This is a genomic window from Salinicoccus carnicancri Crm (genome assembly GCF_000330705.1).
GTDB classification, from domain to species: domain Bacteria; phylum Bacillota; class Bacilli; order Staphylococcales; family Salinicoccaceae; genus Salinicoccus; species Salinicoccus carnicancri.
Genome location: NZ_ANAM01000004.1, coordinates 1 through 44,095, shown reverse-complemented (window position 1 = coordinate 44,095; position 44,095 = coordinate 1). Strand labels below are relative to the sequence as shown.

The following is a 44,095-nucleotide window of genomic DNA, read 5'->3' as shown; positions in this document are numbered from 1 at the left end:
ATACAGGGCATCGCCCAAGTTTTCGGCACTTCCCAAAACCGACTTAATACAGGGGGGTATCCCGAGTTTCCGGTACTCATCAAAACCGATCTAATCCGAACCACGTTAATATCGTGGTTTTTTTTATTGGTCATTGAATTTAAACCATTTACCATTGTCAAAATGGGGTTGATGTACAGGTATTACATTTAAGAGAGAATTTTTCTAAAACTTTCTGCATCGGTATAGGCATAAATATCATCATAGAACTCTGCATTAAAACCGATATGGAGCAGTGTACGATTCAAGTAAGCATAGATATTATATACCGGTTCCCCTGCGTTTCTGTGGTATCGTTTCAATGCTTTTACGAGCGATTCCATGCCATATACGATTGCATCCATTTGGTATTCTGCATCCAGGTCAAACGTTTTCAGGCTATTGAGTACGGTTTTATAAAGTGTCGTGAGTTGGGCATCACTGAAGAAGGGTTTAAATTGTTTATACACCCGATCTGGCACACTATGATTATCAAATGTCGCTGCTTTAATGTTTTCAATGCGTTCTAAGCGTAATTTATTCCGCATGCGCTTATATTTACGGGTAGTACTACTAAACAGAGTAGTTAATAGTTTTAAAGAATACATAGTTTGTTTTTTAACCTTGATGTACTCAAAGGCTTGGGCCTGCTGGGTTTTGATGGTGTGTTTTACCTGTTCACGATATGACACTTTCTTTTTTTGCAGGGCTTTTTGTTGTTCCACGGTATTGATGATGTAGATATTTGCGCCTTTCCCCCCGGATTTTTTCAGGGCTTAGTATGTCATCTATTTATCTATTATGCCCAATTTTCGAAAAGTATATAAGTTTTAAGGGAATGTATCGTTTCAAGAAGAATTTTCTGTTTGATAGTTGGTCATCTGAAGTCAAGAATGTCATAAATGTAAATACCGATATGAACATACAAAAGAACTTCAGCTCTTGTAATATTTCCATCTTTTCAGACCCACAATAAAAAAGTAAACTAAACTTTACATTTACGGATTAATGATGTATTTTGAAATTACATGAGGTGAGTAGATGATAAGCAATTGTGTAAAAGAATATCGAAAAAAAAACAACTATTCACAAGAATACTTAGCTTCTCTTCTTAGTGTATCTAGGCAAACGGTTATCTCTATAGAAAAAGGGAAATTCTATCCATCTCTAGAATTGAGTTTTAAGTTAGCAAGATTATTCGAAGTCAGCATTGAAGATCTATTTAAGTACGAGGAGGAATAAAAATGAGTCTATACGAAAAAAAAGAATACCCTAATCATTCAAATGCTATAAATTACATCGTTTATATCATATTAGTGATAGTTGGTATTGGGAGTATACTTTTGAATCACACAAACTTACTTTTGTTTAATATAGTTGTGATTACCATAGGGTTAACAGGAATCATTGAAGAATATTTTTTTAAATCCAGCGAACCTCGTGATGAGAGAACGAAATTGATTAGTTATAAAAGTGGATTCTTTTCTCATCATATAACTAATTTAAGCATCATTATATTTTCTTTTTTAGTCGCTGTTAATTATGTAAATAATGTTACTGTAGTTCTTCTATCACTCTTATTAATCAATACTTTATCTTTCATAATCTCATTAACTGTTAATAGTCTAAAAAATTAGATTTATTAAGAGGCATAATGTCCTTTTTAATTCATTAAAAAGGACATTATCACTTTATTGAGATAATGTCCTCTATATTAAATAATAATCTACTTTTGATGGCATTGTTGAGTACGATGAAATATCTGTTCACAAAATAGTATCACTTAATTTATCCGATATACTATTGAGGACCTATACCTGTATATACAGCATAACCAGTTACACGAATCCATATACCATTGCCATTATTATTACTTTCAATAAGAGCAACCAATCCTGAGCCCCCTGCTACTAGTGCTCCAGATATAGCTTTTACTGCGACTTGGGGAACAGAAAACATTGGTGCGAGTCTGTTGGCCATGCCAGAAGCCGTCACTCCTGCTCCTAAAGCATTTCTTATTTGTATAGCTTGATTATTGTCAAAAAACACTTTATAACCCCACCAGTGGTATTCAACGCCACTTTTACCATTGCTAGCTGCAGTCACAGCAAAAGTTGTAACCTGATCAGATGAGGCGGACGGCGAACCTGCAAATGACTCAATACTGTCTGTTTTATAATTTACTTGTTCTGCTTCCTTTATAACACTATTCATTTCCTCAATAGATGTCTCTACTTCTTCCAACTTTTCTGTGGAAATCTTATTTTCTAGATTATTTTTTTCATGTATTACAAACTCACCGTTTTCAACTGAGATATGTGGATCTACGATACTAATTGTTTCGGAACTAAAATTACTAAGAGAAGAATCTTTGTTTACCGTTTCGACATTATTTTCATAATCATAAGATGCTGCGTTAACGTCAATAGATGCAAATGAACTTAGAGCCATCATAGACGCCAAAGGCAATGCTACTATTTTCTTTTTCATTTTAAAATCCTCCTTCAAATATATGTTACATTTCCAATCTACAAAACATTTTTTCTTTTTCAACCATATTTACATAAAAATTCCAATTATTCAAAAATTTTTATATGTATTAAAACTATTAACGTAGAATTTTTATCTATTCGTTATAATTTTAAATATAATTATTTTTAACTTTACCTATATTTGACCTTCAAATCCGTTATGAAGGTCTTTTTTTTTTTACTTCTCCACCGGATACACTGGGGCATCCAGTACGACTTTTCATTCCTGAATTTCGCACTTGGTTTCAAGAGGTACATTAGGAGATCCATATCTCGTGATTTATCCAACAATTGTTTATCGTACCGAAATGCGTGGCGCATTTTAAGTAGGGATTTCGCGCCCTTAAAGCACACACGATTTAACTTTACACAGACATCCGACAAAGAGGTCGCACCGGTACTCCAGACAGCGTGTGCGTACAGACATTTCTCTCTTGTACGTACGACAAAACATATATGTTTTAAGTAGCGTACAGCTGATTCTTATCAGGCCATTTTATCTGTACAGCAAAGCATAGTCCGGGGGACTGTGTGACGCCTGTACGCTCGATCTTGAACCATAGGAAGTGCGGAAGCCACTTCCTAATGAGCACCCCCCAAAGGGGGCAAGGAGAGGGATGCGCAAGCATTCCGCGACGCAGTAAGGGGACGGTCAGCTATGCTGACTGACGAGGGCTGAAAGCCCGATGTCATACGTCGCCCTTATGCTCTTTCCCCACTATGTTCCCGAACATACCCCGAGGCGCAAACCCCGATGCGAACCCCGGTGTGACAACGTCTGTGCGATATCGAGCAAATATACACCGGACATAGTCGCATAGTCGACCCCCGACGAACCCGCACTGTGAAGCCATCGGCAAACTATGCGGGGGTGCCATATGACCTTCAGGGCGTATGACAGCATAGTCGGGCATATCCCGGCACGAAATCCCGCCCCGGATGCCACTGCAAACCGGGATCAGCGGGGTGATACACGTGCCGGCGTTCGGGGGAGTGACAGACCGGGATGACGCTCTGATCTCGAGCAGCCATCCCGTCCGGAATCATAGTGGGGGAAGCTGTCAGGAAAGTGTTAGCAGGCGCAGACTGCGTCGGGAAAAGAGGAACCGGGAGACCGGACCGAGGGTCCATCCCGGGGACGGCAAGGAGGCGGTTATGTGAGGGCACGCTCGATTTGTACGTACGGGATGAACGCAGTGAAACCGGCGGCAAAGCGCGTGGCGGAACCGGACACCAAACACCACCGACGCGCCGGAAGGCTCCGCGGGATGGCGCCCGGAGGGCCGCCTGGATGCATTCAGAGGGGGAAGCCCCGAGCGGTTATATGAGCGACAGCGAAACGGACAACAAATACCACCGAAAGCCCCAGGCTCCGCCCCGGATAAGCCGTTTCAACGGTCCGATACCAACAATCTGTGATCTGCTGACAAAAAAAGACCGACATCCCGGAGTGGAATGTCGGTCAGCGCGACGTACTTCATAGAGTCATATCGATGCGGTGTGGCATACCGTGCAGAAACCATGTACAATGATTCCGCACCAGTTGCTCATCAAATGTGTATTCTATACGGGGCGGAGATTCTGTGCGGGGTGTCAGCCATGCCATGAGACATCAAGTGCGTATGAAATGCGTATCCCGTGAATACCCCCGCCTATGCGTATACCATAAAACAGGACATGCGTATTTCATGATAACTATCGAGCATATGCGGTGAGCAGAACCTCATATTCTTACGAGATGCACATCCCGTACCGACACTTCTGCATATCAAATCGGCATGAGATGCCTACAGGGGTGTTCCCGTTCCTTATCTGCATGGTGAGCACCATGGTCTGCCTATGACATCCGTATGCGATGTGCAAGCCATTGAACATGGTATAGGGTAGGCATTCAGTACGTAGTCCGTGCATATTCCCTGTGCCGTTTATCGGTACGGGGTGCGTATGGAATACCGAATATCTTGTTTTTTATAATCATCAAGTGGTGCAATCGGAAAAATGGGCTATACTAAAAAATAAACAGTAATCGGAGAGATCAGATATGAAAGCAACAGGCATTGTACGTAAAGTGGATCCCCTCGGACGGATTGTCATCCCGATTGGCCTCCGCCGGGACCTCGGCATTGAAATCCAGGACCCGTTTGAATTCTATACGGAAGACGATCGGGTCATCCTCAAGAAGTACGCCCCGGAGCTTGTCTGCGCCGTCACCGGTAAAGCCTCCCCGGACAACATGATCCTGGCCGACGGTGGGCTCGTATTGGGCCCGGAATGGGCCCGGGTGTTGCTTGAGCAGATCGAGGCTGAGCGCGCGCAGTAGGCCGGTCCGCTGGAGTCTGAAAGGAATCTGGTTTTACAGGAAAATGAATCTGGTGGTGAAAAAACGACATCCTCAGATGTAAAGACTTTTGAAAATCTTTTAAAAGACTATTTTTCATGCTATACTTAAATGGATTAGAGGAGGGAGAGCATGAAAACCTTAGATGTACCATTTAAAAGCATCTCCGATGTAAAGAAATCCCCGATGGCCATCTTCAAAGAAGCCGAAGAACGAAGGAATGGCGTCTATATCTTTAATCGCGACAAAGTCGCAGGGGTTGTCCTGACGCAAGAACAGTATGAAAATATGAATAACGAAATCGAAGCGCTGTACGACCGTATCGATGAACTCATTGTCAAAGAACGCCTTAAAGATACCAATGTCAAAACCTATAGCGTTGAAGAAGCCACAGGCATCAATCTCGATGATATTGAACTTGACGAAAACGACGACTGGGAGTAATCCATGTATACTGTAGAACTCACAGAACACGCCAAGTCGGACTATGAAGATCTCGACGGCAGTCAGAAACAGTTGATTCTGAAAGGCTTAAAGCGCATCATGGAGCGCGGTATGCAAGCAGGGGAGGCTCTCCGGGGCGAACTCAAGGGATGCAACAAGATCAAACTCAAAAAGCAGGGGCTCCGTATCGTCTTTCGTGAGGTGGAAGGTCGCATGGAAATCATACAAGTCATTGCCATCGGCAAACGCGATAAATCACAAGTATATAAAGATGCAATGAAACGCGTCATAGATGAATAGACGGGGATGGGCATATGCCCGTCTTTTTTTGTTCAGGATAAACCAAGCATGCTTTTCTGGCGAAAAAAACGAAAACCTGTTGAGGGCAGCCGCTTCATATTCCATAAATATTGTCTTATTGTCATCCATCGAATTCATTTCCCACATCCTCTCTGAAAAAGAAGACGGATGCTCAAAAAACGCATCCGCCCCATTCTACTAGCATAGAGTGAGGACTCAGGGTTCCACGTATAACACAATGTTTGATTACTTATATTGTGTCTACCGTTCATTAAATAAAATCAATTCTGACAGAGCGTTTTTAAGATAAGTTATGACCGTTCCCCACGTTATTACTCTTAATTCTCCTTAAAATCGCTCTGTTTATCATCAGTTTTTATTTTCTTCTTCCAACTCCCTGATTCTCTTATGTGCTTCAGGGTCGGCCTGCTGATCCGGACTCACATGATCACTCCCCCACAAAGCCCTCAGATCCCTTGTCTCTATAAATATCCATCCATTTACTGGTGGACTTTGAAATGTCCAATTCACTGCGTCCACTTTCTAGTCTAGATTCAGATGTAATAAATAAACCAAAAAATCGTCAATCTAATTGTTTAGCTTGGACGATTTTTTGGTTAGGTTAAATCATATAAAGATAATAATCGTGATACCTGTAAGGTGATTTTTTCTTGGTCTTGTGCGTTATCACTACTATTTAGATAGATATCAAGTAGGCCGATAATACCACTACTAATAAAGTTAATATATAAATGATATTCTAGCCCATTATCAGTAGCAACTTCTGTCGGTACTTTTTTCTTAAATTCTTCTTCAATAAATTGAAGAAGTTTTTTCTTATAATTTGAAGCGTTGCTAATATTGAAAAGTTTCATGAAAAAAGACCTATTGTTTTCGAAAAACTCAAACCATAATTGCGTGCCTTCTTGCACACCAAGACTCTTTTTGGCTTCACAAATTTGTTCGAGCTCTGTGAGCTTTTCTGATACGACTTGGTCTAGTAGATCGTATTTATCAATATAGTGAAGATAAAATGTTTTTCTTCCAACTTGAGCATATTCTGTAATTTCTTTAATTGAAATCGTATCAAAATCTTTTTCGAAAAATAGTGTGATAAAGGCTTTGTTTATGCTTGCTCTTGTTTTAACGACACGTAAATCTTTGATATTCATTATAAATCACCTCCATTTAGAACCCAATTTTTTTAATCTGTGTATTAACACACAGATGTAGCTGCTTGTTAATTGAATGCCTCTATAAAATACTCTATTATGGCATTATACACACAAGAGTAATAAAAATCTACAGATGTTAATTATTTATTTAAAAAATGGAGGCTTTATATTATGAAAAAATCAGTTAACTTCAAAAGTAAAACGAATTTATTGGCAGCGAATTTATATACACCAGAGAAGTTTGATGACAGTAAAAAATATCCAGCAATTACAGTGTGTCATCCAGGCGGTGGGATTAAAGAACAAACTGCAGGTATGTACGCAGAGAAACTAGCAGAATTTGGTTATGTGACTGTTGTATATGATGCATCACACCAAGGTGAAAGTGACGGTTCGCCTAAATATTTAGAAGACCCATTTGCTAGAACGGAAGATGTTAGAGCTTCAGTTGATTATCTTACGACATTAGACTTTGTGGATAATGATAGAATTGGCGCGCTTGGTGTTTGTGCAGGCGGTGGTTATACAGTCAGTGCAGCAAGAACTGAACGTCGTATTAAAACACTAGCAACAGTAAGTATGGTTGATATTGGTGCATTGTTCCGTAAAGGACCTGGCGATGTGGTATCCATAGAAGACCAACTGGACTTTATGACCCAAGTGGCTGATCAACGTACAGAAGAAGCGAATGGCGCTGATTATGCGTATACAGGTTATGTGCCGGAAGAAATTGATGATTCAATGCCTGAAAATTCAACAATGGTACAAGGTCACGATTATTATTTAACTGAACGTGGTCAACATAAAAACGCCCCAAACAAAATCTTATTAAGAAGCTTTTCTGAAGTATTAACGTTTGCACCATTCACGTATATTGATGAATTGTTAACACAACCATTTTTATCAATCGCGGGTACAGATGCAGATACTTTAGAGTATAGTGTTGATGCAGTTGAAAAAGCTGCAGGCAATAACAACGAGTTATATAAAATTGAAGGTGCATCACACGTTGATTTATACGATGTCCCAGAATATGTAAATCAAGTATTGCCAAAACTTGAATCATTCTATAAAGAAACATTATAAATATAAAAAGGTGGCTAAAAATGACTCGTATTTTAATTATTGGTGCAAGTGGTCAAATTTCACAAGAAGCAATTGAGTTATATTTACAGAACACAGATTTTGATTTAACGCTTTTAGCAAGAGATAAAGCAAAATTACCTGAATATGATTCAAATAGATTGACAGTTATTGAAGGTGATGCGACAGATAAAAAGGCTCTTTCAAATGCTTTAAAAAATGTAGATACTGTGTTTGTTAGTTCTACAGGAGAAACTTTAGGCGACCAGGCTGAGACAATTATTGAATCAATGGATGATAACGATACGAAACGCCTAATTTTTGTCACAGCACTTAATACACTTCATGAAGTTCCAGGTAAATTCGGTGAATGGAATGATGAAAATATCGGACCTTATCTCGCACCATTTAGAGAAGCAACCGAAGCAATTGAAAATTCAGACTTGGACTACACAATATTCAGACCGGCCTGGCTAACTAACTATGATGAAGTAGATTATGAAGTAACACGAAGAGATGAACCTTTCAAAGGGACTGAGGTGTCTCGTAAAAGCGTTGCAGATTTAGCAGTTAAAATTTCCCAAGATCCAAAACTTCATTCAAAAGAAAATATTGGATTAAATAAACCTGATACAGACGGCGACAAACCTAGTTGGATGTAATTAAAAGTTTTTAACGCTTTAAGAATTCAGAAATTGAACAAAAAAGATAATCTAGGATGACAAGTTCTTTTTGACATGGTAAATCCACCCTGGTTGCAGTGTGAAAGGTAAGGAGGTTTTCAAAATGACCCAATCCAAAATTATTGTTCACATGACCCAATCTATCAACGGTAATATTACTGGTCCATATCATGAAGCTGCTGGCAGTGCATTATCAAAAGCTTACGAGTCAATAGATAGACAATTTGGTTCTAACGCTTTGATATTAGGTCGTAAAACAATTGAAGAAGCTTTCGCCAATAATGATATGCCAAAGTTGCCTGCAAATCCTGAAACATATGCACGTAAAGAAGATTTTGTGGCTGATACAGAGTTAAGTCACTATGTTATCTCGATTGACCCTTCTGGAAAGGCAGCATGGACACAGAACTATATTCAATATAATGAGCGTCCCAAAATGCATGTTATCGAAGTGGTGTCAGAAAAAGTTTCAGATGCATATTTAGAACATTTAAGAAATCTCGGTGTTTCATATGTATTTGGTGGTGAAAACTCCGAATTAGACTTGAATTTAGTTGTATCGAAGTTGAATACCCTATTTAATCTTGAAACGATGATATTGTCCGGTGGAGGCAGTATTAATTGGTCATTCTTCCAACAAGATCTTGTTGATGAAGTGAGTGTTGTTATAGCACCAGTTGTCGATGATCACTATAATAGACCAAATCTTTTCGGTAATAATAATCCTAATCGTTCTCATGTGCCTGAAGTTTTTAAAATTAAACATCTTGAACAGTTAGAGGGCGATGTCATCTGGGTTAATTATACCAAATAAAGGAGTAATTAATGATGACAATTAAAACTGAAAAAGTAACATTTACTTCTAATAATACAACAGTAGTCGGTATACTAAGAACACCGGAAAATAGTCAAACAAAATTGCCTGCAATCGTATCTGTGCATCCAGTAAGTGGTTCAAAAGAACAAACTGCTGGCCTATACGCAGAAAAATTAGCGCATGAGGGCTTTGTGACATTAGCTTATGATGCTTCTCACCAAGGTGAAAGTGTGTCAGCTCCTGAATATGTGGAAAATCCTTATTTTAGAGTTGAAGATGTACGTGCAGCCGTGGACTATTTAACGACATTGGATAGTGTGGACAATAATCGTATTGGTGCACTTGGCATCTGTGCCGGTGGTGGCTATGCCACAAGTGCGACGTTATCGGATCGTCGTATTAAAGTATTGGGTACAGTAGTGGGCGTAAATTTCGGACGTTTCAGTCGTGAAAGTGATGTCACACCTGATGCGGCAATTCGTGATTTAGAACAAATTGCAGAATTACGAACAGCTGAAGCGAACGGTGCAGAACCATATGTTACGCAATATATTCCAAATTCCCCAGAAGAATTAGCACAAACAGGTATTGATGAACTTGATGTCAAAGAAGCTGTAGACTATTATCGTACATCAAGAGGTCAAAGTGAAAACTCACCAAATAAATGGCGTTACTCAGGTTCAGCAGGACTATATACATTTGATGCATTCTTCCCTGCAGAAAAATTATTGACACAACCAGTCCAAATCATTGCTGGCGATGTGCCAGGTGCATTTGGCTCCTATCGTGATGCTTATGACCTTTATAATCGTGCACGTTCCACAGAAAAAGACTTGCATATTGTCAAAGGCGCGTCACATTATGACTTATATGACCAGCCTGAACAAGTTAACGAAGCATTAAGTAAATTGGTACCATTTTATAATAAATATTTGTGAAAATAAATTATACACGAAATCCCATCGCGTTTAGCGATGGGATTTCTCATTTACCCGATAAATTTATTCTCATATAGCAAGTAAAATGACAGCATCGTAAACTATCATCGATATGTCCATTTAATCATCCATTTTGACATGTACAGACTTTCATTTTAAGTTATCTGTTCACGGCATCAAGGAGCTGCAACAGTCCGCTGCCATACCATTCAGGATTATCCCCTATCCCCTCTGCACTGGAGATGATCCGCTCTTTGATCTCTGCGGCGGATTCATCGGGGAATGCTGCTCTGAGCACTGCACCGGCACCGGCTGCATGGGGTGCGGCCATGGAAGTGCCGTCTAATCTGTCATAGCCGTTGCCGGGGACGGTCGACAGAACCGAAGCGCCCGGTGCGGCGATATCGACGCCCGGTCCGGTCGAGGAGAATGGTGCCCTTGTGTCATTTTCATCTGTTGCGGCGACGGCCAGTACGGATTCATACTGTGCAGGATACCCTACCGTATTACCTGTCCCGTCCTCATTTCCCTCATTGCCGGCTGCGGCGACAACCAGAATGTCATGTTCATTGAATGCTATATCCACAGCATCCTGTATCGCCCGGGAAGGTTCCGGCGAACCGAGGGACATGTTTATGACCCCCATTTCATTCTGGATGGCCCATTCAAGCCCCCGTACGACACCGGCGGAGGAACCCGAACCATCTCCGTCGAGCACTTTTATCGCGTAAAGTGACGCTTCCGGGGCCACGCCCACGACCCCGGTTTCATTATCAATAGCCGCTGCTGTACCGGCTACGTGTGTGCCGTGCCCGCTGCCGTCACTATAGGGGGCAGAATCTTCCCCGGAATCGAATGCAGAAAATCCGTCTTCAACATTCAGATCCTCGTGCGCTGCATCAATGCCTGTATCGACAATGCCCAATTTTACACCGCTGCCTGCATGGCCTTTTTCATGGGCTTCCGGTGCCTGGACCCGGCCGATACCGTATGGTACGTCCTGCTGGTATGCATAAACGGGAATGGTTCTCTCCACATAACTGATATCCGGGTTCTCATTCAGACTTTCCATCAGTTCTTCAGTGATTTCACATTCAATCATCCTCGCAATTTTAAATTCATGTATCACTTCTTCATCTGCGATGCCCAGTGATGAGTACGTCGAAAATTCCGATTCCTGCCTGAATTTCACCAGAAACATGCCCTTTTCCTTTTGTTCGGCCATATGGAGCGCCCCCCTTTAAAACTATGATTCAAAACCGACAGCTCAAAATATCTGATAATTCAATTATATAGTAAAAATCACCGTGTTTTAAATATAATACCTTATACCGCTGCATATCATCCTCAAGCAGGCGCCGTGGACATTTGGATGACTGAAACGTCCTGCATTAAGTGCACAAACCGTTTATCGCTTGACTAAATGCACCCGGGACAATATTCTGAATTATATGATTGTTCAATATTATTCACATGAGGTGATAAATTTGCATAAGACCCTGGGAAGTGGCCGGCGTGTTCGGAATCACCGTCGCTTCCCTGACCAATGTTGGCGTCCTTGTCATCATGGTCATCGGGGGAACATTCCTCATCACATTGATTCCGCCGTATATAGAAGGTGCATTCAATTTCGTGCTCCCCGCCATATTTGGCGCGGTGCTCGGGCAGTTCGCGTATAAGACACCCCAGTACGGTGTTGTCGCCCTCATCATCGGGATGATCATCCTGTTCTCACCGATTTTCTCACTCATAAAGATCGCCCTGTGCGTGGCACTGACAATCACCGCAGTACTCTTCATGGAGAAAAAGAAAGGAAATGTTTAAAATGGATCTGACTATCAATAGTGACCGCCTGTCCGGACGTTTGGCCGAGCTGTCAGAGATCGGCAGGGTCGGCGAGACCGGTGTATGCAGACTGGCGTTATCGGAAGAATATAAAGATGGCATGCAGCTCGTCAGGAAATGGATGGATGAAGCCGGCCTCGAAACCCGCTTCGACAATTTCGGCAATCTTATCGGTCGGCTGGAGGGGAAGAATCAAGGTCAACCGGCTGTCATGCTCGGCTCCCATATCGATTCACAGCCCTCCGGCGGAAGATTTGACGGCACCATCGGTGTGCTGGGCGCTCTTGAAGCTGTTCAGACAATGAGGGAAAATGGCATCCAGCCTGAAGTCCCGGTTGAAGTTGTATCATTCTGCGACGAGGAGGGGCACCGGTTCGGCGTCGGGCTCTTCGGTTCAAGGGGTATACTCGGTTCTCTCGAGCCGGGTGAACTTGAAAGAGCGGATGAAGACGGTGTGACAAGGCGGGAGGCACTGACCGACTTCGGGGCCGATCCGGGGAAACTGCAGGAATCAGAATACGATACCCGTAAAATCTCATCCTATATCGAGATGCACATAGAGCAGGGACCGAACCTGCAGGAACAGGATGAGCCCATCGGAATCGTCAGCGGCATCGCAGGACCCCGGTGGCTGACCGTCACACTGACAGGCACCTCCGGCCACGCCGGCACAGTCCCCATGCCCATGAGGAAGGATGCCTTAACCGGTGCAGCAGAAATCATCACCGCCTTCAACAGCATCGTCCAGACTGAAGCCGGTGCGCCCACAGTCGGTACCGTCGGAGATCTCAAGGTCTACCCCGGCGGCCGCTCCATCATTCCGGAAAAAGTCGAATTCACCATCGACCTGCGGGACAGCGACCTCGCAAGACGTGATGAATACGAACAGCAGTTAAGGGAGGCCGTGAAGGATATTTCGGAAAAACACGGACTGCGCCATGATATATCAGACGACGGCGGCACCACACCAAAAGAGGCCAGCAGAGAGATCATGGATATCATGTCAGAAGAAAGCAGAACCATGAACCTCACCCCGCCCGTCCTCATGAGCGGCGCATTCCATGACGCCAGCCACATGGCAGACGCGTGCGGCATGGGAATGATATTCGTAAGGTCAAAAGACGGCATCAGCCACCACCCCGACGAATATTCGAACGATGAAGACATTGCGATTGGTACGGAGCTGTTGTATAAGACGATGCTGAGGCTGGTGGAAAGAACATCATAAGGAGAGCGGAATCTACAGACTGATGCCTTCACATTCAATGCATGTGGGCGTCAGTTTTCTTTTGAGAGGTTAACATTGATACTGTTTGCTGAAAAGTCGTATCATAGATACATTGCTCTTTATTGTTAAGGATGGATTAATATATGAACAGATTTGATTTTACTCTGCCGCCAAATTTGATGAAATGGCTCACCTACCCTATTCTCCTGCTCTGTGTCATCATCTGGGGCAGCAACTTCATCATCGGCAAGGTCCTTGTCGATCACTTCGACCCCTACAGCATCACGGTAATCCGGCTGATTGCGATCAATCTTTTCCTCTGGATCTTTGCTTCGAAATATTTCACGATGCCGAAGGTTCCGCCCAGGGTCTGGATTGTGATCATCTTTTCTGGGGTCATAGGGATTGCAGCGAACCAGTATACGTTCTTCCTGGGACTTGTCACGGCGAACCCGGTGACGTCGGCGCTGATTCTGGCACTGGCTCCGATCATGACGGCAATTTTCACGGTCTTCGTATTCAGTGAACGCCGCGGACTGAAATTCTGGCTCGGTGCACTGCTTGCACTGTCCGGTGTCATTTTGAGCACTTATAACGGCAGTGTGATCGTTTTCGGTCTTGGGGAATCGGTCATCATCCTGACGATGCTGACGTTCGCAGTTTTCATGGTACTGATCCAGTGGCTCGCAAAATATATCAACGCGATACAGATCACTCTTCTGTCCAATACATTCGGGCTGCTTGTGCTCATCCCGTTCCTTCCTGCAGCGGATTATGGGCGGATGGCCGCAGCCGGCGTGCCGATGTGGCTGCTGCTTGTCATCAGCGGAATCATCGTACACGGACTGAGCAACATGATCTGGAACAGGGAAATGCCTAAGGTCGGTGCCGCGAATGCTTCGCTCCTGATGAACATGGAGCCGTTTGTTGCGATGGTTGGTGCGGCGCTTGTACTCGGTTCTACAGTGAGGGCCACCGAAATCATCGGTGCCATCCTCATCATCGCCGGTGTCACACTGTCGCTTTACAGGAAAAGGCAGAAACAGAGCGAAAAGATATACGAGCAGTAAAAAGATCACCATATGATATGGTGATCTTTTTTTGCATCAGTCCAATTTTGCATAAATGCCAATGGGACATTTGGACTTATTTCAATACGCTTACCGGGATATTATATACTTAGATAACAATTATCTGAAATGTCAGTCATCCGGCATTGGAAAGGAAGATTGTTATGGATAAACGCAGTTCTGCCATTCTGCGATTACTCGCAGAAAGCGATAAGTACTTATCGATAGAAGAACTGGCCGGTGCTTTGAACGTTTCAAAGAGGACCATTTACAATGACATTGAAAAAATTGACCATTGGCTGACTGATGTACACGGCAGCCAGATTGAAAAAGTGCATGGCATGGGGATCTCTATACCCGCCAAAGTGAAGGCTGCAATCCGGTCACCGGCGGACCGGGAAAGTGTCTCCTATTATGAATACTCCAAAGAAGAAAGGCATGCATGGATTTTCCTGAGGCTGTCATTGGATATTAACACTCCTTATTTTATAGATTCTTTTCAATCTTTGTTCAATGTCAGTCGCAACACAGTAATCGATGACATTAAGCAAGTAAGAAAGTGCATAAATAAGCAGGGTATATCAATCCGCTCTTCTATTTCGGAAGGATATCTGGTTGAAGGAAATGAAATCGGCATCCGCCAGATGATAATGGATTCTGTACAGAACCTATCTTCCAATGCCGGCCATTCGACGGAAAAAGATCTGCAGATCAATATGCAGGAAAAGCTCTTTACTCCATCTGATATACATCTGGTCGGAAACCTGCTCAGTGCATATGAAGAGAAATCAGGCGTCGGTATTACTGAGGATATCCGTCCTTTGATTTCTACATGGATGCTCTGCTTTTATCAGAGGATGAGGAACGGTAAGACACTGTATCTTGAGCATTCGGAAAAAGAAGCAATCAAAGCGGCACCTGAATTTAAAATCGCCAACAGTATATTCGAACAATTTTTCGGGACTTTCACTGAGGATGAGTCAGTCTACTTCACCCGGATCTTACTTGGCGCAAAAATCAGGTTTTCAAAGTCCAGTGATTATGAAACTGAAAATATTTTAAATCTTGAATCCATCATCAATATTCTGATTGACAGTTTTCAGCAGAAAGCTGCTGTGACCTTTCCGGAAAAGCATTCGTTGTACCAGAACCTGCTGCTTCATATGAAGCCGGCATATTACAGAATTAAGTATCATATAAATATTTCAAATCCGCTAACAGACAAAATCAAACAGGATTACAAAGAGATATTTTCAATTACCAGGGGGATTGTCCAACCTCTGGAAAAATTGGTCGGTCAAAAAGTCAATGATGATGAGCTCGCATATATCGCGATTCATTTTGGCGGGTGGCTGAAAAGAAACGCACTGACTGTAAACGAGCGTATTTTGAGAATCATGATCGTATGCCCTAATGGCATCGGCACCTCGAGGATAATGGAAAATCAGATGATCAATCTGCTTCCTGAATATGAAATTGTTTCTTTATTCGCCGAAAAGGACTATGAAGGATTGGATTCACTGGCCAGTACTGTGGATTTTGTCGTTTCCAGTGTTCCTCTGGAAGATAAAGGCGTTCCAGTGATAGTGGTCAATCCCCTCTTCAGTTCAAAAGATAAGGAAACACTGTTGACCCATGGCAAACTGGATGACTATACGTATAGACAAAATGAAATGCCGAAAGTGGATACACTCCTTGATATCATCGCTCAGTATGCTGAAATAAAGGACTCAGAATCATTAAAAGAAAAAATTATAAAATACCTTGCACCCACTGTAAATACAGAACCAGATATCCAAAAGCCGCTGCTCAAGGATTTGCTGACTCCCGACAGGATCCAGGTAGTCAATACGGTTGAAGACTGGGAAAACGCTATTGATATCGCCTCGGGGCCGTTGATAGAAGATGAATGTATTGCATATTCATATGTAACAGCCATGAAGAAACTCATCAATGATAAAGGAACCTATATGGTCACCTCAGATTCCATAGCTTTCCCCCATGCACTACCCGCGGATGGGGTCAGGCATACAGGGATGAGTCTCCTGCTTGTTAAAAACAGCATAGAGATAAAAGACAAACCTGTAAAACTGTTTATAGTCCTGGCTTCAGAAGATAATGAAAAACATTTAAAAGCAATGGGACAGCTTACCGGCATCCTTTCTGACAGGACCAGAAAGAACTATATTCTAAATGCAGAGGATCGCCGTGAAATTATCAAGGTGCTGAATTTTAACGAAGGCAAAGGAGATGGTAATCATGAAATTCCTGACAGAGAAACTGATAGACGCTGAATTCGACGCTTCCGATGCCGAAGAGGCTATACACCGCGCAGGTACATTACTTGCCAACGCGGACGGTGTCGAACATCAATACATTGAAGCCATGATCAGGTCCTACAGAGAAAATGGTTCATATTTTGTATTATCCCCTAAAATCGCCCTTCCGCATGCAAGACCTGAAGATGGAGTTAAAGATGCATCAGTATCTCTGGTCAAGTTGAAGTCTCCTGTTGAATTCGGTCATAAAACCAATGATCCCGTTTCTTTAGTGTTCGGGCTGGGGGCTACATCAGGAGATGAACACCTGGAAATACTTCAAAAGCTCACCCGACTGCTCAATGAAAAAGAAGCAGCTGATGAACTTATAAATGCAAAGAGCATCGATGAAATTATAAATATCATAGAAAAGAGGAATTGAAAATGAAAAAAGTACTTACAGTTTGCGGATTGGGTCAGGGAACAAGCCTGATTTTAAAAATGAATGTGGAACAGGCACTCGCAGACAATGGCTATCAGGCAGATGTTGAGAACACTGACCTCTCTGCCGCTTCCAGCATGAACGCTGATTACATCTTCACAAGTAACGAAATAGCGGAAAGTCTGAAAGAACATACTGCCAAAGTCATTATTATCAACAGCTTTTTCGATATGGAAGAAATAATTGAAGCCGTACAGCAGAACGTAGATTAATAACCAAAGGGGTTGGGATAAAATGAACACTATTACTGATGTTGTTATGTGGATAGCAACCAATATTTTTGGACAGCCGGCCATCCTCATAGGCACCATTGTCCTGATTGGACTGCTCGTACAGAAAAAGACAACCAGCCAGGTATTAAGCGGCACATTCAAAGCAATCATCGGATTCCTGATTATTACAGCAGGCGCCGACATCATTTCAGGATCACTCACAGTTTTCGAGCCGCTATGGGCGGAAGTCTTCAACCTGGGGGCCGAGTCCATTTCAGATTACATGGGACAGGAAGCTTTCACGGGAGAATATGGAAGCATTGTTGCTCTCGTGATGTCGCTCGGCTTCCTACTCAATGTACTGCTGGCCAGATTCACACCATTTAAGTACATCTACCTGACAGGACACATGATGTTCTGGACTACAACAATCTTTGCAGGTATTGCTGTACAGTCTGCGCCGGATGTCGGCTTCTGGCAACTGGTCATCTTCCTGTCCATCATTATGGGACTGTATTGGACCCTGCAGCCTGCAATCGTGCAGCCTTTCATGAGAAAAGTTACAGGCAATGATGAAATTGCCCTGGGCCATACGTCGGCTTCAGTTTCACTGTTGGCTGCACTGATGGGAAAATGGTTCGGTAATAAAGACAACGATTCCGAGAGGATCAAAGTCCCGAATGGTTTGGAGTTCCTGAGGGATTCCAATGTGATAACAGCATTGACCATGGGTCTTCTGTTCTTGACAGGTGCGATAGTCGTGACATTGAGAAACACTCCCGGTGCTGAAGAATTGGTTGCATCTTCAGGTGATCAGAATTTCATCGTCTACTCCATCATCCAGTCATTCATGTTCACTGCCGGTATCGCGGTGGTACTTGTCGGTGTCAGAATGTTCATCGGTGAAATGGTACCGGCATTCAAGGGGATAGCGACAAAAATTGTTCCGGGTGCCAAGCCTGCACTCGATTCACCAATTGTATTCCCTTATGCACCCAACGCAGTAATACTGGGGTTTGTCGGTGCTTTTGCAGGAGCCCTCATCTGGTTGTTCATACTTGGTAATACCGTTGCATATGTTTTCGTCCCGACAATGATCGTCCTGTTTTTCCATGGCGCCACTGCAGGCGTATTCGGCAACTCGACCGGTGGCGCCAGAGGCGCTGTCATCGGCGGATTCACTACTGCGACTGTGGTTGCCTGGGGCCAGTATGTCATGGTCAGGATGCTGCTGTCGGATACGATACCCGATACAGCTATGTGGGCCGCCGATTCGGACATGTTCATACTGGGTCCAATAGTCAAGTTGCTAGCAGAGCTCCTATTCGTTTAATAACAGATTGAAAGAAGGGGAATTATGAGTTTCATCAGAACATTTAAGAGAGATATGAACCCTGAAGAGCTGGGTGTCACCTACAGTCACGAACACATAGTCTGTCGTCCTCCCTATTGGGTAGAAAAGGGACAGGATGATCTCATCCTCGATAATACGGCGGCTTCGTTGAAAGAAGTTATGGATTTCAAGGAACTGGGGGGTGAGTCCATAGTCGATGCCACTGCCGTTGATTACGGCAGAGATATCAGAAGTGTTGCCGCTATTTCAAATGAGACAGGGGTAAACATCATCGGAACCGCCGGATTCAATAAAGGTTTCCTGTGGTCTGCCAAAATCCCGGATCATCTTAAATACGTGATTGGCGCGCATGAAACTTACGACCAGTGGATTGAAGCCACGTCCGTAGACAAACTCGCTGATTTTGTCATCAGCGAAGTGGAGGAAGGGATGGAAGGAACAGGATTCAAAGCCGGACAGGTCAAATTCGGCACGGGGTATAACAGGATCAGCCCGTTGGAAGAAAAAACTTTGCGTGCTGTGGCAAGGGCACACCATCAAACTAAAGCACCCATGCATTCGCATACCGAAGCAGGCACTATGGCTTTGGAGCAGATACAGCTGTTAAAAGAGGAGGATGTTGATCTTTCTTCCATGAGCTTTGGACATATGGATAGGAACCTGGACCCTTTCTACCATAACAAAGTAGCCGAAACCGGGGCATTCCTATCCTTCGATGGTATCTCAAAAATTAAATATGCACCTGAAAGCGAGAGAATAAGATGTATATTGGCGCTTGTAGACAAAGGGTTCGAAGATCAGATACTTGTCAGCGGAGATACAGCGAGGAAAAGCTATTTCAGACATTACGATCATGGACTGGGGTTTCAGAACATTTTGGGGAGCTGGGTACCGCGTTTCAAAGAAGAGGCAAAGCAGAACGGGTATGATGCAGAAAGACTGGTGCGTAAGTTTTTCATTGATAATCCCAAAAGGTGTTTCACCTTTAAAAAATAAGGATGGATGACCATGAAATTCGAATTTGAAAATTCATATGAGGTTTCAGACAAGATAAGAGAAAAGAAAATTGCAGTACTCCCTGTCGGAGCTGTGGAAGCACATGGCCCGCATCTCCCCCTCTCAACTGACAATATTCTGGCTGAAGAGATGGCCGGCAAACTTGCAAAGAGAGTGGATGCATTTGTACTGCCCACGCTTCCATACGGTCAGGTATGGAGCCTGAGAAACTTTCCGGGGAGCATAAGTGTAAGCAACGAATCTTTGATCAGTATTTTATATGATATCGGGCACAGCATTCACAATCAGGGCTTTTCATCATTCGTAATGATGAATGGGCATCTGGGCAATAGTACCGCTTTGAAAGAGGCGGCCCGCAAACTTTTTGATGAAATTCCGGATTTAAAAGTGTACTACTTCTTCTATCCTGGAATGAAGGAATACGCAGAGGAAGTCAGAGAGGACAATGCTGCTCACAGCACCTATTTTCATGCGTGTGAAATAGAAACATCATATATGCTTCATCTCTCCCCCGATAAAGTCGACATGGATAAAGCCCTCAGGGACATTCCTGACATTTCGGTGGAGGCTGACGTGACTCCCACACCATGGGAAGTGTTCACGGAGTCAGCCGTACTTGGCGATGCCACCCTGGCTGATGACAGCAAAGGGGAGTATATATTAGAAAAAGTCCTGGACAATATGGTGAATATACTAACTCAGAACAAGGGGGCCGCGGAATGATCAGCTCTTATTTCAATGAGATAAAAAGAATACTCGAAAATGTAGAAAATTCAGAGGCGGAGAAGATGAAAAAGGCTTCTTCATATATGGCAGATAGCATTAAGAACAATGGGATCATTCATCTTTTTGGCTGCGGACACTCACATATCCTTACTGAAGAGGTATACTACCGTGCCGGTGGCCTCGTCCCCATCCATCCCATATTCCATGAACCACTCATGCTTCATGAAGGGGCACTCAAATCTTCTCAATTGGAAAGAAGCGAAAATTATGCCGTGAAATTTATGGAATCTCAGGATATAAGGCGCGGAGACTTGCTGTTTGTCATCTCTACATCAGGCAGAAACCCTGTTCCCGTGGACGTTGCCCTTTACGGCAGAAAATACGGAGCAACCGTCATTGGCATCACTTCAAAGGAATATTCCTCGAGTCAGCCCTCGAGACATCCTTCAGGGAAACATCTGTATGATGTTGCCGACCTTGTAATCGACAACCATTCCCCCGCCGGTGATGCAATAATGAGCCACCATCAAGTATCAGAAAAATTTTCGCCCAGTTCCACAGTTACAGGTGCTTCTATATTAAATGCCATAATTTCAGAGTCGGTTGTTCTACTGGCAGAATCCGGCTATACACCTCCGATTTTTCTGAGCGGGAATATGGAGGGGGCAGATGCTCATAACCAGAAATTGATTGGAAAATATAAAAACAGGGTGCAACTCTAGAAATATACGGGACCGCTGTGTATCTGTTTACACAGCGGTCCATTAAACTGCTTTTCCCATGCCTTCTAACCCACACCGACAACCAGCTGCACCTCAACAGGCGAATCGCCGGGCAGTGAACTGACACCCACCGTCGTCCGGCTGCCGATGCCTCTTTGGCCAAGTTCCTCCATCAGATATGCAGATGCGAAGTCTGCGATCCTTGCATGACCATGAAGCCGCTCTTCAGCATTGATATATATTGTCATGCTGATGACCTGGCTGATGGTTTCACCTTTCTGCAATTCATCTTCTGCAACGGACAGGGCGTTGCATGTCGCCTGCTGCACGATCAGCCTGTATGTCTCCTCGGAATGGCTGGCCATCAGCTTCCCCCTCTTTATAAGCACGCCATCCACCGTCGGCGTCATACCTGCGGTATAGATGATATTCCCAAAGCGTGTCGCAAGTTCATATTGTCCTTTCGGTACCGGCCGGTACTTTACGACGTCTTTCATCTGTTTTTCCCCCTTCGCTCATATGATCAGTTTCCAGTCCCCTGGCCCTCTATCGAAAACTTAAGATTATATTACTCCAGCATATTATCATTTAGCAATCAAAATCTTAAAGTTCCCGATAAAAAATGCCACTTCGTCTGAAGCGGCACCCTGAACTGCTCTTTCCGGAAATTTACTGGGCGGTGTACCCGCCGTGAAAAAGTCTTTAAATATGATTTTTCATGACAAAACCCTCCCGGTATGCCGGGAGGGCCAAGATGGTTATCAGAACAGGTGCATTGCGAGATAGATGACGAATGTCACCGTTATGCTGCTGAGCAGCGTGGAGTAAAGGACAGTCTGTGCATGGAGTTCCGGCTCTACATCATATTCCAATGCAAGCGTGGCTGTATTCCTTGAGGTCGGAAATGCACTTGCGATGAACAGCGACTGCGCGATGACACCGTCGAGTCCGAGCATATAGATGAGGATGAGCGCGGCTGCCGGACCGAGTATCAGACGGCCGGCCAATGCCCAGCCGATAACCCTGTGGAACGTGCGGATTTGTATGCTCTCAAGCTGCATGCCGAGAAGGATGAGGGCAAGTGCGGCAAAGCCGCCTGCCAGCTGCTCGATCGGCACCAGTGCAAAATTCGGGATCGGCAGATCGAATATTTTAAGCACTGCTGCGAGCCACAGTGCGTGGATGATCGGCAGTTTCAAAAGTTCCCGCAAAATGTCCGCAAAAGATTTTGCAGTCGAAATCAGGTTGTAGAGACCATAAGTGTAGGTCAGCAGGTTCTGGACGACCAGCACGATGATCTGGACAGACACGCCGAGCGGATGGGCGCTGAAGACCAGCTGGCTGACCGGCAGACCGTAATTTCCGGAGTTCATCAGGGAAATGCTGTTCTTGAGCACCGTCTGCTCCGCTTTTTCCAGGTTCAGCATTTTTGACAGGATACTGCCTGCAATGATCATTATGGTGATGAACAGTCCCAGATAAATGAACAGCTGTGCCAGAAGTGATATGTCAATTTCCGCGTGGTATATATTGATGAATACCGCTGCCGGCATGAAACAATATGTCACCAGATTCGCAATCGGCCTCAGTCTGAACTGGAATTTTTTCTGAAGCAGCACCCCAACGCCCAGCAGAATGAGGATCGGTACGATGACATCAACAAATACGAGGCTGATATAGCTCAATAAACTTCATCTCTTTCCTATATCATAAGTTAATCTTATTATATCATCGGATATTCATAAGATTAACTGTAAAACTCGTATTTTTATTTCAAAAAACTTATGATGAATGATTATTTTGAAACTGTATCTACAAAATGCTCCACAAAACCTTCACCATCGACATTGAGACATATGTTCACGTTTGGCTCTTTGCCCCAAAGATTTCTGAAATCACATATAGTCTGTCCGTACCCTAACGGACTCACAGTCTCAACGTCTACATAATATTTTCCGGTTTCCAGGAAATCACGGTTGATTACATAACCGACTGTCAGCGGATCATGCAGGGCACAGCCGTCAATATTATACCTTTGCATGCTGAACTTCCTGAAAACGCCGGTTGCATTTTTTACAAATTCGTAATATTTCGTGCCTTTCAACTTCTCAATATGATCGATGGTCAGAAATGTCTGGTGTGTGACATCCAGGCTGACCAAAGTCACTTCAGCACCACTGTGGAAGACGATTTTGGCTGCTTCTGCATCCGCGTAAATATTGAACTCCGAGTTCGGCAGTTTGTTCCCTTTACCTGCCTGGCTCACCAGACCGCCCATCACTATGACTTCATCCAGCCACTCTGATAGCCTTGGTTCCTTTTTCAGTGCCAGTGCCAGGTTGGTCAATGGTCCCACCATAATCAGAGTCAACTCATTCTTGTGTTTTTTGGCACTCTCGATTATAAAATCAGCGGCAAATTGATCCTGCACTTCATCTTCAAGAGCCAGATTATCCAGGGCATTGCCGATACCATCGGTTCCATGAACACTATATTCATGTTCCCTTTCCCTTACCAATGGATTCGGTGCTCCTGAATAGACTTTTATATCTTTCCTTCCCATCATCTGCAATACTTTCAAAGTGTTCCTATTAACCATCTCAAGTGGAACATTCCCATTTACCGTTGTGATACCCAGAAATTCCAGAACTTCGCTCTCGAGGCCGTAGATGATTGCCAGTGCATCGTCCACTCCTGTATCAACATCCAAAATAACTTTTTTCATACAATTACCTCCTATGATTTATTAAAAGAAGAACATACCTATTATTGCACCGTTCAAAAGATTTGCTATTGTGGCTGCAAACAACGATTTTCCCGCCATTGATTGGATTTCCTTATTACGGCGCGGGGCGATTCCCAGCATGATGCCGAGGACAATTCCAACAGAGCCTATATTGGCGAATCCTGCCAAAGCAAAGGACAGGATTGCTACAGATTTCTCCGAGAACTGATCGATTACTTCTGTAAAGGATGTAAATGCCACAAATTCATTCAATATCACCTTTTCCCCCAGCAGGCCGCCTGCCAATATCGCTTCATCCCATGGTATACCTATCAGAAAAGCCACAGGTGCAAACAGATACCCGAAAATCAGGTTCAATGACAGCTCTGAATACCCGACCAGGCCACCAATGCTGCCCAAAATGATATCCACCAGGGCAACCAGGCCAATGATTGCTATAAGCACCATGGCAGAGTTTACGGTCAGAGTGACACCATCTCTCGAACCATTTATCAGAGCATCCATGAATGTCGGATCTTCACCCTCGGCAGATGATTGGGCAAGGTCGATATCTTTCCATTCATCCTGGACTGCTTCATCTGTTTCCGGAATCATAAGCTTCGCAACCATCAGCCCTGCCGGAGCAGACATGACTGCTGCTGACAGCAAGTATTCCACAGGAATACCCAGCGCCACGAGCCCGAACAGAACAGCTCCGGAAACTGACGCAAGCCCGCCTACCATAATTGCAAATACTTGTGACCTTGATATGTTTGAAATATACGGTTTTACCGAAATGGCGGATTGTGTCATTCCCAGGAACATGTTGGTCACGGCATTAGTTGATTCAACAGCCCTGGTTTTCATGAACCTGGAAATGAAGCCCCCGACGATCCTTACGAACAACTGCATGATGCCAAAGTGGTACAGTATTGAAATCAGGGAAGTCAAGAAGATCATGATTGCCAATACGTTGATTACAAATATCGATCCACCTTCCCTGTCAGGATCTGCGAGCTCTCCGAACACGAATGTCAGCCCTTCCTGCCCTGCAGACATTATTGCGTTCACACCATCAGACAGGAACTCAATGATGCTGACTCCGACACTCCATCTCAAAACTACGAAGCCCAGTATTACCTGCAGTAAAAACCCGATTAAAAACGTCTGCCAATTAACTGCCTTTTTGTTCTCACTGAAGAGATACACTATTGCCAGCAATACTGAGCAACCCATTACACCCCATAATATTGAAATCATTTTATCCCCTCTTTCAATTTGACTGTTTTATCTTTGCAAAGCAGAATTTCACAAATTTATGTGGGAACGTTTCCATGAATTGCGAAAAAAATCTGCCGTTACGTCGAATTTCTTTTAATGAGCTGCACATCAAAATTCCGTTTATCTGTTACTATGCCATCCTTATATTCCAGTAATGTTTTCAATGCTTTCTCCCCGAGTTCATAAGCCGGCTGCCTGATGGTAGTCAAAGATGGATAGACATACTTGGAAAATTCCAGATCATCATACCCGATCACCCTTGCCTCTGCCGGTACCTCCACTCCATTTTCGTACATGAAGTTCAGAAGCCTGTAGGCCAGCAGATCATTGGGGCAGATGAAGCCATCGTATTTCCTGATTATCCCGTCATTAATATTTCCCATGGGATCCGCTGATGGACCGTATTCAAGAATACTGAATTCGATATTATTATGCTTCAAAGTTCCAAGGGCACCGTTGTACCGGTCAACAAAGGAACTATAAGTATCAGGGCCCTGTATCAGGAGAATTTTCGTCGCTCCACTATCAATGAGATGCTCAGCCTGGAGCATGCCACCTTTATAATGGTCTGCCTGGACCGAGATACTGTCATCCACTACTCTATCCAACAGAACAATCGGTATCCTGGAATTGGCACCCGGCCCATCTATGCTCCACGTAGCCGAAATGATTCCGAGACAGTTGTTTTGATGGAACATTTCAACATACTTCTTCTCTTTTTCAGCATCATGGTCCGTATTACCTATAATGATCCTGTAGCCCTTTTCCAATGCAGCATCCTCAATTCCCCGGATTATTTTCGGGAAAAAGGGATTGGTTATATCAGGAACCAACACCCCGATAACCTTTGAAATGCTGGTATTCAGGGTTCGTGCCGTCTCATTCGGGATATACCCGAGTTCTTCTGCCGCCGCCATGACTTTTCTTTTAACCTCGGGACTGACATACCCCGAACTGTTGAGTGCCCTGGAAACTGTTGATACTGAAACACCGACATGTTTGGAGATATCCTTGATTGTGGTCATTTCTCCCTCCTTGATGGAAACGTTTCCATAATATTATCACAATTTTCATCCCATCACAATATAAAATTCTTAAATTTCACCGGTTGATCGATATTGCCATCCGCCCGTAGGTATGCCTTCTTCCCCGGATTGCGATCGAATACGTGAAGATGTTCTCCAGTACAGCAATACCATAGAATCCAGCGTCACCGATGTGATGGATATCGGCACCCGCCATCTTGGCGCCCAGTGCGATTTCCCTGATCGTCTGTTCGTCCGAACCTTCCTGGCTTGTGCCGATTGTCAGCATGACGAGTGCACCTTTTGAATGGGCGTGTCTCACGTATTCCCCCGTCTTCTCCAGTGTGATGCCGGGCACAGTTCCGGGTGCCGGCATGAGGATGACGTCCGCACCGGCTTCTATGAACTTCGAGATATCCTCTTCTATAATGATCCCCCCGCCGGTTTCACCCGCAACACCTGCACCGTGCATCTTACCGGCGATGATCATGCCGGCCTCCCCAAATATTTCACGGGCCTTCTTTATCGCCCCAAGTATTTCAGTATTTGTCACACCTGTTTTCGGATTGCCTGTCAGACAGATGAAATCGAATCCAAGTTTTCTCGCTTCCTTGAGCGAAGCTTCTGTCGCCTGTCTGCCGGTTTCAAGCATATCAAGGTCCTCAAGCTTCTCCGCATCAAGATCAACCGGCTCCAGATTCACACCCACCGGCCGGCCGGTGAGATGCTTGACCTTTTCCACAGCTTTTTCTCCCGCTTCCAGCCCTGATATCCCGGGATCGAACACATCAAAAATATTGAGCAGTAAAAGATCCGCACCGAACGATGCAGCGAGTTCGGAGTTTGTGACATTCGGATACAGCGGCGGTACCGTCGCCATATTCTCCGACAGCATTGTCCTGCCTTCACCCGCCCTGATCGCCTGCTTGAGATCCTGTCCGTTCATTGCCCTGAAATCCGACGCCGTACAATCCAGTATCCTCTTCATGGAACCACTCCTTTTATTTGTCAATAAAACCCTGTGGGCTATAATATAACCAATACACTCATTATAGAATAGAGGATGATAAAATGCTTTTGGAAATCATCGCGGCAGATTTGAAAGACGTGCGTGACCTGAATCAGACGGTGGCCGACCGCATCGAGCTGTGCGGGGAGATGGACAAAGACGGGCTGACACCTGAATATGAACTGATCCGTGAAGCTGTAAGGGAATCTGAAATACCGGTTAATGTCATGATACGGCCACACGACGACACGTTCAGTTATACGGATGAGGAAGTCGGACAGATGGTCGAGGATATCAATTTCGTCAAAGAACAGGGGGCGAACGGCATCGTGACCGGTGTCATCACCGATGATCATGCAATCGATACTGCATCGATGATGAGATTGACTGATGCAGCAGGAGAAATGGAAATCACCTTCCATAAGGCATTTGATGAAATCGGGGACCAGATGACGGCATTGGAAGTTTTGAGCAAATCCCCCCAGATCACGACCGTCCTGACATCCGGCGGACCCGGTTCCAGCGCGGATAATGTCGAACAGCTGCAGAAACTCGCCACCCGTGGAAAAGAATTGGGGATCACAGTCATGCCCGGCGGCGGCATCAAACTGGAAAACGCTTTGGAAATCGTTGATACAGCAGCTCCAGAAGCCATACACTTCGGAACCGGAGTCAGGGTAGACGGCAGTTTCGCAAGCAGGGTTTCCCGAGAAAAGATTGAGGAGCTCAAAAATATTTTGGGGGATTGATCAGCTCCAACGGTCATTCGCTCCTGCTTCCAGTGGCTGTTGACTCTCCAGCATACACATCGATCAAAATGAATCGGATCTTACGTACGCCGCGCAGGATCCGTCCTCCATAATATGATCGCACCCACGATCATCCATAGCCAGACGAATCCGTACAGCAGCCGCTGCATCAGACCAGGCGCGAATCCGATCACTATCACCACAAGGCTGAGTGCCGACAATCCCATGCAAATATATGTCCATACTGAAAATCCCGGCATTCTATCCCTCATGGTTTTTGCGATGATGATCATTGCCGGTATTTGCAGGACCATGCTCGGCAGTGAAAAGATCGTATGTACAGAGAAATTGATGTCTGCGGGGAAAATGCCGGAAATGCTGTAGCCGAGTCCATACACGACCCACATCCCGGTTGCAATCCGCATTCCAATTCCTTCACCAAAAAACCGGTGGAGCAGCACTGCCCCGAGGGCGATGAGTATACCGGAGACGATGAGTGTGATGTTCATCAGACCACTGAGTGGTGAACATATGTGATACGGTGCCAGGCTGTATGCATGCGACATGCATCTTTCGACCCCAAGATCGCTCATCGGCTGATTCATAAAACTGTATGCTGATATCATGCGGGATGTGACAATCCACTCCACGGGAAAATAGAAGGTCAGCAGGATCCAGCTCATGAATCCCGCTGTGTCAGAAACTCTGCTGCCGCGTTTCGCTATGAAAAATGCCGCCAGTAAAAGCAGCACACATGCCAGTAAAAAATAATGGACCATGGTCTCCCTCCAAAGAAAAATCCCTTCGGGTTCATTATACCCGAAGGGAGGCATTTTTAATTTTTATACATCGAACAGTGTGTTGAACACTTCGCTCATCACCGGATGATTATACATCTGGTCGCGGAGTGCAGTGTACGGGATATCGTGATCCATCGCCATTTTCACCATGTTGACCAATTCTTCCGAGTTCACACCGAACAGATGCGCACCCAGGATTTTTCCGGAACCTTTATCCACCACCGCTTTGAATAATCCCCTCAGTTCGCCGTTAACGTGGGACCTTGGATGCCCGGCCATCGGCACGCTGCCTTCCGCCACGTCATATCCTTCGTCCCTTGCTTCTTTTGCTGTCAGACCGACTCTGGAATATGGCGGATCGATGAACATCGTATAGAGCATGTTCGTCCGCGAGCCATAAGTGTAGGAGCCGTCCCCGAACATCTTGCTTCTGACTATGCGGTAGTCATCGAGGGAGGTATAAGTGAACTGGTAACCACCCTTCACATCGCCCAGGGCCCAGATGCCGGCGGCATCCGTCTGAAGATGATCATCGACTTTGATTACCCCGTCATCGGTAAGTTTCACTGAAGTATTTTCAAGGCCGAGGCCTGAGACCAGCGGTTTACGTCCGGTCGCCATGAGCACTGCATCCGCAGTAACTGTTTCTCCGCTCGAAAGTGTGACTTTAATATCACTCTCACTCACATCATCCAGCCGCTCGGCATATTCACCGAACAGGAAGCTGATGCCGCTGTCTGTCATTGTCTTCTGGATTTCCCCGGCGATATCCGCATCTTCGCGGCCGAGTATCCTGTCATCGGGAACAATGACTGAAACGTCAGACCCGAATGCATTGTACATCGTCGCAAACTCAAGCCCGATGTATCCGCCGCCGACGATGACCAGCCTTTCAGGAAGTTCTCTCTCATCAATCATCGTAGTACTGTTATGCACTTTATCCGAATCGACATCCCCCTCAACCGGAGGCATCGCATTCTCAGCCCCCGTATTGATGAAGATCTGATCTGCAGTCAGTGTTTCTGTGCTGCCGTCATGCATCGTAATCCCGACTTCCCTGTCATTTTGGAATTCAGCATGTGCATCATATAGGGTGACGCCTTCAGAATCCGCGAGATTATGATAGTTCTTGTCCCGCAGTTTTGCCACCGTCTCATCTTTACGGCTGACGGCACCGGCATACTCTCTGCCGGCGAGCGCATCATGGCTCAGCAGCTTTGTCGGTATACAGGCGATGTTGATGCATGTCCCGCCATACATCGTCGGATCCTTTTCAATCATCGCCACTTTCTTTCCCCGGCCGGCAATGTCGCCGGCAAGCGTTTTTCCCGCTTTGCCAAAACCGATTACCAGTGCATCAAAATGTGCCAATAAAAGCATCTCCTTATGATTTTTAATATTCTCTCAGCCAATGGTCATCTACCCGCAAAGTGACTTCAGAAAACCAGGCTCCCTTTCCTCATAAGAAAAGAGCGGTGATTGACCGCCCTATAAAATGCCTGTTCTATTTCACCATCGCCGTCAGGAATCCGTCATAGCCTTTGTCCCCTACTGTCTGTATGGCAGTGGCCTCGACCCGGTCATCCCCTGACAACAGGTCGATGAACTTCCTCAGATGCGGAATATCCTTCTTCTCAGTGTCCTCTTCGATGATCCTGCCTTTCCTGACGACATTATCCGCAACGATGACTGTCCCGGACCTTGAAAGTTCAAGCGCCCATTCGAGGTATTCGGGATAATTGTCTTTATTGGCATCGATGAAGATGAAATCGAATGCCTCGAAACCTCTCTTTTTCAACACGTGCAGTATCTTCGCGGCATCCCCCTCGAAAATCTCCACTCTGTCGGCGAATCCCGCTGCTGCGATGTTCTCCTCGGCCACCCGTGCATGTTTCTGTTTTGCCTCAAAGGTGGCCAGCCGTCCGCCCTCCGGCAGTGCACGCGCAAGCCACACAGTACTGAAGCCCCCGTGTGTACCGATTTCCAATATCGTTTTGGCACCGCTCATCTTCGCCATCAGATAAAGCATCTTCCCGTGGGCAGACGCGATTTCAATCGACTGCAGGCCCTCTTCCTCATTCTTATTCAGTATGGCCTGTGTTGTTTCATCGGAAATATGCAGCTTTTCATCAAAATATGCATCCACCGCTTTCCGGGTATCTTTCTTGCTCATACATCACACCTCCATCATGCCCTATAATTTAATCATATCCATTATTCATTGTTTGGTACAGGATTGCAATGGGAAATGAGTGATAAAATAGAACCCTGCCGTTATAAGGAGAGAAAAATCATGCCTCGACACTCCCGGCTGTTCATTGCAACATTCGGGAGCTTTTCCTCCTGGATGGCCGGATCGTCATTATACCCAGTAATCATCGCAACAACCATCATCCATCTGGTGCTGATCATACTATTATGGCTTCCTCGTCATGGCGGGAATTCCAATGAAGCAGATGGCAGGTAGAAGGCTTTCCACTCAGGCTTTCGGCCACGCGCATCTCACTGTAAACATCCCCCGTTCATATTCCGCCCGGATGGTGCCGCCTGTCTTTTCCGTCAGGCTCCGGACGATGGACAGTCCGAGTCCTGTACTTTTACCTGTACGGGATCTGTCAGCAACATAGAAACGCTCGAACAGCATGTCGAGATCTATACTCCCGTTGATATGTGATGCACTGTTCGCTACAAAAACGACTATACTGTCATCACTTTCCGTAATGCCGGCTTGGACCTTCCCGTCACTGTACCGGATGGCGTTCGACAGCAGGTTCTCCAGGATGCGTGTGAGTGCAGAGGGATCGGTGTGCATAAAAACCCCATGTTCCGGCATGGTGACCTCCGGCTCCAGGTTCCGCGCTTCAAAACTGTGGTAGAACCCGAGCATCACTTCCCCGAAATGGCGTTTCAGGTTTATCGTCTCGGGACTCAGTCCATAATCGGTGGATTCGATTCTGCTCAACTCGAAGAAATCATCGACAAGCTGCTCAAGGCGCTTCGCCCGTGCGGCGGCAATATCCATATACTCCTGCCGCTCCGCTTCACTGAGATCATCTGTAGCCGCCATCTGGATATAGCCCTTGATCGAAGTGAGCGGGGTACGGAGATCGTGGGAAATGTTCGCCACCGCCTGCTTCAGCTCCCGTTCCGATCGGATCCTCTCCCGATCGGTCTGCACATAAAGGTCGATCAGGCGGTTTACTTCCGCTCCCAGCTGTTCTATACCCTGATCCGCCAGACTGACATCAACCTTCTTTCCTGTATCGAAATCATTATAACGCCCGAGCTGTCCGCTGATCTTCGACAATTCCCTTTTATATGTAAGAAGGCGGATGAAAAGGTACACCGCCACAACTCCTACGATAATTGATATGTAGAGCACCCTTCACACCCGCCTTTCATTATTTGATTTCCTTCCTGCCAAAAGTCACGCACCCGGCCACAACAACAACAACAATCGTCACCACACCAACGATGACCGCTTCTGCCATCATGACGGCAGACATCCGTGGCGCCACCACCAGATTGAACTGCTGGAAAATGGAATAATCGTATATGATTTCTACGATATTGAACACCGGCATCTTTTCAATCACGAACATCAGGAGCGTGAACAGTACGGAGAAGATGATCGTCTTCCCGCTGTCTTCGGTGAAGACCGCAAGCAGCGTGATCAGCGCTGTATATCCCGCATACTGCAGGATGAACAACAGGTGCATCCGGATGAAATACATGATGTTCCCACCGTCCAGTATCTCAAGTTTTCCCGTAACGGCAAGCATGATGAGTCCCGTTGATAATGGAATCAGCACACCGATGAGCACAGACCCCAGAGTGTAGACGATGTACTTGGAGACATAGATCTGGCTTCTGTGCCTGCCGCTCAGGATCTGGTTCCTGATGACGCCGCCGGCACCAAATTCAGTCGAGATGAAGAACGCCGCAAGTGTACCGATCATCAGGTTGAAGAATGCCGGGACCAGGAACATGGACAGGGCGTTCATCCCGCCAAGGCCCACCGCATCGAAAGGCGTGCCGTCCATCATCCACCAGCCGACCATGATCAGATAATGCATCAAGGTGCTGAGTCCCGCTGAAATCGCAAGGATCATCCAGAATGCCCTGTTTTTCCCGAGTTTGAACATTTCCGCCTTCAGAAGATTAGTCATGCCGGCCACCTCCCACAAGCTTTGAGAAATAGCTTTCCAGACTGTCCCCGGCCCGGGCAAAATGTTCAATGATGAGGCCGTTGTCCGTCAGTGCCCTGGATACCATCCGGACATCATCCAGATGCTGATAGAGATTGATCGTTTTATCCGGCATGACTTCAAAGTCGGTAATCCCCAGGACACTCTCCAGAACCGTCGCACCTTTGGTCACATCATCGACTTCTATCTTCAGATGCCGCCGGCATTTTTCATCCAGCTCTTTAAGCGAAAGTTCCTCTATCAGCTTTCCTTCATGGATGATGCCGTAGGTCGTCGCAAGCTGGTACAACTCGCCCAGTATATGGCTTGATATGAGAACCGTCAGTCCTTTTTCACGATTGAGTTTCCTGATCAGGTCGCGGAACTCGACAATGCCGATCGGATCGAGACCGTTGGTGGGTTCATCCAGTATCAGGAACTCCGGATCACTCAGCAGAGCCATTGCGAGACCGAGCCGTTGCTTCATTCCGAGAGAGAAGTTTTTGGCTTTCTTCTCTCCCGTTCCACTCAGGCCGACCAGCCTAAGCGTCTCATCGATGCATTCCCGTCCGGGAATCCCTTTCTGCCGTCTGTGCACTTCCAGATTCTCCCGTGACGTCATTTCAGAAAACAATGCAGGACTTTCAATGATGGCACCCATCCTCTTCTGGGCATCATTCAAGCCGGTACGGGCATCCGTCCCGAAAATCTCGAGCGAACCCTCCGTCGGGAACGAAAGACCCGTCACCAGTCTGAGCATCGTGGATTTACCCGCGCCGTTCTGACCGATGAAACCGTAAATGTCACCTTTTCTGATGGAGAGATCCACTTTGTCGACAGCATGATGATTTTTAAATTTCTTGGTGAGACCATTCGTTTTTAAGATGTAGTCATTCATCATTTTTTCCTCCTAATCAATCGATGTTTATATTATAGGAGGATGATCATAAGAAGCCCTTAAGCGGACCCTTAAGAAAACATTAAGATTTCATCCGGTACCCCATGCCCCACACCGTATCGATATATACGCCATCGGGATTTGCTTTCGCCAGTTTGCCCCGCAGATTGCTCATGTGGACATTGACGGTATTTTCATCTCCGTGGAACGGCTCACCCCAGACACTTTCAAAAAGGTTCGCTTTTGAGAACACCTTGTCCGGACGTGACATCAATGTCACCAGTATCGTGTATTCACGGGCGGTAAGCGCAAGCGGCCGGCCGGCCACTTCCACCGCCTTCGAATCAGGATCCAGCACAATATCCTTATGGGACAGCACTTTCGGACCGTGCTCCCCGGCCCTTTCATAGCGCCGTAGCACAGACTCGATACGGGCGGCAACTTCGTCGACATCAAACGGTTTGCCAATGAAATCATCCGCCCCGCCCAGAAGCGCTGAAATCCTTGTTTCACGTGCGCCCTTCGCCGAGATGACGATGACGGGCGTGGCCGATGACCCGGCAACTCTATCCAGAATCTCTTCTCCGGCCATCCCCGGGAGCATCAGATCCAGCAGGATCAGGTCCCATTCCCCGCGGTCGATGTACAGTACCGCTTCCGTACCGGAATAGGCAGGCTGCGCTCCCCAGCCATTTTTACGGATGATATCGCACAGCAGCCTGCTGATGCCGTCATCATCCTCGACCACCAGGATATTTCTCTTCCGGTTCACATTTCCACCTTCTTCATTCATATGTCAATAAAAGCATAATTCTTTATCCTGTAACACCGGCAAGGACGGTGCCGGATAAATGTCAGATGATCAGCATGTCGTCCTCATCGAACTCCCAGTCCGGCCCGAAAGCCACTTCCCATGTATAGCCGTCGAGATCAGTGAAATAGCCGCCGTAGCCGCCCCACTCCGTGGTTTTGGCCACGCTTGTCACCTTCCCGCCAAAGCTTTCCGCATCGTGCAGCACCTGGTCCACTTCCCCTTCCGATTTTGCGTTATAGGCAAGTGTGATTCCCTTGAATCCCACTTCATGGGAAGGGTCGATTCCGGTTTCCGCAGCCAGCTTCTCCAGCGGGAAAAGCGCAAGCTTCGAGCCGCTGGCCCGGAAGAACACGATGTCCGGCACCTTTTCATCCCCGACCACAGTCGCCTCGAATCCCATATTTCTGTAGAATTCAAGAGATTCAGCAATATTCCTCGTGCCAAGTGTAATGATGTTTATCCTGTCCATATCATTTTCCCCTTTGTTTAAGATTGAATGTCACAGAGTGTTTTTACACTTCAAATATAACATATCATCAGTATTGCGCATCTTCATCCGCACCCATGATTTTCTGTATAACCCCACTCTTTGCATCCGCATAATTCTGCACATGCTTCCATCTATGCCATGCCAGTCTCCTTTTCTCAGCTGCGTATTCATTACGGTCTGCTTCATTGCTTCTCAGGTGGTTGCGGAACCCTATCATACGGTCTGCCTCCTCACAGTCAGCACTGAAGACATGCAGATTGACTGGTGTGTCCACCCCTTTGAACAATCGATGCTCATACCAGTCAGGCTCCCTTATATGCAGTGTGTAGCCCGCCGCCCCCATTGCCGGTACATAGGAGGCTTCATCAGCAGAGTCCTCTACTGCAAGGACAATGTCAATGATGGGTTTCGCACACAGCCCGGGTACAGATGTAGATCCCACATGTTCAAGTATGACCACTCTGTCTTTAAGCGTTCTCCTTATCCTGTGCTCCTCCCTTTCATAGAGGACTGGCCACCGGTTGTCATATTCTTCCAGATGGATTGAACCGTTATGCATCACCCGTTCTCCAATTGTTACGGATTCAAGGTAATCATCGCTGTTTCCATTAAAATCATGCATGACCATTTCTCCAATCCAATAAAATTTTCATTCATAAAGTGTAATTTATTTCACATTATATTTATTTTAATTAAAATTATATTCATGTTATTATGTAGTTGTAAAAGATTTTGCCAATAGCGTAATTCAAAAATGGAGGGATTTGAAATGCGCAGGTTACCTCGCATTCTATCTTCAGGTACACTGGCAGTCGGCGTAATATTCGGCGGGACGGCAGTAACGGATCAATTGGCAAACAACGAAGCACAGGCCCAGGGCATGGATATGGAAATGGATTCTGAAATGGACATGGACCAGACCCACGGAATGGGAATGGACATGGAAATGGCCCAGGAACCATGGTATGAGTACAATGGTTATACCGGCATGGAAAACAGCCAGGGCGATTTCTTCCTGGAACAGACCTTCATTGACGCAGTCGCCTACAAGAATTTCACAATCAACGGCTACACCATCGACGGCAGTACAGATGCGTTTGAAGAACACGGCGAAAACCATGTATCATTCGAAGTATACGATCAGCAGATAATGCAGGGTCAGGACGGCACCAACTTCGGCGTAAGCTTCCCGGTCCAAAAAGGTGAAGTGAGCACTGAGGAACTGTTCGCAGTGTATGGTGAAACAGAAAACACCGCGCCTTCAGACCCGGATGAAACTGCCTACTACTATTACCAGATCGAAGACCAGAATCTTCAATTCATCACCCACGACGGCTGGGTCACTGAAGTCCGCTACGGCGGGGATCTCATGAGCCACTCATAGGATGTAGGAGCAGCGGGCTGCCTTTTGGCAGCCCGTTTTTTTCAATCATGGAAAGACATATGATCCTTTTCCTCCTTATAATAATCCAGCCTGTCCTGCATCGTTCCCGTATGGAATTCGAATTTATGACCATCCGGATCTGTAAAATATATGGAGCGGCCATCACGGGCATGCCGTTCCCTTCCATTCAGTATGTTTACACCGAGATTCTCCAGTTTTTCATACATATTTTCAAACTCACTTTCTTCTATCGAAAATGCGATATGTGTGTATGAATATTTAATTTCATTCCTGGGAATCCCCTTCTCTTCATTTAAGGCAAGCCAATGCCCGTCCAGATCAAAATATGCCGTCTTTCTGCCTCTCACTTTGAGCTTTGCATTGAAAACATTCTCATAAAATTCGATGGAGATGTCCAAATCAGAAACTGAGAACAGCAAATGATTGATATTTCCCACCTTCATAGCCTTCACCCTTTCCTGAAATGCTCTTCCGACTCGCCTTTCGGTATGCTGAGTGTCTGCCAGTCCTCCCCTTTTATCTGCTTCCCTGCAAATACCATCTGCCCGACGTGATAGGAATAGTGCGACATCTGCCGTTCCAGCGCCTCCATGACGGTGTGCCCCTCTCCTCTGATCTTCACAATTTTCAACATGTCACTGCCGTCCATGCCTTCAAGTGCAGTAAACAGCACCTGCCACCCCTCACTCCACATTTCTGATACTTCCTCTTTGGCCGCTTGCCCGTCTTCAAATTCCGAGTCTCGGTTCCTGTCCGGTTTTTCTCCATCTGTAGTGAAGACATCGGTCCATCTCGATATCATGTTTCCCCTCATATGCTTGACGATGACGGCAATACTGTTGGACGCGTTATTATATCTCCAGTTCAGTTCTCCGCCATCAAGCTGTTCGATGGTTTTGTCCCCCAGGCTTTTTACACTTTCCAACCTTTCGGTTACCGCCTTTAAATATTCATGATTATTCATATTCATCCCCCTTTTCAGTTAAATGATAACGTTTATGGCACAATTAAGAAATAGTATTGAACTTGGCAAGAAGATTTTGTCAAAATTGTGTAAATTATATTGATTAAGCATTCAATTAATGGAATAATGATAAACAATACACATTAGTGAAGGAGGACTTCCTTTGGACAAAGTGAATTTCACAATGAAAAGGCGGAACTTGCTGACAGCCGCATTGGCACTTGCGCTTCTCATGCCCCAGCACGATGCTCTGGCAACGACTGAAGTACCATCGGAAGAAAATGCATCCGAGGAATTCACATCTGAAGACAACGGTTCCAGCCAGAACCCCTCCACCGAGGAAGCGCCTGCCGGGGAAGTACCCGAAGTATCTTCAGTTGAAGACGGTACTTATGATGAGGGACAGTCGGAAGAACTCCCTTCGGAGGAAGTACCCGCTGATCAGGGGGAGGGCGGCTATCCTGAAACTTCAGATGAAGAGACACAGGAGCAATCCCCTGCCGGCACGGAAGTTGCTTCCCCCTATATCAACAGTGTTTCAGTATCCGAGCAGTCATTCGAACCCGGCGATCTTGTCACAGTGACGATCGAAGGGACGAGCAGCAGTGTACTGAACGGGGCCACTGCCACTTTCCAGCGCACTTCGGGATCTGACACTGCTTCGATTGATATTTCCAGTTTCAACATTACGGATCACGGAAACGGATATTTCACGGCAACCGCCACTTACCAGCTGCCCGATGATCTCGGGGATGCATCCTACTCGCTGAGCGGCGTGACGCTTGCCGACCAGGCAGGCGGCTATAATACGATTTCCAATGCGGATATGAACTTCGGCACAGGATTTGAAGTTGTCAGTCCGGTGCCTGAAGACATCACGCCGCCCAATCTGATCTCAATGTACACAGACAAAGAGGTGTACGCGCCGGGTGATACCGTGACGGTGACGGTGGAAGGCGGAGACGAAAGTGAGATCGACCAGATGTGGGGGGCATTTTCAGATGCAAACGGGGGCTCTGAAAATGGTACATACCGCCTGGACAACATATATATCACACAGAACCCGCTCGGAAATTATGTCGGTGTGGGCACTTTCACAATCAGTGAAGACGCACCGGACGCCACATACAATCTGAATTTCGTCGGCATATCGGACGTACACGGGAACGAAAGCTACTTCAACCAGTATGACTACGGTGTCTCTTTCGATATCGTGAACGGGGAGGGCGCTGAAAAGAATGAACCGGAGCTGGTCGACATCACGTCCGATAAAACTTCCTACAAAGCAGGCGAATCCGCAGTAATTGAAGTGACAGCAGCCGACGACAGTGAAATCATCGGTGTCACAGCAGACTTCGTCACTGAAGATGACCCGGACGGCCAGACCTATTCGACTGAACTCTCCAACATCGAAAAGGACGAGGATGGCAATTATGTCGCATCAACCGAAGTGCAGCTGCCGGAAAAACTGACCGGCGAAAAAATAATGCTTACAGGCATCACGATTGTAGACGTCAATGAAAATGTCGGCAAATACGACTCAGGAGATGCACCGGAACTGTCTTTCAGTGTCACTGAAGCCGAAAATGTTCCCGGTGACGGTGTTGCAGATCCGGATGAAGCAGACGCTTCAGACAGAGATTCCTCCGAGGAGGACACTTCAGAGGAAATTGCTGCAGATGATGATACCAAAGGCGGATTCCTCTCCAGTTCCGGAATATTCTCAGAGAATGTCATCCTGCCCGCCGCAGTATTGCTCATCTTCGGATTGACCGTATTATTCGTTGTAGTGCCGCTCAGGAAAAGAAGATGAAATTGATACAGGGTAGCCGGTCCATGATCGGTTATCCTTTTTTGATTTAAGGGTATGGACAAGGTGAAACGGATTGATGGGGGATGATACTGAATGACAGATCCGGTGGTCAGAAAAGAAATCGAAGTGTTTTTTGCTACGTATGAAAACCAGTTCAATCTGGGGTTGAAGGGCAAAGCGGATTTCGGACGGACTGCAGAACTCTATGCCGGAGCATTCATAGCCGCCAATCCCACGGGCGTGATGACCGGTGAGAACACAGATGAGTTCCAGGCCAACATGGAAAAAGGATATGAATACTATCGCTCCATCGGGACCATACGCATGGAGTGCGAAGGTGTCGAGATCACAGAGCTCGGTGATGCCCACGCAGTCGCCCATGTCATGTGGAATGCCGTGTACATCAAAGATGGAAAAGAGGTTTCCATTCCATTTGAGGTCCATTACCTCCTGCACCTGAAAAACGAAGGGCCGGTGGTCTTCGGCTGGGTAGCCGGGGATGAAACTGCCCTCCTGAAAGAGAAAGGCATCCTTTGAACAGAGAAAGCGCGCAGCGGGGGGCTGTGCGCTTTCTACTGTTCTATGAGCTGTATGAGATTGCCGCATGTATCATCCAGGACGGCGATGGTCATTTCACCGGCAGGTGTTGGTTCCATCGAAAACCTGACACCCTTCTCTTTCAGGCGTTCAAATTCACCGCGGATGTCCGCGACACCGAACATCGTAGCCGGAATCCCCTCAGAATAGATTCTCTCCTGGTATTCCCTTGAAGCCGGATGGTCATTCGGTTCGAGCAGCAGCTCAGTCCCCTCCTGGTCTTCCGGAGAAACGAGTGCTATCCATCTGTACTCCCCGACCGGCTCATCCTGTTTTATCACGAACCCCAGCATGCCGGTGTAAAATTCCAGTGCCCTGTCCTGATCGTCCACAAATAGACTGGTCACGATGACCTCCATTATAATCCCCCTCTGTTTTTTTACGGTTTGTGATCCGGATTGCTGAATTCAATTATACATCATCATCCTGCTTTTCCATTAACTCCACAAATCATTGAAGCACTGGTAAACGCTTTACATTTTCAAAACTGTCCGGCCCAGATGCTCTCCCTTTAAAAGCTGTTCGATTGTCTTTCCAAATTCTTCAAATCCAATTTCATTGTATAGGAGTGACTCACCTATGCTCCATTCATCAGCTAGTTTTTCCCAGAGCTTTTTACGTGTGCCACCTTCAACATAAACGGAATCAATGCCGATTAGCTTTATACCTCTGAGGATAAACGGCAATATATTAGCATCCATGTTATTCCCTGCTACATTTCCGCATACTGTGGCAACTCCTTTGTATTTCAAACGTTTTAACCCATAACTTGTTACATTCCCACCAACTGTATCCAAAAAATAATCGAATCGTCCTTCTTTAAGGGGTTTATTATCTTCCTCCGCCATTACTGCTCTATCAGCGCCTAATTTTCGCGCTATTTCCATCTGCCTTTCCTTTCTTACAATAGCAGTAATATTCTCATACCCGATTTTACGCAGAATTTGTATCGCAATACTTCCAACGCCACCTGTAGCACCGGTAACCAATATCTCAGGCTGTTTTTCAACACACATACCATTTGTTTCGAGATTATAGATGGATAATGCTGCTGTAAATCCCGCAGTGCCGTATATCATTGATGCTTTGATGGACAAACTGCCTGGCAATTTGACCAGCCAATCACCAGGCACGCGTGCATATTCTGAAAATCCACCTGTATGTGTCATCCCTGTGTCATAGCCGGTAACTAAAACATTATTGCCTTCTTTAAACCTCTCATCAGAACTTGATTCAACAATTCCGGCAAAATCGATGCCTGGTATCATGGGATAATCTCCAATTACCCCGCCTTTATATTGTAGTGCCAGCACATCCTTGTAGTTGATGGAGGAATACTTTACTTTAACCAGTACATCACCTTCGGACAAGAATGATTTATCGATTTTCTCCAGGTCATAGCTTACATCAGATCCATCTTTCCTTACTAATATCGCATTGAACATTATAAAAATCCCTTCGTTTTAATTCTGCAGAAGAACATTTCTGTGACAGAACTGTTTTTCGTCAAAATCTATCATGCTATAATAACTATGTCAATATTATTAATCTAAGTGAGGTTCAGGCGATGGAATTAAATGATTGTATCAACTACCTATTGACCACTTCCCAGAACAAAGTATTTAAACATTTCAAATACTTATTAGACCCGTATAACATTACTCCTGCAGAATACGGAGTTTTAAATTGTCTGGTCAATCGAAATCTAAATACACCTAAATCAATAGGCAATGCTTTATATTTAGAACCTTCAACAATATCTGGTATATTGGATAAAATGTCAAAAAAAGGGTTGATTACACGAAAGACCGATACTTCCAATAGAAGAATTGTATTAATTGAAGAGACAGGGAAAGCATATGACTTATGGCCTGCTCTGGAAGAGGCAGTAAGCCGCTTAAACGACGATTGTTTTTCTGATTTAACGAATGATGAAAGGGATACACTGAAGAATGCGCTACTGAAAATAATGAACAGTGATTTTTAAATTCTATATCCGTTTCCCATAATCACAGATTACCCATCATCCGGAGTACAACCATTCCAATATTCAAAAATATGCCGGAACATTTCATAATAGTGAATTGGATAAATGCGCATTAGGTCAACCCGGAAGACGATATCCCAGGCTATGCACTGAAATTGAAAATGCAATGGTTGAAAAAGTGGCATCCATCCCATTTTAAAATGCCCCTGCAAAGGGTACACTTTATTTCAGGATGAATGCCACTTTACTCTGCCATCATCTAGTTCTGATTATTTGCTAATATCGATTGTATTACGGTACCGGCCAGATACAAAGATAGAAATTTAAGCAACGCCTCTGGCAGGATGCCGGGCATATGCCCTTTACCATGCGCCAGCAGTCTGTCACTGATGGATTTACTGATTTTCATATAAGTGAAATCAGAACACCCCCTGCGGCACCTGAAACAACGACGACCCATGGCGGCAGTTTCCAGAAGGCCAGCATGGAGTACAGCACTGCAGCCAATGCGAAATCAAGCGGTTGTGTGATGGAGCTCGTCCATATCGGCGTATAGAATGCGGAAATCAGAATGCCGACGACCGCTGCATTCACTCCCATGATGGCACCTTTGACTTTTCTGTTGCTGCGGAGGATATCCCAGAACGGCAATGCTCCGACAATCAGAAGGAATGCCGGCAGGAATATTGCCGCCGTTGCGAACAACCCGCCGAGCCAGCCGTTCATCACTGCACCGAGATAGGCTGCAAAGGTGAACAAAGGCCCAGGCACCGCCTGAGTCGCGCCATACCCTGCCAGGAACTCCTCCTCTGTAACCCAGCCATTCGGCACGAGTTCCTGCTCAAGCAGCGGAAGCACCACGTGTCCGCCGCCGAAAACGAGTGAACCGGAACGGTAGAAGCTGTCAAAGACCGCCACCCAATATGAACCGGTCACCTCTTTCATCAACGGCAGAAGGAAAAGCAGCAGAAAAAATAATATCAGGCAGAATGACGCGATTTTTTTGGATATCGGAAAACGTGTCTCATCATCATCTGAGGACGTTGTATCCCTGTAGATCAGGAACCCGATGAGTGCTGCAATCAGGATGACCCCGACCTGTGTGAATGCCGTCTGCCAGATCAGTGTGCCGATCAGTGCAAAAAGTACAATCGCCTTCCGCTTCAAATCCGGCGCCAGCTTTTTGGCCATGCCGAGCACCGCATGGGCGACGACCGCGACTGCAACAATCTTAAGCCCCTGGATCCAGCCGGCATCCGCCACATTAAAACTTGTCAGAAGCAGCGCAAACGCAATCAGTACGATGACTGAAGGCAGCGTGAAGCCAAGGAATGACGTCAATCCCCCGAGCACACCGCCCCGCATGAGTCCGATCCCGATGCCGACCTGGCTGCTTGCAGGCCCCGGCAGGAATTGGGCGAGTGCCACGAGGTCGGCATATCCCTTCTCATCCATCCACTTCTTCCGTCGCACATACTCTTCATGGAAGTAACCCAGATGCGCCGTCGGTCCGCCGAACGATGACAGTCCCAGACGCGTGGACACTATTAATATTTCCAAAAGATCTTTTATTCTCCTCATTTTCATCTCCTGTAGTTCAGTCATTTATCTCCCGGAACAATTCATAGGCCTTGTCCCTGGCCTCATGGAGCACCTCGTCACCTTTTTCTGTGATGGAATAATACTTCCTGATCCTGCCGTTGACATTTCGGTCCTCCCGCGAAAGCAGACCGTCTGACTCCATCGTATGCAGAATCGGATAGAGCGTTCCCGCGCTGATACTATAGCCATGTTCCCTCAGTTCCTGCGCCATCCATGTCCCATAGACCGGATGCTCATTCGCATGATGCAGAATATGGATGTGGATGAAACCAAGAAAAAGTTTCCTGAGTACCTTATCTTCCAATAGATCGTCTCCTGTCTTTGATATCGAAAACCAATATTGTATTTCGATATCAGTAATATAACATGATGATATGTATAGTGGAATCTTCTTTACACAAACTTTACAAGCTGATGTATATCCTGAGTCATTTGAAACCTGTATTTATTAAGACCGTTTTCTCATCCATGGAATGGGGTCGTATACG

Annotated in this window: 50 protein-coding genes; 25 read left to right on the top strand and 25 right to left on the bottom strand. The window is 45.8% G+C overall.

Annotation, left to right across the window (positions count from 1 at the left end; genetic code table 11):
* Window positions 1-188: 188 nt before the first annotated feature.
* Complete coding sequence (locus C792_RS0104785) at window positions 189-743, bottom strand: hypothetical protein (RefSeq protein ID WP_017548315.1); 555 nt, start codon at window positions 741-743, stop codon at window positions 189-191.
* 316 nt (window positions 744-1,059) lie between these two features.
* Here C792_RS0104785 and C792_RS0104780 point away from each other — a divergent pair, with 316 nt between their 5' ends.
* Together C792_RS0104780 and C792_RS0104775 are read left to right on the top strand one after the other, a co-directional pair.
* Complete coding sequence (locus C792_RS0104780) at window positions 1,060-1,260, top strand: helix-turn-helix transcriptional regulator (protein ID WP_017548314.1); 201 nt, start codon at window positions 1,060-1,062, stop codon at window positions 1,258-1,260.
* Window positions 1,261-1,262: 2 nt separating this feature from the next.
* A complete protein-coding gene (locus C792_RS0104775) occupies window positions 1,263-1,655 on the top strand; it encodes a hypothetical protein (protein ID WP_017548313.1) in 393 nt (130 codons plus the stop codon).
* A gap of 163 nt (window positions 1,656-1,818) precedes the next feature.
* Here C792_RS0104775 and C792_RS0104770 read toward each other — a convergent pair whose 3' ends face one another.
* Complete coding sequence (locus tag C792_RS0104770; protein ID WP_017548312.1) at window positions 1,819-2,508, bottom strand: hypothetical protein; 690 nt, start codon at window positions 2,506-2,508, stop codon at window positions 1,819-1,821.
* 2,082 nt (window positions 2,509-4,590) lie between these two features.
* Here C792_RS0104770 and C792_RS0104750 point away from each other — a divergent pair.
* From C792_RS0104750 to C792_RS0104740, 3 genes are all read left to right on the top strand, one after another.
* Window positions 4,591-4,869, top strand: a complete 279-nt coding sequence (locus tag C792_RS0104750) for an AbrB/MazE/SpoVT family DNA-binding domain-containing protein (protein ID WP_017548308.1) — start codon at window positions 4,591-4,593, stop codon at window positions 4,867-4,869.
* 150 nt (window positions 4,870-5,019) lie between these two features.
* Window positions 5,020-5,331 (top strand): hypothetical protein, encoded by a 312-nt coding sequence (locus tag C792_RS0104745; RefSeq protein ID WP_017548307.1) that lies wholly within the window; start codon window positions 5,020-5,022, stop codon window positions 5,329-5,331.
* 3 nt (window positions 5,332-5,334) lie between these two features.
* A complete protein-coding gene (locus C792_RS0104740; RefSeq protein ID WP_017548306.1) occupies window positions 5,335-5,631 on the top strand; it encodes a type II toxin-antitoxin system RelE family toxin in 297 nt (98 codons plus the stop codon).
* A 617-nt stretch (window positions 5,632-6,248) separates the two neighbouring features.
* Here C792_RS0104740 and C792_RS0104735 read toward each other — a convergent pair.
* Window positions 6,249-6,803: a TetR/AcrR family transcriptional regulator gene (locus tag C792_RS0104735; protein WP_017548304.1), complete on the bottom strand. Its 555-nt coding sequence runs from the start codon at window positions 6,801-6,803 to the stop codon at window positions 6,249-6,251.
* A 174-nt stretch (window positions 6,804-6,977) separates the two neighbouring features.
* On the opposite strand from C792_RS0104735, the gene C792_RS0104730 reads away from it, so the two are divergent.
* The 4 genes from C792_RS0104730 to C792_RS0104715 all read left to right on the top strand — a co-directional run bounded on the left by C792_RS0104730 (window position 6,978) and on the right by C792_RS0104715 (window position 10,327).
* Window positions 6,978-7,892 carry an alpha/beta hydrolase gene (locus C792_RS0104730; protein WP_017548303.1) on the top strand — a complete coding sequence of 305 codons (915 nt, stop codon included), beginning with the start codon at window positions 6,978-6,980 and terminating at the stop codon, window positions 7,890-7,892.
* A gap of 20 nt (window positions 7,893-7,912) precedes the next feature.
* Window positions 7,913-8,551 (top strand): SDR family oxidoreductase, encoded by a 639-nt coding sequence (locus C792_RS0104725; RefSeq protein WP_017548302.1) that lies wholly within the window; start codon window positions 7,913-7,915, stop codon window positions 8,549-8,551.
* Window positions 8,552-8,675: 124 nt separating this feature from the next.
* On the top strand, window positions 8,676-9,386 hold the full coding sequence (locus C792_RS0104720; protein ID WP_017548301.1) for a dihydrofolate reductase family protein: 711 nt from the start codon (window positions 8,676-8,678) through the stop codon (window positions 9,384-9,386).
* A 14-nt stretch (window positions 9,387-9,400) separates the two neighbouring features.
* A complete protein-coding gene (locus C792_RS0104715) occupies window positions 9,401-10,327 on the top strand; it encodes an alpha/beta hydrolase (RefSeq protein ID WP_017548300.1) in 927 nt (308 codons plus the stop codon).
* A gap of 160 nt (window positions 10,328-10,487) precedes the next feature.
* On the opposite strand, the gene C792_RS0104710 is transcribed toward C792_RS0104715, so the two are convergent.
* Window positions 10,488-11,552, bottom strand: coding sequence for a S8 family peptidase (locus C792_RS0104710; protein WP_017548299.1), 1,065 nt, complete (start codon window positions 11,550-11,552; stop codon window positions 10,488-10,490).
* 290 nt (window positions 11,553-11,842) lie between these two features.
* Here C792_RS0104710 and C792_RS14275 point away from each other — a divergent pair, with 290 nt between their 5' ends.
* From C792_RS14275 to C792_RS0104660, 10 genes are all read left to right on the top strand, one after another.
* Window positions 11,843-12,151 carry a hypothetical protein gene (locus tag C792_RS14275; RefSeq protein ID WP_017548298.1) on the top strand — a complete coding sequence of 103 codons (309 nt, stop codon included), beginning with the start codon at window positions 11,843-11,845 and terminating at the stop codon, window positions 12,149-12,151.
* Between the two features lies 1 nt (window position 12,152).
* On the top strand, window positions 12,153-13,400 hold the full coding sequence (locus C792_RS0104700; protein WP_017548297.1) for a M20 family metallo-hydrolase: 1,248 nt from the start codon (window positions 12,153-12,155) through the stop codon (window positions 13,398-13,400).
* A 143-nt stretch (window positions 13,401-13,543) separates the two neighbouring features.
* Window positions 13,544-14,470, top strand: coding sequence for a DMT family transporter (locus C792_RS0104695; RefSeq protein WP_017548296.1), 927 nt, complete (start codon window positions 13,544-13,546; stop codon window positions 14,468-14,470).
* Between the two features lie 164 nt (window positions 14,471-14,634).
* Window positions 14,635-16,764 carry a BglG family transcription antiterminator gene (locus C792_RS0104690; RefSeq protein ID WP_017548295.1) on the top strand — a complete coding sequence of 710 codons (2,130 nt, stop codon included), beginning with the start codon at window positions 14,635-14,637 and terminating at the stop codon, window positions 16,762-16,764.
* Window positions 16,730-17,170, top strand: coding sequence for a PTS sugar transporter subunit IIA (locus C792_RS0104685; protein ID WP_017548294.1), 441 nt, complete (start codon window positions 16,730-16,732; stop codon window positions 17,168-17,170). Before C792_RS0104690 ends, C792_RS0104685 begins: the two co-directional genes overlap by 35 nt.
* Window positions 17,171-17,172: 2 nt before the next feature.
* Complete coding sequence (locus tag C792_RS0104680) at window positions 17,173-17,442, top strand: PTS sugar transporter subunit IIB (RefSeq protein WP_017548293.1); 270 nt, start codon at window positions 17,173-17,175, stop codon at window positions 17,440-17,442.
* A gap of 22 nt (window positions 17,443-17,464) precedes the next feature.
* Entirely contained in the window at window positions 17,465-18,775 is a 1,311-nt protein-coding gene (locus C792_RS0104675) for a PTS ascorbate transporter subunit IIC (protein WP_017548292.1), read from the top strand.
* 24 nt (window positions 18,776-18,799) lie between these two features.
* Entirely contained in the window at window positions 18,800-19,792 is a 993-nt protein-coding gene (locus tag C792_RS0104670; protein ID WP_017548291.1) for a phosphotriesterase family protein, read from the top strand.
* A 12-nt stretch (window positions 19,793-19,804) separates the two neighbouring features.
* Window positions 19,805-20,536, top strand: coding sequence for a creatininase family protein (locus C792_RS0104665; protein ID WP_017548290.1), 732 nt, complete (start codon window positions 19,805-19,807; stop codon window positions 20,534-20,536).
* Window positions 20,533-21,261: an SIS domain-containing protein gene (locus tag C792_RS0104660; RefSeq protein ID WP_017548289.1), complete on the top strand. Its 729-nt coding sequence runs from the start codon at window positions 20,533-20,535 to the stop codon at window positions 21,259-21,261. Before C792_RS0104665 ends, C792_RS0104660 begins: the two co-directional genes overlap by 4 nt.
* A gap of 65 nt (window positions 21,262-21,326) precedes the next feature.
* Here C792_RS0104660 and C792_RS0104655 read toward each other — a convergent pair whose 3' ends face one another.
* The 6 genes from C792_RS0104655 to C792_RS0104630 all read right to left on the bottom strand — a co-directional run bounded on the left by C792_RS0104655 (window position 21,327) and on the right by C792_RS0104630 (window position 27,280).
* A complete protein-coding gene (locus C792_RS0104655) occupies window positions 21,327-21,758 on the bottom strand; it encodes a RidA family protein (protein ID WP_017548288.1) in 432 nt (143 codons plus the stop codon).
* Window positions 21,759-22,022: 264 nt separating this feature from the next.
* Window positions 22,023-22,946 carry an AEC family transporter gene (locus tag C792_RS0104650; RefSeq protein WP_017548287.1) on the bottom strand — a complete coding sequence of 308 codons (924 nt, stop codon included), beginning with the start codon at window positions 22,944-22,946 and terminating at the stop codon, window positions 22,023-22,025.
* A gap of 110 nt (window positions 22,947-23,056) precedes the next feature.
* On the bottom strand, window positions 23,057-23,986 hold the full coding sequence (locus C792_RS0104645) for a nucleoside hydrolase (RefSeq protein WP_017548286.1): 930 nt from the start codon (window positions 23,984-23,986) through the stop codon (window positions 23,057-23,059).
* 21 nt (window positions 23,987-24,007) lie between these two features.
* Window positions 24,008-25,246 carry a NupC/NupG family nucleoside CNT transporter gene (locus C792_RS0104640; protein ID WP_017548285.1) on the bottom strand — a complete coding sequence of 413 codons (1,239 nt, stop codon included), beginning with the start codon at window positions 25,244-25,246 and terminating at the stop codon, window positions 24,008-24,010.
* Between the two features lie 98 nt (window positions 25,247-25,344).
* On the bottom strand, window positions 25,345-26,292 hold the full coding sequence (locus C792_RS0104635; protein ID WP_017548284.1) for a LacI family DNA-binding transcriptional regulator: 948 nt from the start codon (window positions 26,290-26,292) through the stop codon (window positions 25,345-25,347).
* A 76-nt stretch (window positions 26,293-26,368) separates the two neighbouring features.
* Window positions 26,369-27,280, bottom strand: a complete 912-nt coding sequence (locus C792_RS0104630) for a DUF7916 family protein (RefSeq protein WP_017548283.1) — start codon at window positions 27,278-27,280, stop codon at window positions 26,369-26,371.
* Between the two features lie 83 nt (window positions 27,281-27,363).
* On the opposite strand from C792_RS0104630, the gene C792_RS0104625 reads away from it, so the two are divergent.
* The gene (locus tag C792_RS0104625) at window positions 27,364-28,050 is read left to right on the top strand and encodes a copper homeostasis protein CutC (RefSeq protein WP_017548282.1); all 687 of its coding nucleotides are present in this window, start codon (window positions 27,364-27,366) and stop codon (window positions 28,048-28,050) included.
* 80 nt (window positions 28,051-28,130) lie between these two features.
* Here C792_RS0104625 and C792_RS0104620 read toward each other — a convergent pair whose 3' ends face one another.
* From C792_RS0104620 to C792_RS0104610, 3 genes are all read right to left on the bottom strand, one after another.
* Window positions 28,131-28,829 carry a DUF998 domain-containing protein gene (locus tag C792_RS0104620; RefSeq protein WP_017548281.1) on the bottom strand — a complete coding sequence of 233 codons (699 nt, stop codon included), beginning with the start codon at window positions 28,827-28,829 and terminating at the stop codon, window positions 28,131-28,133.
* A 63-nt stretch (window positions 28,830-28,892) separates the two neighbouring features.
* Window positions 28,893-30,230: an FAD-dependent oxidoreductase gene (locus tag C792_RS0104615; RefSeq protein WP_040608710.1), complete on the bottom strand. Its 1,338-nt coding sequence runs from the start codon at window positions 30,228-30,230 to the stop codon at window positions 28,893-28,895.
* A gap of 124 nt (window positions 30,231-30,354) precedes the next feature.
* On the bottom strand, window positions 30,355-31,023 hold the full coding sequence (locus C792_RS0104610) for an O-methyltransferase (protein WP_017548279.1): 669 nt from the start codon (window positions 31,021-31,023) through the stop codon (window positions 30,355-30,357).
* A gap of 120 nt (window positions 31,024-31,143) precedes the next feature.
* Between C792_RS0104610 and C792_RS14860 the strand changes: the two genes are divergently transcribed.
* Window positions 31,144-31,317: a hypothetical protein gene (locus tag C792_RS14860; RefSeq protein WP_156811645.1), complete on the top strand. Its 174-nt coding sequence runs from the start codon at window positions 31,144-31,146 to the stop codon at window positions 31,315-31,317.
* A gap of 12 nt (window positions 31,318-31,329) precedes the next feature.
* Here C792_RS14860 and C792_RS0104600 read toward each other — a convergent pair whose 3' ends face one another.
* The 6 genes from C792_RS0104600 to C792_RS0104575 form a co-directional block, all read right to left on the bottom strand.
* On the bottom strand, window positions 31,330-32,196 hold the full coding sequence (locus C792_RS0104600; protein WP_017548277.1) for a sensor histidine kinase: 867 nt from the start codon (window positions 32,194-32,196) through the stop codon (window positions 31,330-31,332).
* Window positions 32,197-32,251: 55 nt separating this feature from the next.
* Window positions 32,252-33,019, bottom strand: coding sequence for an ABC-2 transporter permease (locus C792_RS0104595; RefSeq protein ID WP_017548276.1), 768 nt, complete (start codon window positions 33,017-33,019; stop codon window positions 32,252-32,254).
* The gene (locus C792_RS0104590; protein ID WP_017548275.1) at window positions 33,012-33,935 is read right to left on the bottom strand and encodes an ABC transporter ATP-binding protein; all 924 of its coding nucleotides are present in this window, start codon (window positions 33,933-33,935) and stop codon (window positions 33,012-33,014) included. Before C792_RS0104590 ends, C792_RS0104595 begins: the two co-directional genes overlap by 8 nt.
* Window positions 33,936-34,017: 82 nt before the next feature.
* The gene (locus tag C792_RS0104585) at window positions 34,018-34,707 is read right to left on the bottom strand and encodes a response regulator transcription factor (protein ID WP_026090224.1); all 690 of its coding nucleotides are present in this window, start codon (window positions 34,705-34,707) and stop codon (window positions 34,018-34,020) included.
* An 82-nt stretch (window positions 34,708-34,789) separates the two neighbouring features.
* A complete protein-coding gene (locus tag C792_RS0104580) occupies window positions 34,790-35,218 on the bottom strand; it encodes a VOC family protein (protein ID WP_017548273.1) in 429 nt (142 codons plus the stop codon).
* Between the two features lie 67 nt (window positions 35,219-35,285).
* Entirely contained in the window at window positions 35,286-35,861 is a 576-nt protein-coding gene (locus tag C792_RS0104575; protein ID WP_017548272.1) for a GrpB family protein, read from the bottom strand.
* Window positions 35,862-36,008: 147 nt separating this feature from the next.
* Between C792_RS0104575 and isaB the strand changes: the two genes are divergently transcribed.
* Window positions 36,009-36,623 carry an immunodominant staphylococcal antigen IsaB family protein gene (isaB, locus tag C792_RS14270; RefSeq protein ID WP_017548271.1) on the top strand — a complete coding sequence of 205 codons (615 nt, stop codon included), beginning with the start codon at window positions 36,009-36,011 and terminating at the stop codon, window positions 36,621-36,623.
* A gap of 41 nt (window positions 36,624-36,664) precedes the next feature.
* On the opposite strand, the gene fosB is transcribed toward isaB, so the two are convergent.
* Window positions 36,665-37,087: a metallothiol transferase FosB gene (fosB, locus tag C792_RS0104565; protein WP_017548270.1), complete on the bottom strand. Its 423-nt coding sequence runs from the start codon at window positions 37,085-37,087 to the stop codon at window positions 36,665-36,667.
* 5 nt (window positions 37,088-37,092) lie between these two features.
* Window positions 37,093-37,608, bottom strand: a complete 516-nt coding sequence (locus C792_RS0104560; protein WP_017548269.1) for a DUF1572 family protein — start codon at window positions 37,606-37,608, stop codon at window positions 37,093-37,095.
* A 163-nt stretch (window positions 37,609-37,771) separates the two neighbouring features.
* Between C792_RS0104560 and C792_RS0104555 the strand changes: the two genes are divergently transcribed.
* Together C792_RS0104555 and C792_RS0104550 are read left to right on the top strand one after the other, a co-directional pair.
* A complete protein-coding gene (locus C792_RS0104555; RefSeq protein WP_017548268.1) occupies window positions 37,772-39,421 on the top strand; it encodes a reeler domain-containing protein in 1,650 nt (549 codons plus the stop codon).
* Window positions 39,422-39,514: 93 nt separating this feature from the next.
* Window positions 39,515-39,958, top strand: coding sequence for a hypothetical protein (locus tag C792_RS0104550; RefSeq protein WP_017548267.1), 444 nt, complete (start codon window positions 39,515-39,517; stop codon window positions 39,956-39,958).
* Window positions 39,959-39,993: 35 nt separating this feature from the next.
* Here C792_RS0104550 and C792_RS0104545 read toward each other — a convergent pair whose 3' ends face one another.
* Both C792_RS0104545 and C792_RS0104540 read right to left on the bottom strand, forming a co-directional pair.
* On the bottom strand, window positions 39,994-40,377 hold the full coding sequence (locus tag C792_RS0104545) for a VOC family protein (RefSeq protein WP_017548266.1): 384 nt from the start codon (window positions 40,375-40,377) through the stop codon (window positions 39,994-39,996).
* Window positions 40,378-40,491: 114 nt separating this feature from the next.
* Window positions 40,492-41,463, bottom strand: coding sequence for a YhdH/YhfP family quinone oxidoreductase (locus tag C792_RS0104540; protein ID WP_017548265.1), 972 nt, complete (start codon window positions 41,461-41,463; stop codon window positions 40,492-40,494).
* 122 nt (window positions 41,464-41,585) lie between these two features.
* On the opposite strand from C792_RS0104540, the gene C792_RS0104535 reads away from it, so the two are divergent.
* Window positions 41,586-42,005 carry a MarR family winged helix-turn-helix transcriptional regulator gene (locus C792_RS0104535; RefSeq protein WP_017548264.1) on the top strand — a complete coding sequence of 140 codons (420 nt, stop codon included), beginning with the start codon at window positions 41,586-41,588 and terminating at the stop codon, window positions 42,003-42,005.
* A 405-nt stretch (window positions 42,006-42,410) separates the two neighbouring features.
* Here the strand turns inward: C792_RS0104535 and chrA are convergent, their stop codons facing one another.
* On the bottom strand, window positions 42,411-43,586 hold the full coding sequence (gene chrA, locus C792_RS0104525; RefSeq protein WP_017548262.1) for a chromate efflux transporter: 1,176 nt from the start codon (window positions 43,584-43,586) through the stop codon (window positions 42,411-42,413).
* Window positions 43,587-43,602: 16 nt separating this feature from the next.
* The gene (locus C792_RS0104520) at window positions 43,603-43,911 is read right to left on the bottom strand and encodes a PadR family transcriptional regulator (protein WP_017548261.1); all 309 of its coding nucleotides are present in this window, start codon (window positions 43,909-43,911) and stop codon (window positions 43,603-43,605) included.
* Window positions 43,912-44,095 lie beyond the last annotated feature (184 nt).

Excerpts from the sequence above, each read along its gene's own strand:
- C792_RS0104780 (WP_017548314.1), top strand. The coding sequence starts at position 1,060 with ATGATAAGCAATTGTGTAAAAGAATATCGAAAAAAAAACAACTATTCA.
- C792_RS0104775 (WP_017548313.1), top strand. The coding sequence starts at position 1,263 with ATGAGTCTATACGAAAAAAAAGAATACCCTAATCATTCAAATGCTATA.
- C792_RS0104770 (WP_017548312.1), bottom strand. The coding sequence starts at position 2,508 with ATGAAAAAGAAAATAGTAGCATTGCCTTTGGCGTCTATGATGGCTCTA.
- C792_RS0104750 (WP_017548308.1), top strand. The coding sequence starts at position 4,591 with ATGAAAGCAACAGGCATTGTACGTAAAGTGGATCCCCTCGGACGGATT.
- C792_RS0104745 (WP_017548307.1), top strand. The coding sequence starts at position 5,020 with ATGAAAACCTTAGATGTACCATTTAAAAGCATCTCCGATGTAAAGAAA.
- C792_RS0104740 (WP_017548306.1), top strand. The coding sequence starts at position 5,335 with ATGTATACTGTAGAACTCACAGAACACGCCAAGTCGGACTATGAAGAT.
- C792_RS0104735 (WP_017548304.1), bottom strand. The coding sequence starts at position 6,803 with ATGAATATCAAAGATTTACGTGTCGTTAAAACAAGAGCAAGCATAAAC.
- C792_RS0104730 (WP_017548303.1), top strand. The coding sequence starts at position 6,978 with ATGAAAAAATCAGTTAACTTCAAAAGTAAAACGAATTTATTGGCAGCG.
- C792_RS0104725 (WP_017548302.1), top strand. The coding sequence starts at position 7,913 with ATGACTCGTATTTTAATTATTGGTGCAAGTGGTCAAATTTCACAAGAA.
- C792_RS0104720 (WP_017548301.1), top strand. The coding sequence starts at position 8,676 with ATGACCCAATCCAAAATTATTGTTCACATGACCCAATCTATCAACGGT.
- C792_RS0104715 (WP_017548300.1), top strand. The coding sequence starts at position 9,401 with ATGACAATTAAAACTGAAAAAGTAACATTTACTTCTAATAATACAACA.
- C792_RS0104710 (WP_017548299.1), bottom strand. The coding sequence starts at position 11,552 with ATGGCCGAACAAAAGGAAAAGGGCATGTTTCTGGTGAAATTCAGGCAG.
- C792_RS0104700 (WP_017548297.1), top strand. The coding sequence starts at position 12,153 with ATGGATCTGACTATCAATAGTGACCGCCTGTCCGGACGTTTGGCCGAG.
- C792_RS0104695 (WP_017548296.1), top strand. The coding sequence starts at position 13,544 with ATGAACAGATTTGATTTTACTCTGCCGCCAAATTTGATGAAATGGCTC.
- C792_RS0104690 (WP_017548295.1), top strand. The coding sequence starts at position 14,635 with ATGGATAAACGCAGTTCTGCCATTCTGCGATTACTCGCAGAAAGCGAT.
- C792_RS0104685 (WP_017548294.1), top strand. The coding sequence starts at position 16,730 with ATGAAATTCCTGACAGAGAAACTGATAGACGCTGAATTCGACGCTTCC.
- C792_RS0104680 (WP_017548293.1), top strand. The coding sequence starts at position 17,173 with ATGAAAAAAGTACTTACAGTTTGCGGATTGGGTCAGGGAACAAGCCTG.
- C792_RS0104675 (WP_017548292.1), top strand. The coding sequence starts at position 17,465 with ATGAACACTATTACTGATGTTGTTATGTGGATAGCAACCAATATTTTT.
- C792_RS0104670 (WP_017548291.1), top strand. The coding sequence starts at position 18,800 with ATGAGTTTCATCAGAACATTTAAGAGAGATATGAACCCTGAAGAGCTG.
- C792_RS0104665 (WP_017548290.1), top strand. The coding sequence starts at position 19,805 with ATGAAATTCGAATTTGAAAATTCATATGAGGTTTCAGACAAGATAAGA.
- C792_RS0104660 (WP_017548289.1), top strand. The coding sequence starts at position 20,533 with ATGATCAGCTCTTATTTCAATGAGATAAAAAGAATACTCGAAAATGTA.
- C792_RS0104655 (WP_017548288.1), bottom strand. The coding sequence starts at position 21,758 with ATGAAAGACGTCGTAAAGTACCGGCCGGTACCGAAAGGACAATATGAA.
- C792_RS0104645 (WP_017548286.1), bottom strand. The coding sequence starts at position 23,986 with ATGAAAAAAGTTATTTTGGATGTTGATACAGGAGTGGACGATGCACTG.
- C792_RS0104640 (WP_017548285.1), bottom strand. The coding sequence starts at position 25,246 with ATGATTTCAATATTATGGGGTGTAATGGGTTGCTCAGTATTGCTGGCA.
- C792_RS0104635 (WP_017548284.1), bottom strand. The coding sequence starts at position 26,292 with ATGACCACAATCAAGGATATCTCCAAACATGTCGGTGTTTCAGTATCA.
- C792_RS0104630 (WP_017548283.1), bottom strand. The coding sequence starts at position 27,280 with ATGAAGAGGATACTGGATTGTACGGCGTCGGATTTCAGGGCAATGAAC.
- C792_RS0104625 (WP_017548282.1), top strand. The coding sequence starts at position 27,364 with ATGCTTTTGGAAATCATCGCGGCAGATTTGAAAGACGTGCGTGACCTG.
- C792_RS0104620 (WP_017548281.1), bottom strand. The coding sequence starts at position 28,829 with ATGGTCCATTATTTTTTACTGGCATGTGTGCTGCTTTTACTGGCGGCA.
- C792_RS0104615 (WP_040608710.1), bottom strand. The coding sequence starts at position 30,230 with ATGCTTTTATTGGCACATTTTGATGCACTGGTAATCGGTTTTGGCAAA.
- C792_RS0104610 (WP_017548279.1), bottom strand. The coding sequence starts at position 31,023 with ATGAGCAAGAAAGATACCCGGAAAGCGGTGGATGCATATTTTGATGAA.
- C792_RS14860 (WP_156811645.1), top strand. The coding sequence starts at position 31,144 with ATGCCTCGACACTCCCGGCTGTTCATTGCAACATTCGGGAGCTTTTCC.
- C792_RS0104595 (WP_017548276.1), bottom strand. The coding sequence starts at position 33,019 with ATGACTAATCTTCTGAAGGCGGAAATGTTCAAACTCGGGAAAAACAGG.
- C792_RS0104590 (WP_017548275.1), bottom strand. The coding sequence starts at position 33,935 with ATGAATGACTACATCTTAAAAACGAATGGTCTCACCAAGAAATTTAAA.
- C792_RS0104580 (WP_017548273.1), bottom strand. The coding sequence starts at position 35,218 with ATGGACAGGATAAACATCATTACACTTGGCACGAGGAATATTGCTGAA.
- C792_RS0104575 (WP_017548272.1), bottom strand. The coding sequence starts at position 35,861 with ATGCATGATTTTAATGGAAACAGCGATGATTACCTTGAATCCGTAACA.
- isaB (WP_017548271.1), top strand. The coding sequence starts at position 36,009 with ATGCGCAGGTTACCTCGCATTCTATCTTCAGGTACACTGGCAGTCGGC.
- fosB (WP_017548270.1), bottom strand. The coding sequence starts at position 37,087 with ATGAAGGTGGGAAATATCAATCATTTGCTGTTCTCAGTTTCTGATTTG.
- C792_RS0104560 (WP_017548269.1), bottom strand. The coding sequence starts at position 37,608 with ATGAATAATCATGAATATTTAAAGGCGGTAACCGAAAGGTTGGAAAGT.
- C792_RS0104550 (WP_017548267.1), top strand. The coding sequence starts at position 39,515 with ATGACAGATCCGGTGGTCAGAAAAGAAATCGAAGTGTTTTTTGCTACG.
- C792_RS0104545 (WP_017548266.1), bottom strand. The coding sequence starts at position 40,377 with ATGGAGGTCATCGTGACCAGTCTATTTGTGGACGATCAGGACAGGGCA.
- C792_RS0104540 (WP_017548265.1), bottom strand. The coding sequence starts at position 41,463 with ATGTTCAATGCGATATTAGTAAGGAAAGATGGATCTGATGTAAGCTAT.
- C792_RS0104535 (WP_017548264.1), top strand. The coding sequence starts at position 41,586 with ATGGAATTAAATGATTGTATCAACTACCTATTGACCACTTCCCAGAAC.
- chrA (WP_017548262.1), bottom strand. The coding sequence starts at position 43,586 with ATGAGGAGAATAAAAGATCTTTTGGAAATATTAATAGTGTCCACGCGT.